The organism is Spirulina sp. CCY15215, assembly GCF_016888125.1.
In the GTDB taxonomy this organism is placed as follows: Bacteria; Cyanobacteriota; Cyanobacteriia; order Cyanobacteriales; family Spirulinaceae; genus CCY15215.
The window spans coordinates 1-56,822 of record NZ_JACSWA010000604.1 but is presented as its reverse complement, the minus strand read 5'-3'; the positions used below and the strand labels follow the sequence as shown (position 1 = coordinate 56,822).

The 56,822-nt window shown below is 41.9% G+C and carries 61 protein-coding genes, 1 tRNA gene and 1 pseudogene (1 of these 63 running past the window's edge); 18 read left to right on the top strand and 45 right to left on the bottom strand.

The annotated features are described in order from the left end of the window. Nucleotides 1-749, top strand: the 3' portion of a protein-coding gene (locus JUI58_RS24040; RefSeq protein WP_348539966.1) for a DUF3326 domain-containing protein. It extends 304 nt beyond the left edge of the window; the window shows 749 of its 1,053 coding nt (coding positions 305-1,053); the start codon falls outside the window, past its left edge; its stop codon occupies nt 747-749. A gap of 80 nt (nt 750-829) precedes the next feature. Beyond that, complete coding sequence (locus JUI58_RS24035; RefSeq protein WP_204106411.1) at nt 830-1,366, top strand: CPBP family intramembrane glutamic endopeptidase; 537 nt, start codon at nt 830-832, stop codon at nt 1,364-1,366. A gap of 9 nt (nt 1,367-1,375) precedes the next feature. Here JUI58_RS24035 and JUI58_RS24030 read toward each other — a convergent pair whose 3' ends face one another. From JUI58_RS24030 to bchB, 4 genes are read right to left on the bottom strand one after another with little or no spacing between them, the layout of a single operon-like run. Next, nucleotides 1,376-2,614 carry a glycosyltransferase family 4 protein gene (locus tag JUI58_RS24030; protein WP_204106389.1) on the bottom strand — a complete coding sequence of 413 codons (1,239 nt, stop codon included), beginning with the start codon at nt 2,612-2,614 and terminating at the stop codon, nt 1,376-1,378. After that, a complete protein-coding gene (locus JUI58_RS24025) occupies nt 2,601-4,133 on the bottom strand; it encodes a hypothetical protein (protein ID WP_204106388.1) in 1,533 nt (510 codons plus the stop codon). The genes JUI58_RS24030 and JUI58_RS24025 overlap by 14 nt, the downstream gene beginning before the upstream one ends. Beyond that, nucleotides 4,130-5,140 carry a glycosyltransferase family 4 protein gene (locus tag JUI58_RS24020; RefSeq protein ID WP_204106387.1) on the bottom strand — a complete coding sequence of 337 codons (1,011 nt, stop codon included), beginning with the start codon at nt 5,138-5,140 and terminating at the stop codon, nt 4,130-4,132. Before JUI58_RS24020 ends, JUI58_RS24025 begins: the two co-directional genes overlap by 4 nt. Nucleotides 5,141-5,195: 55 nt before the next feature. Continuing rightward, nucleotides 5,196-6,722 (bottom strand): ferredoxin:protochlorophyllide reductase (ATP-dependent) subunit B, encoded by a 1,527-nt coding sequence (bchB, locus tag JUI58_RS24015; RefSeq protein WP_204106386.1) that lies wholly within the window; start codon nt 6,720-6,722, stop codon nt 5,196-5,198. 276 nt (nt 6,723-6,998) lie between these two features. Between bchB and JUI58_RS24010 the strand changes: the two genes are divergently transcribed. The 6 genes from JUI58_RS24010 (at nt 6,999) to JUI58_RS23985 (ending at nt 14,813) form a co-directional block, all read left to right on the top strand. After that, entirely contained in the window at nt 6,999-10,133 is a 3,135-nt protein-coding gene (locus JUI58_RS24010; RefSeq protein ID WP_204106385.1) for a plasmid replication protein, CyRepA1 family, read from the top strand. A 181-nt stretch (nt 10,134-10,314) separates the two neighbouring features. Continuing rightward, nucleotides 10,315-11,217 carry a septum site-determining protein MinC gene (gene minC, locus JUI58_RS24005; RefSeq protein WP_204106384.1) on the top strand — a complete coding sequence of 301 codons (903 nt, stop codon included), beginning with the start codon at nt 10,315-10,317 and terminating at the stop codon, nt 11,215-11,217. 37 nt (nt 11,218-11,254) lie between these two features. Then, complete coding sequence (gene minD, locus JUI58_RS24000) at nt 11,255-12,052, top strand: septum site-determining protein MinD (RefSeq protein WP_204106383.1); 798 nt, start codon at nt 11,255-11,257, stop codon at nt 12,050-12,052. A gap of 104 nt (nt 12,053-12,156) precedes the next feature. Next, nucleotides 12,157-12,675, top strand: coding sequence for a cell division topological specificity factor MinE (gene minE, locus JUI58_RS23995; protein ID WP_204106382.1), 519 nt, complete (start codon nt 12,157-12,159; stop codon nt 12,673-12,675). A gap of 133 nt (nt 12,676-12,808) precedes the next feature. Then, complete coding sequence (locus JUI58_RS23990; protein ID WP_204106381.1) at nt 12,809-13,675, top strand: Npun_R2479 family HD domain-containing metalloprotein; 867 nt, start codon at nt 12,809-12,811, stop codon at nt 13,673-13,675. Between the two features lie 25 nt (nt 13,676-13,700). Then, nucleotides 13,701-14,813, top strand: coding sequence for an ABC transporter permease (locus JUI58_RS23985; RefSeq protein WP_204106380.1), 1,113 nt, complete (start codon nt 13,701-13,703; stop codon nt 14,811-14,813). Nucleotides 14,814-14,833: 20 nt separating this feature from the next. On the opposite strand, the gene JUI58_RS23980 is transcribed toward JUI58_RS23985, so the two are convergent. The 18 genes from JUI58_RS23980 to JUI58_RS23895 form a co-directional block, all read right to left on the bottom strand. Beyond that, the gene (locus tag JUI58_RS23980) at nt 14,834-16,072 is read right to left on the bottom strand and encodes a response regulator (RefSeq protein WP_204106379.1); all 1,239 of its coding nucleotides are present in this window, start codon (nt 16,070-16,072) and stop codon (nt 14,834-14,836) included. A gap of 197 nt (nt 16,073-16,269) precedes the next feature. Then, entirely contained in the window at nt 16,270-17,436 is a 1,167-nt protein-coding gene (locus JUI58_RS23975; protein WP_204106378.1) for an ABC transporter ATP-binding protein, read from the bottom strand. Between the two features lie 68 nt (nt 17,437-17,504). Continuing rightward, nucleotides 17,505-18,599, bottom strand: a complete 1,095-nt coding sequence (locus tag JUI58_RS23970) for a spermidine/putrescine ABC transporter substrate-binding protein (RefSeq protein ID WP_204106377.1) — start codon at nt 18,597-18,599, stop codon at nt 17,505-17,507. A 66-nt stretch (nt 18,600-18,665) separates the two neighbouring features. Next, nucleotides 18,666-19,544 (bottom strand): ABC transporter permease, encoded by an 879-nt coding sequence (locus JUI58_RS23965; RefSeq protein WP_204106376.1) that lies wholly within the window; start codon nt 19,542-19,544, stop codon nt 18,666-18,668. After that, a complete protein-coding gene (locus JUI58_RS23960) occupies nt 19,541-20,431 on the bottom strand; it encodes an ABC transporter permease (RefSeq protein WP_204106375.1) in 891 nt (296 codons plus the stop codon). Before JUI58_RS23960 ends, JUI58_RS23965 begins: the two co-directional genes overlap by 4 nt. 24 nt (nt 20,432-20,455) lie before the next feature. Next, nucleotides 20,456-22,051: a glycosyltransferase family 39 protein gene (locus JUI58_RS23955; protein WP_204106374.1), complete on the bottom strand. Its 1,596-nt coding sequence runs from the start codon at nt 22,049-22,051 to the stop codon at nt 20,456-20,458. A 6-nt stretch (nt 22,052-22,057) separates the two neighbouring features. After that, nucleotides 22,058-22,276, bottom strand: coding sequence for a sulfur carrier protein ThiS (gene thiS / locus JUI58_RS23950; RefSeq protein WP_204106373.1), 219 nt, complete (start codon nt 22,274-22,276; stop codon nt 22,058-22,060). Beyond that, entirely contained in the window at nt 22,273-23,328 is a 1,056-nt protein-coding gene (locus JUI58_RS23945) for a thiamine phosphate synthase (protein WP_204106372.1), read from the bottom strand. The genes thiS and JUI58_RS23945 overlap by 4 nt, the downstream gene beginning before the upstream one ends. Further along, nucleotides 23,329-24,537, bottom strand: a complete 1,209-nt coding sequence (locus tag JUI58_RS23940; protein ID WP_204106371.1) for a hypothetical protein — start codon at nt 24,535-24,537, stop codon at nt 23,329-23,331. It abuts the gene before it with no gap. A 369-nt stretch (nt 24,538-24,906) separates the two neighbouring features. After that, a complete protein-coding gene (locus JUI58_RS23935) occupies nt 24,907-25,260 on the bottom strand; it encodes a type II toxin-antitoxin system PemK/MazF family toxin (protein WP_204106370.1) in 354 nt (117 codons plus the stop codon). Next, a complete protein-coding gene (locus JUI58_RS23930) occupies nt 25,257-25,514 on the bottom strand; it encodes a hypothetical protein (RefSeq protein ID WP_204106369.1) in 258 nt (85 codons plus the stop codon). The genes JUI58_RS23935 and JUI58_RS23930 overlap by 4 nt, the downstream gene beginning before the upstream one ends. A gap of 166 nt (nt 25,515-25,680) precedes the next feature. After that, entirely contained in the window at nt 25,681-25,929 is a 249-nt protein-coding gene (locus JUI58_RS23925; protein ID WP_204106368.1) for a hypothetical protein, read from the bottom strand. A gap of 130 nt (nt 25,930-26,059) precedes the next feature. Then, complete coding sequence (locus JUI58_RS23920; protein WP_204106367.1) at nt 26,060-26,557, bottom strand: type II toxin-antitoxin system antitoxin SocA domain-containing protein; 498 nt, start codon at nt 26,555-26,557, stop codon at nt 26,060-26,062. 15 nt (nt 26,558-26,572) lie between these two features. After that, the gene (locus JUI58_RS23915; protein ID WP_204106366.1) at nt 26,573-26,734 is read right to left on the bottom strand and encodes a DUF5615 family PIN-like protein; all 162 of its coding nucleotides are present in this window, start codon (nt 26,732-26,734) and stop codon (nt 26,573-26,575) included. Then, complete coding sequence (locus tag JUI58_RS23910; RefSeq protein ID WP_204106365.1) at nt 26,715-27,059, bottom strand: DUF433 domain-containing protein; 345 nt, start codon at nt 27,057-27,059, stop codon at nt 26,715-26,717. Before JUI58_RS23910 ends, JUI58_RS23915 begins: the two co-directional genes overlap by 20 nt. A gap of 86 nt (nt 27,060-27,145) precedes the next feature. Beyond that, nucleotides 27,146-27,544 carry a hypothetical protein gene (locus JUI58_RS23905; RefSeq protein WP_204106364.1) on the bottom strand — a complete coding sequence of 133 codons (399 nt, stop codon included), beginning with the start codon at nt 27,542-27,544 and terminating at the stop codon, nt 27,146-27,148. 28 nt (nt 27,545-27,572) lie between these two features. Further along, complete coding sequence (locus JUI58_RS23900) at nt 27,573-28,004, bottom strand: hypothetical protein (protein WP_204106363.1); 432 nt, start codon at nt 28,002-28,004, stop codon at nt 27,573-27,575. 215 nt (nt 28,005-28,219) lie between these two features. After that, entirely contained in the window at nt 28,220-29,362 is a 1,143-nt protein-coding gene (locus JUI58_RS23895) for an ISAs1 family transposase (protein WP_204106362.1), read from the bottom strand. A gap of 391 nt (nt 29,363-29,753) precedes the next feature. Between JUI58_RS23895 and JUI58_RS23890 the strand changes: the two genes are divergently transcribed. The 4 genes from JUI58_RS23890 to JUI58_RS23875 all read left to right on the top strand — a co-directional run bounded on the left by JUI58_RS23890 (nt 29,754) and on the right by JUI58_RS23875 (nt 37,700). Beyond that, nucleotides 29,754-29,891, top strand: a complete 138-nt coding sequence (locus JUI58_RS23890; protein ID WP_204106361.1) for a hypothetical protein — start codon at nt 29,754-29,756, stop codon at nt 29,889-29,891. Nucleotides 29,892-29,905: 14 nt separating this feature from the next. Continuing rightward, nucleotides 29,906-33,913 (top strand): magnesium chelatase subunit H, encoded by a 4,008-nt coding sequence (locus tag JUI58_RS23885; protein ID WP_204106360.1) that lies wholly within the window; start codon nt 29,906-29,908, stop codon nt 33,911-33,913. A gap of 184 nt (nt 33,914-34,097) precedes the next feature. Continuing rightward, the gene (locus JUI58_RS23880; protein ID WP_204106359.1) at nt 34,098-35,105 is read left to right on the top strand and encodes an ATP-binding protein; all 1,008 of its coding nucleotides are present in this window, start codon (nt 34,098-34,100) and stop codon (nt 35,103-35,105) included. An 18-nt stretch (nt 35,106-35,123) separates the two neighbouring features. After that, a complete protein-coding gene (locus JUI58_RS23875) occupies nt 35,124-37,700 on the top strand; it encodes a S8 family peptidase (RefSeq protein ID WP_204106358.1) in 2,577 nt (858 codons plus the stop codon). A gap of 121 nt (nt 37,701-37,821) precedes the next feature. Here JUI58_RS23875 and JUI58_RS23870 read toward each other — a convergent pair whose 3' ends face one another. The 3 genes from JUI58_RS23870 to JUI58_RS23860 are packed head-to-tail and all read right to left on the bottom strand — an operon-like array spanning nt 37,822 to nt 38,995. Then, nucleotides 37,822-38,553: a transposase family protein gene (locus tag JUI58_RS23870; RefSeq protein ID WP_204106357.1), complete on the bottom strand. Its 732-nt coding sequence runs from the start codon at nt 38,551-38,553 to the stop codon at nt 37,822-37,824. Nucleotides 38,554-38,561: 8 nt separating this feature from the next. Then, nucleotides 38,562-38,834 carry a hypothetical protein gene (locus tag JUI58_RS23865; protein ID WP_204106356.1) on the bottom strand — a complete coding sequence of 91 codons (273 nt, stop codon included), beginning with the start codon at nt 38,832-38,834 and terminating at the stop codon, nt 38,562-38,564. 20 nt (nt 38,835-38,854) lie between these two features. Beyond that, nucleotides 38,855-38,995, bottom strand: a complete 141-nt coding sequence (locus JUI58_RS23860; RefSeq protein ID WP_204106355.1) for a hypothetical protein — start codon at nt 38,993-38,995, stop codon at nt 38,855-38,857. A gap of 19 nt (nt 38,996-39,014) precedes the next feature. Here JUI58_RS23860 and JUI58_RS23855 point away from each other — a divergent pair, with 19 nt between their 5' ends. Continuing rightward, nucleotides 39,015-39,302: a type II toxin-antitoxin system HigB family toxin gene (locus JUI58_RS23855; protein WP_204106354.1), complete on the top strand. Its 288-nt coding sequence runs from the start codon at nt 39,015-39,017 to the stop codon at nt 39,300-39,302. A 4-nt stretch (nt 39,303-39,306) separates the two neighbouring features. Further along, on the top strand, nt 39,307-39,531 hold the full coding sequence (locus JUI58_RS23850; RefSeq protein ID WP_204106353.1) for a hypothetical protein: 225 nt from the start codon (nt 39,307-39,309) through the stop codon (nt 39,529-39,531). Between the two features lie 89 nt (nt 39,532-39,620). Here the strand turns inward: JUI58_RS23850 and JUI58_RS23845 are convergent, their stop codons facing one another. The 17 genes from JUI58_RS23845 to lepB form a co-directional block, all read right to left on the bottom strand. Next, nucleotides 39,621-39,884: a type II toxin-antitoxin system RelE/ParE family toxin gene (locus tag JUI58_RS23845; RefSeq protein ID WP_204106352.1), complete on the bottom strand. Its 264-nt coding sequence runs from the start codon at nt 39,882-39,884 to the stop codon at nt 39,621-39,623. A gap of 14 nt (nt 39,885-39,898) precedes the next feature. Beyond that, on the bottom strand, nt 39,899-40,087 hold the full coding sequence (locus tag JUI58_RS23840) for a hypothetical protein (protein WP_204106351.1): 189 nt from the start codon (nt 40,085-40,087) through the stop codon (nt 39,899-39,901). Beyond that, entirely contained in the window at nt 40,077-40,271 is a 195-nt protein-coding gene (locus tag JUI58_RS23835) for a hypothetical protein (RefSeq protein WP_204106350.1), read from the bottom strand. The genes JUI58_RS23840 and JUI58_RS23835 overlap by 11 nt, the downstream gene beginning before the upstream one ends. After that, nucleotides 40,264-40,479: a type II toxin-antitoxin system HicA family toxin gene (locus tag JUI58_RS23830; protein ID WP_204106349.1), complete on the bottom strand. Its 216-nt coding sequence runs from the start codon at nt 40,477-40,479 to the stop codon at nt 40,264-40,266. Before JUI58_RS23830 ends, JUI58_RS23835 begins: the two co-directional genes overlap by 8 nt. 2 nt (nt 40,480-40,481) lie before the next feature. After that, complete coding sequence (locus JUI58_RS23825; RefSeq protein WP_204106348.1) at nt 40,482-40,727, bottom strand: type II toxin-antitoxin system HicB family antitoxin; 246 nt, start codon at nt 40,725-40,727, stop codon at nt 40,482-40,484. Between the two features lie 135 nt (nt 40,728-40,862). After that, nucleotides 40,863-41,114 carry a type II toxin-antitoxin system RelE/ParE family toxin gene (locus JUI58_RS23820; RefSeq protein ID WP_204106347.1) on the bottom strand — a complete coding sequence of 84 codons (252 nt, stop codon included), beginning with the start codon at nt 41,112-41,114 and terminating at the stop codon, nt 40,863-40,865. Further along, on the bottom strand, nt 41,107-41,358 hold the full coding sequence (locus JUI58_RS23815) for a hypothetical protein (protein WP_204106346.1): 252 nt from the start codon (nt 41,356-41,358) through the stop codon (nt 41,107-41,109). The genes JUI58_RS23820 and JUI58_RS23815 overlap by 8 nt, the downstream gene beginning before the upstream one ends. Nucleotides 41,359-41,435: 77 nt before the next feature. Beyond that, nucleotides 41,436-41,627: a hypothetical protein gene (locus JUI58_RS23810; RefSeq protein WP_204106345.1), complete on the bottom strand. Its 192-nt coding sequence runs from the start codon at nt 41,625-41,627 to the stop codon at nt 41,436-41,438. A gap of 410 nt (nt 41,628-42,037) precedes the next feature. After that, a tRNA-Arg gene (locus JUI58_RS23805) sits at nt 42,038-42,110 on the bottom strand. Nucleotides 42,111-42,228: 118 nt separating this feature from the next. Further along, the gene (locus JUI58_RS23800; protein ID WP_204106344.1) at nt 42,229-42,810 is read right to left on the bottom strand and encodes a hypothetical protein; all 582 of its coding nucleotides are present in this window, start codon (nt 42,808-42,810) and stop codon (nt 42,229-42,231) included. A gap of 212 nt (nt 42,811-43,022) precedes the next feature. Next, nucleotides 43,023-43,313, bottom strand: a complete 291-nt coding sequence (locus JUI58_RS23795; protein ID WP_204106343.1) for an HU family DNA-binding protein — start codon at nt 43,311-43,313, stop codon at nt 43,023-43,025. Nucleotides 43,314-43,725: 412 nt separating this feature from the next. Next, nucleotides 43,726-44,418: a hypothetical protein gene (locus JUI58_RS23790; RefSeq protein WP_204106342.1), complete on the bottom strand. Its 693-nt coding sequence runs from the start codon at nt 44,416-44,418 to the stop codon at nt 43,726-43,728. A 39-nt stretch (nt 44,419-44,457) separates the two neighbouring features. Next, nucleotides 44,458-45,357 carry a hypothetical protein gene (locus JUI58_RS23785; RefSeq protein WP_204106341.1) on the bottom strand — a complete coding sequence of 300 codons (900 nt, stop codon included), beginning with the start codon at nt 45,355-45,357 and terminating at the stop codon, nt 44,458-44,460. Between the two features lie 32 nt (nt 45,358-45,389). After that, nucleotides 45,390-47,540: a hypothetical protein gene (locus tag JUI58_RS23780; RefSeq protein WP_204106340.1), complete on the bottom strand. Its 2,151-nt coding sequence runs from the start codon at nt 47,538-47,540 to the stop codon at nt 45,390-45,392. 83 nt (nt 47,541-47,623) lie between these two features. Then, complete coding sequence (locus JUI58_RS23775) at nt 47,624-48,046, bottom strand: hypothetical protein (protein WP_204106339.1); 423 nt, start codon at nt 48,044-48,046, stop codon at nt 47,624-47,626. Between the two features lie 34 nt (nt 48,047-48,080). Further along, nucleotides 48,081-48,668 carry a nucleoside triphosphate pyrophosphatase gene (locus tag JUI58_RS23770; protein ID WP_204106338.1) on the bottom strand — a complete coding sequence of 196 codons (588 nt, stop codon included), beginning with the start codon at nt 48,666-48,668 and terminating at the stop codon, nt 48,081-48,083. 100 nt (nt 48,669-48,768) lie between these two features. Then, nucleotides 48,769-49,347, bottom strand: a complete 579-nt coding sequence (lepB, locus tag JUI58_RS23765; RefSeq protein ID WP_204106337.1) for a signal peptidase I — start codon at nt 49,345-49,347, stop codon at nt 48,769-48,771. A gap of 115 nt (nt 49,348-49,462) precedes the next feature. Between lepB and JUI58_RS23760 the strand changes: the two genes are divergently transcribed. Further along, nucleotides 49,463-50,782: a dihydroorotase gene (locus tag JUI58_RS23760; protein WP_204106336.1), complete on the top strand. Its 1,320-nt coding sequence runs from the start codon at nt 49,463-49,465 to the stop codon at nt 50,780-50,782. Nucleotides 50,783-50,802: 20 nt separating this feature from the next. Continuing rightward, nucleotides 50,803-51,219 carry a hypothetical protein gene (locus JUI58_RS23755; protein ID WP_204106335.1) on the top strand — a complete coding sequence of 139 codons (417 nt, stop codon included), beginning with the start codon at nt 50,803-50,805 and terminating at the stop codon, nt 51,217-51,219. A gap of 80 nt (nt 51,220-51,299) precedes the next feature. Here JUI58_RS23755 and JUI58_RS23750 read toward each other — a convergent pair. Together JUI58_RS23750 and JUI58_RS23745 are read right to left on the bottom strand one after the other, a co-directional pair. After that, nucleotides 51,300-51,545 (bottom strand): annotated as a pseudogene (locus JUI58_RS23750) (phosphatase); the annotation flags it as partial. Between the two features lie 223 nt (nt 51,546-51,768). After that, entirely contained in the window at nt 51,769-53,379 is a 1,611-nt protein-coding gene (locus JUI58_RS23745; protein WP_204106333.1) for an alkaline phosphatase PhoX, read from the bottom strand. Nucleotides 53,380-53,627: 248 nt separating this feature from the next. Here JUI58_RS23745 and JUI58_RS23740 point away from each other — a divergent pair, with 248 nt between their 5' ends. Continuing rightward, nucleotides 53,628-54,611: a TonB family protein gene (locus tag JUI58_RS23740; RefSeq protein WP_204106332.1), complete on the top strand. Its 984-nt coding sequence runs from the start codon at nt 53,628-53,630 to the stop codon at nt 54,609-54,611. On the opposite strand, the gene JUI58_RS23735 is transcribed toward JUI58_RS23740, so the two are convergent. Continuing rightward, a complete protein-coding gene (locus JUI58_RS23735; protein ID WP_204106331.1) occupies nt 54,598-55,047 on the bottom strand; it encodes an NUDIX hydrolase in 450 nt (149 codons plus the stop codon). The two genes, JUI58_RS23740 and JUI58_RS23735, sit on opposite strands and share 14 nt — an antisense overlap. 520 nt (nt 55,048-55,567) lie before the next feature. On the opposite strand from JUI58_RS23735, the gene JUI58_RS23730 reads away from it, so the two are divergent. After that, nucleotides 55,568-56,416 carry a cyanophycinase gene (locus tag JUI58_RS23730; protein WP_348539963.1) on the top strand — a complete coding sequence of 283 codons (849 nt, stop codon included), beginning with the start codon at nt 55,568-55,570 and terminating at the stop codon, nt 56,414-56,416. Nucleotides 56,417-56,822: the final 406 nt, after the last annotated feature.

Sequence of the window (56,822 nt, the reverse complement as noted above, 5' to 3'; positions counted from 1 at the left end):
ACATTCAAGCCGCAGATGCCGCTAGAGCCACGTTAGGACTAGATTTGACCGATTATATCCTCACGGATGCTCCCCTGGGCGTAGAACTGCGATCGGCTTCATCGGGGGCAAGTTGGGGGACTTTAAATAACCCTGGTAGTTTATTGAGGGCAGCCGAGAAACTCATTCAAGAGGGAGGGGCAGAGGCGATCGCCGTAGTTGCCCGTTTTCCCGAAGAAACCGACAGCGCAGCCCTAGAAAACTACAGACACGGTTCGGGAATTGATGCTCTTGCCGGAGCGGAAGCTGTTATTTCTCACTTAATTGTTAGGAATTTTCGCATTCCTTGCGCCCATGCTCCTGCTTTATCTCCCTTACCTGTAGATCCACAAGTTTCCCCTCGGGCGGCGGCGGAGGAGTTGGGTTATACCTTCCTTCCTTGTGTTTTAGTGGGCTTATCCCGCGCCCCTCAATTTATCGCGCAACCTCACACAAAAACCTCAACCCAGATTTGGGCGGATGAAGTCGATGCGATCGTCTTTCCTGCCGATGCTTGCGGGGGAAGTGCTATGCTCAGTTTAGGCAAAGCTCGGGCGATCGCGGTAGAGGATAACCAAACTGCGATGCGCGTCCCCCCAGAACCCTTGGGCATCAAAGCTCTTCGCGTTCCCTCTTATTTAGAGGCGTTGGGTGTATTGATCGCTTATCGAGGAGGAATCAATCCCGATGCTTTGCGCCCCGATAGCGTTAGATTACGTTGTCTCTCTTAATATAGCCTAAAATAAAATCCGTGAATCAATCCGAACCTCCTGAATTTGAACCTCTCACTCGCACTCAAGTTCTCATTGCAATGGCCGTGACGGCAATTATTTTATTAGTTGTCGCTAAAGTATGGCAGTCTCTTGGATCGGTGCGAATGTTAGCCCTGCAATTTAACCTCAATGCGGTGTTATGGGGGTTAGGTTTGGCGGGTGCAATTTCCATCGCCAGCGCGATCGTGCATCGTCTCTGGCCAGCTTATCGACGCAGTGCTAATTATTATTTAGAGTTGGTGATTAAGCCGTTAATGTGGCCGGATTTAATTTGGTTGGGATTATTACCGGGTTTGAGTGAGGAATTATTGTTTCGCGGGGTTATATTACCTGCCTTGGGATTAAATATTGCGGCGGTAATTTTATCGAGTATTTTCTTTGGGGTGTTACATTTAAGCGGGATGCAACAATGGCCGTACATGATTTGGGCGACGATCGTGGGGGTAATATTGGGTTTTAGCGCGATCGCCACCGGAAATTTATTAGTTCCTATTGTGGCTCACGTAGTGACCAATTTTGTTTCTGGATGTTGGTGGAAATGGGCAAATTCATTGGAAGTGCCAGAATCTCCATAAGTATTATATTCAAGATATAACTTTTAACACCAAACTCGATAAGCGATCGCGGTATAATTTCCATGTTAATTCCTCGGCTTTTTGGCGTGCTGCTTTGCCCATTTCTGCTAATTCTTGAGGATGAGAGTAACACCAAGCTAATTTTTCTTGAATGGCTTCTACATCGCGAATGGGAATAATAAACCCTTCTACTCCATCCGTAATAATATCCGATCCTCCTGCATTTTCTGTGGTAATAATGGGAATTCCGCAAGCCATTGCTTCTAATAAGACCAATGCTAATCCTTCTACTAAAGAAGGAAAAACAAAAACACTCGCCGAACTATAATATTGATTCAAGGTTGCATGGGGAACCGAGGGAATATAGCGAAAATACTCTTGATATTGTCCCAAATAGCGATCGCCAAATTCATTCATTCCCACTAATAGTAATTCTGCATCGTGAAGGTTTAATTTTTGCCATGCTTGCAATAAATAATGAACCCCTTTTCTAGCACCCACTCGTCCCACAAATAAAGCGCGAAATTGTTTATCTTGTTTAGGTTGGGGTTGAAAGTAGTCGTGGGGGGAACCAAAAGGAATGACTGTGATTTTATCTTTGCTAATTCCTGCATTTAAAAGCGATCGCGCCACAATGGTCGAAGGTACGATAATATGGTCAGCGAGGGAAACTTCCTGTTCTTTTCGCTCTAATTTCCCAGCCGGTTCTTGAATTGATTGCAAAGAAGCAGCTAGATCGGGAAATAATTCCGCTTCTTCTTGTTGAATTTGTTGACTTTGGCGGTAAAATACTATGGGTAGATCGTAAAAGCATTTAATCCCTTCTTGTTTGGCGACGGAGAAGGTACTAGCAGCCCCATCCTCATAGGCGTAAACTCCTGTAAGTCCTTTGAGATGTTTTCTGGCTACTCGCCTGTCTATGGAGCCATAAACCCAATCTGCGAGACTTTGAGAATTTAACCCCAAAGAACGGTTTAAACCCGTGCGAAGTAAAGCAATTCGCAGGATTTCTTCGCGGGGATAGGTTTTTAAAAACCTGTTTTGAGGAGGAATCCAAATTCGTCGTCTCAACTCGCGATCGCCAGCCGGAAAGAACTTTTGCAAGATACGAGCCAAATTCCCATCAGGATTATAAGCTAGAGAAGTAATAATTTCCTGAAGCAGATCTATTTCCCAAAGGGCGATCGCCGCATTGCGTGCAAAAGGATTCCCTGTAGGATGAATTAGGGTAATTTTAGGATTCGTCATTGTCTTGTAAAACTTGCTGTTGTTCCCGCCAATTTTCAACCCGTTCCAGCCAAGGAAGTAGGAAAATAAAACTCGTATATAACCAATAATAAAGCCCAAAAGTATTGTGATAGACCATCTGATTGATAAATAAAATTGATTGAATTAGAACCCCAGATAAAGCTAAATCTCGTAAAAAAGGGCGTTTTAATCGTGTAAAAATTAAAAATAAAGTAATAATGAAACCTACTCTCATGCCATACCATAAAAGGAAACCAATTGGACCTAATTCGAGCAAAACTCGTCCCATTTCTGGCTCAATATCAATAGGAGGAGGAATGCCAGGAGGTAAACTAAAAACAGTTCTTAAAGACCCGGCTCCAGCGTGAGTTGCTCCCGCACCATAACCATCGAGATCTGTTAATTTGATAAAATCAAAAGGTCCAATAAAACCCAAACGAATGCGTTCGCCTAAATCAGCATTGGAACTCATACGAGTCCAAAATGCTTCGAGAACTTGGCGAAATAAAATAACAGCAACACTGGCTGCAATCGCTAAAAAAGGAAGCAAACGACCCAACCAAAGAAAGATTTGTTCGGGTTTGCTTAAAATTCTAATACCATAATATCCAGCCATGAATAATACAGCAGCAATTACAGGTGTTCGCGATCCCGTCATAAAACAATTTAAAGTTAGTAGAAAAATTTGTACATAAGTTAATGCTCGCCAAAGGATTGATTGTTTAATGGATAATAAAGGAATTAAAAGACCAATGCAAGCAGAAAGATAACCTTGATAACTATTAAGATAAGAAAATGTTCCGGTAATTCTAACATTGCGCGTTCCTGCAAACCCAAAAGTTGCGATCGGTTCATTTCGTCCTGGAATATATTGATTGATGGGACTATTAATAGGGCTAAAAAACTGTACAATTCCTAAAATTCCAATAGGAATTAATAAAAATAAATGGTTGCGAAGAAAGATAAAAAATTCTTCTTCTGAGCGAAATAAACTCGGCATCATCCAGATCAGAGGTGTATAGAAAAGATAGGATTTTAATCCTAAAATTCCGATAATGGGAGAACCAAGATTGGGATTAAATGCTTGAAAAGTACACCAACCCGAGGCAAGAATAATGGCAATATTCGTAAAATTATTTCTAATGGGAAATCTTGGTTCGCCTTGAGGAAAGAAATAATAACGAAGATACGCACCTAGTAAAACAAAATCTTTGAAAAAATAAATAAATTCACTTGCTTGGGGTAAAACCCATTTACGAACTGCCCCATCAATGACGATAATCAAGAAAACGGCTTTAACCGATCTGCGCCAATCTCGAAAAGAAGCGTAGATAATTGTAGATAAAATGATTAATCCAACCAGAACTTTGATCAAGAATAACCCTCCCTCGTCTGTTAATAGTTCGCCATAAATTCCATATTCATTGACTGGATTCGAGTTTCCCCAAGAAATATAATTATATTGTAGCGATAAATAAAGGAGCAATACAGTAATTAGTAACCCAAGCGTAATTTTCACAGGAGAATCGCCTCAAGTCTCTGTAAGTATTTTTGCGCCACGATGTTTTTTTGATGGAGTTGTAAATGTGGTTTTGCATTGCTTCTGTACTTAGCAATTTTATCAGGATTTGTCAAGAATTCCGCTAATATTTTCGTTAATTTACCGCGATCGCCATTAGGAAAAGTCTCTCCACAATCGGCGATCGCGTCTTTTAAACCTCCTCCTTGAGAACCGACAATAACACAACCACAAGCAATACCTTCTAAGGCTACAATACCAAAGGGTTCTTGCCAACGGGAAGGGATGACGAGAAATTGATGAGAATTGAGAGTTTTTGCCACTTCGGAAGGGGAACAAAGCCCCAAAAACTGCACTTGTGAAGCAATTTTTAATCGTTTTACTTGTTGTTGCAATTGTTCTTGGTCTGCTCCTGCGCCAATAATGGTAAGATGGGGAACGAGTCCTTGTTGCTTGAGAGCGAAGAGAGAATCGAGGAGAAGATCGACCCCTTTATCTGAAACTAATCTTCCCACAAAAATCAATTCTTTCTCCCGCTTAATTTCCGGCATTTCTCGGAAAATGTCGTCTCGATAAGGGTTATGAATAACGGTGGAAGAGACGGGAAGATGAGAGGCGATCGCCTCGCTAACGCAAATATTAGTTGCAAAACGAGTCACCCAGAGTTTAAGGCGATCGGCTACAACAATACTCCCATCGGGGCGATTATACCAAGTATGATGGATAAAAACGAGGGGTTTGGGTTGTCGCAACTCTAACCATAGTCCTTTGAGGCTAATACAGCTTTGCAGGTAAATATCGCACCACCGCATTAATTCTAATTGTTGTTTGCTACTAGGCTGACGCAAGATTTCAAAAGGAAAGATTTTTTGTTCGCGATCGGGGGTTTGAGAAATTAATTTAACTTCTTGTCCTAATTGTACCCATTCTGTCGCCAGCATTTCCGTCACGCTTTCCACACCCCCTACACTGGGATAAAATAAGGGAGAATAAATTAAAATTTTCATTAGATTTCTGCTAAGAATTTTTAAGGAGAGTAGCTTGAACTACTCTCCTTAAAGATTATGCACCTACAGCTTCTTTTGCTGCATACATAACCTCTAAAGTGATTTCACCAATATCGCGATCGCGAGCAAATTTCTCGGTATTTCGCTTCACTTTTCCGCGCACAAAACCTGGAATCTTGTTCAATTCTCCTTTCGCTTCTTTACTCCAATTAAGATCAGAATCCGCAGAAATTCCTTTTGTAATTACTTCCTTAGTATCATGACCACCAAAGATTTCTAAGAGGTGATCTTCCATACCCAAAGTAAAGGAATTATAGACCAAATCAGCAATTTGATTTGTGCCTTCATAGCCCATAAATGGACTATAACCAATGGGGAAATTTTGGATGTGAATCGGTGCCGCAATGACCCCACAAGGGATATTTAAACGCTTACCTACGTGCCGTTCCATCTGAGTTCCAAAGATAGCAGAAGGTTCGATCCGCGCGATCGCATCCCCAATTTCTCCATTGTCGTTACTAATCAAAACTTCATCGCAATATTCGCTAACTTGTTCCTTGAACCAGTCTGCATCATACTTGCAATAAGTTCCCGCCAGAACCACATGAATGCCCATTTCTCGTGCTAGAATTTTGGTCATGGCTGCTGCATGAGTATTATCCCCAAAAACTACAGCTTTTTTACCCGTTAAATTCTGACAGTCAATAGAACGAGAAAACCATGCTGCTTGAGACACATAACGAGTTTGATTATCGATAAAACTTTCGTAATCAATATTCGCACCTTGTGCGTTGAGAATTTTTTGAATTTGGCGAATACAGCGAGCAGTTTCAACAACTCCCATCGGTGTAATATCAACATAAGGCATATCAAATTCCTTTTGCAAATATTCTACCGTCATCATGCCCAATTCCCGATAAGGAGCGAGATTAAACCACGCTTTCGACAGGTTTTTAAGCTCATTAACACTGGCACCTTCAGGAATCACTGCATTGACTTCAATTCCCAAATCTGTCATCAAACGTTTCAATTCCTTGCAGTCATGTTGGTTGTGGAAACCAAGGGTAGAAACACCGATAATATTAACCGATGGTTTCTCTGTTTTACCTTCAGGAAGTTCGCCTTTTTTCCGCGCTTTATTAATGTAAAATTCAACAATTTGTTGCAGAGTGCGATCGCCAGCTTGCAATTCATTGACTCGATAGTGATTGACATCTGCCAGCATCACATCGCCTTTCGAGTCTAATTGAGCGCGTTCGACAAAGTTTTGTAAATCTTCTTGCAAAATACTCGAAGTACAGGTAGGAGTAAGCACAATTAAATCCGGGGTTTCTTCCCGATCTTTGCGGGTAATATTATCAACGACCTTTTCTTGAGAACCTCGCGCTAAAACATTGCGATCGACAACACTGATGGTCACTGGGGTAAACTCTCGTTCTCGTTCCAACATCGATCGCATGACGTTGAAATAATCATCCCCCAAAGGTGCGTGCATGATCGCATGAACATTTTTAAAGGAACTAGCAATGCGTAAGGTGCCAATGTGCGCGGGTCCTGCATACATCCAATAAGCCAGTTTCATAAAAGATTGCCTCCAGCAAGTAATTGTAAGATTTCGTAATGTTTGTCTTTTCGTTGCTAGAGCATTGTCTCAGAAATTTGGGCGATCGCAGTTTTTGACCTATTCTCTTTATAAATGCCTGGCAAACCCTTGAATTTGTTGCTATTCGCTGCTTTTACCAACCTCTTAAACAATAAAATTGTTGTTTAAATGAAATAATTCTTAATTCTTCTTTATTTTTATTTGTTTCCTTGATTGACGTAGAATAGTCCTCTCAGCCATCGACAAAGAAGAAAAATGAGTAAACAGAGAGTAAAACTAGATTGGAATAATGCGTCAATAGCTGAAAGTGTTCCCAGGGAAAGGGAAAGAGACAGTCAATGCGATAATTATCTACAAGAATGGCAAGAGAGTTGCGTGGACGAACAACTCACCCGCTTAAATGTTACAGCCTTAGAAGGCGATCGCCCCTACGACTATCTGTTTTATGCTGATAGTATTCCTCGACGGAATGATGGACGCATCCGCAACTCTCTCCTTGAACGCTATCAGCACCTTGAAGATGGGGGATGGTGGTGTTCGGGGATCGATATTTTGACGGGAGATAATGACCTCTGGGGATGCTTTAAACCCATTTCTCCCAGAGTGAGCTTAGAACGTCACAAACCGATTAAGTACGAACATCCGCCGCAAACCTCTACCGGAGTTTTTGCCCTTAAAGTACCTCAGCACCTTTGGGAGAATATATCAGAACGCTATAACCAGCCTATTTTATCGGAAGATATCGACACAGAACAACCCGATGCTGGTTTTTGGCAGTGGTTGATGAAATATCCTCAGATTCCTTTATGTATTACGGAGGGGGCAAAAAAAGCCGGTGCCTTGTTGACTGCGGGTTATGCCGCGATCGCGCTGCCTGGAGTCAATGGGGGTTATCGCGTCCCCCGCAACGAATTCGGCGATCTCATTGGCAAAGCAAGACTTATTCCCCAACTCCAAAAACTAGCCCAAAATAAGCGCCCGATTTATATTGTCTTCGATCGCGACACTAAACCCAACACAGTTAAAGCAGTTAATGCAGCCATTCGTCAAACAGGATACTTATTATCTCAACAAGAATGTGAAGTAAAAGTTATAACTTGGCATCCAGACTGGGGTAAAGGAGTTGACGATCTGATCTCTCACAAAGGATTAGAAACCTTCGATCGCGCTTACGAAATTGCCCCAACTTTGGAAACATGGAAAGCAGTTGCTTTTAATCAACTCACTTATCCAGTTCATTATCAATTTAACTGCCGTTATCTTTCTGAGTTGACTATTCCTAAACAAGCGCGTTTAATTGGCATTAAATCACCCAAAGGGACAGGGAAAACACAATTTTTAGAAAGTATTGTTAAACAGGCGATCGCCGAGAAAAAATGGGTATTAGCGATCGGTCATCGCGTGCGTTTAGTGGAATCTTTATGTAAACGTTTTGGCTTAAATTATATTACAGAAGTCCGCGACGATGAATCGAAAGGAATCTTGGGTTATGGTTTATGTATAGATTCCCTACATCCCAATTCTCAAGGGAGATTTAATGCGGCAAACTGGCAAGATGGAATAGTAATTATTGATGAAGTAGAGCAAGTTCTTTGGCACGGACTCAACTCGAAAACTTGCCAAGGAAATCGCGTTTCTATTCTCAAATCTTTAAAAACATTAATGCAAAATGTTTTAGGTGGAGAGGGACAAGTTTATGTTGCTGATGCCGATTTAACTGATGTTTCTTTGGATTATTTGATTTCTTTAGCTGGAGTTAATTTACAGCCTTTTATTATTCAAAATGATTGGCAACCCGATCGCGACAATGCTTGGGAAGTGTATCATTATCCCGATGAAGCCCCCGATCGCCTTGTGAGAGATTTAGAAGCGCATATTGCTGATGGGGGGAAACCATTTGTCTGTCTCTCTGCTCAAAAATTGAAAAGTCAATGGGGAACTCGCAATTTAGAGGCATATTTAAAAGAGAAGTTTCCCAAGTCTAAAATTTTGCGGATTGATTCAGAATCCCTTGTCGATCCCACTCATGCTTCTTATGGCTGCATGAATGACTTGAATGGGGTTTTAAGTGAATATGATATTGTTCTGGCGAGTCCTTCTATCGAAACTGGAGTGAGCATTGATTTAAGAGGTCACTTTACTTCCGTATGGGCGATCGCTCAAGGAATTCAATCAGAAAACTCAGTGCGTCAGGCGATCGGGCGTATTCGTGAAAATGTTCCTCGCTATCTCTGGATCGCCTCTTTTGGCTTTAATCAAGTGGGCAATGGTTCCACTTCAATTCCTGCTCTATTAAGCTCTGGACAGCGCTTAACTCAACTCAATGTGAGATTACTCCAGCAATCGGATTTTGCTGCCTTAGATGACCTAGAAACAGGATTTCAGGCAGAATCTTTGCTCTGTTGGGCAAAGTTTGCCGTGCGTTTTAATGTTGCCATGCTGGAGTATCGTAAAACAATTTTGACTGCATTATTAGCAGAAGGACATATTGTTGAAGAGAAAGAAGAAGAGAAGAAAAAGAAAAGAGGAGAAAAAGAGAAAAAGCAAGAGAAAAAAGAAATTGATGGGTTGAAAGCAGCGATCGCCGAAGTACGCGATCGCAATTATCAAGAAGAATGCGAGGCGATCGCGTTTGCTGCTGATATTGGCGATCGCGAATATCAAATCCTCAAAAAACAATTAGTTAAAACTTATCCTCAACGGCGAAAATTGCGGAAATATGAACTTTTTCAGCGTTATAAGATTGAGATTACACCAGACTTAGTGGTTAAAGATGATAATGGCTGGTATGCTCAATTGCGTTTGCATTATTTTCTCACAGTCGGACGGCAATATTTAGCCGATCGCGATGCAGCTAAAGCGAAACAACTTCTCGCACAAGGAGAAGGAAAAATTTTCGCTCCAGACTTTAATCGTTCTCAATTAGGCGCTAAGATTGGCACAATGGAAGTATTAGGACTTTCCGTACTTTTAGACGATCCCGATCGCGAATTAAGAAATAGCGATTCCGATCTCAAAGCGATGCAAAAAATAGCCATAGATAATCGTGCCTTTATTAAAACAGTTCTGGGTATTGGTATTGCGAAAAATGCCAGTCCAGTTTTAATTATGCGTCGTTTTCTCGAACAGATTGGCTATGGGGTAAAATGTATTAAATGCGAAGGAAAACGGAGTCAAGATAAAAAAGTTAAGCGCACGACTCGCACTCGCGTTTATAAAGTAGTGCTTCCCAATGATGGCCGTTTAGCTGTATTCGCGCAATGGTTAAACCCTGTTTTAATTCCTGATGGAATAGAGGAAAATCTGGCGATCGCACGACGATTAGACAAACAGTTAGAAAAACACTCAGAAAATGAGCAAAATAATAGCATTCAATTAAGTTTATTTTAAACCGTAGGGGTTTGGTCTCCAAACCCTGTTTTAATTCTATTTTAATTCCTGATGGGATATTAGAGGAGAATCTGGCGATCGCGCGACGATTCGAGAAACAGCAAAATAATAGAAGAGGGTTTGGAGACCAAACCCCTACTTTGCGGTAGGATGGCGATCGAGCGATGCCCATGTACCCCTTATGAGTGACGATTCCGATAGCCCCATTTCCCCCAAAGATACCGACCTCGACGAACTTTCCCTAGAAACCGAGGCCGAAAGAGCGCCAGACCCCCCAAAATCCCCCTCCCCAGCCAAAAAAGAAGGCGATATTGCCCTCGTTAACCCGCGATCGCAAGTTCGTCTGGTCAAACATAAAGGTAAACTCCACCTCATTTTCCCGACAACCCAAAAACTGCCCGTTAAGGCACACTGGACGGAGATTTGGGAACAACTCAAACATCGCCTCAACGCAGGAGAACAGTTTTGGCAACCTGGCACCCCCATCGAACTCATCGCCGCCGATCAACTCCTCGATACCCGCCAACTGCAAACCATTGCCGAAGCCCTAGCTAAAGCCAATCTGGACTTGCAGCGCGTGAAAACCAGTCGCCGTCAAACCGCCGTTGCAGCAGCCACTGCGGGCTATTCTGTGGACCAACAGACCCATGCCATGGCCGTCGATCTGCAACAAGTCGCCGACTCCTCCGCCGAAAACTGGTCCCCACCCATGTATATTAAATCCACCGTGCGATCGGGATCGGAAGTGCAACATCCCGGCACCATCGTCGTTTTAGGGGATACTAATCCAGGTAGTACCTTGATCGCAGCCGGAGATATTCTCATTTTGGGACGCTTGCGCGGCATTGCCCATGCCGGATCTCAAGGAAACTATACCTGTCAAATTCTCGCCCTACAAATGGAAGCCACTCAACTGCGAATTGGTGAAGCGATCGCCCGTCCCCCGGAAAGTCCCCCCGAGGGCTATTATCCAGAAATTGCTTATATGACCCCCTCTGGTATTCGCCTCGCTCGGGCGGTAAATTTCTTTAAGACCCATTCTTTCGTCATCAATCTCGAAAGTTGGGTTGATTCCTTCTCCTAAACCCTGATAATTGATAACTAATAACTAATAACTGAATATGAGTCGTATTATTGTTATTACCTCCGGTAAAGGAGGCGTTGGCAAAACCACTATTACCGCCAATCTTGGCAGCGCGATCGCCCAACGAGGTCGCAAAATTGCTTTAGTCGATGCGGACTTTGGTTTAAGAAACTTAGATTTACTCTTAGGTTTAGAAAATCGCGTTGTTTATACCGCCATTGACGCGATCGCCGGTGATTGTCGCTTAGAACAGGCACTCGTCAGAGATAAACGCCAACCCGGACTGGCCTTGCTTCCCGCCGCCCAAAGTCGCAATAAAGAAGCCGTCACCCCGGAACAGATGGAAAAATTAATCGGCGCGATCGCCGAATCCTTTGAGTATGTTTTAATCGACTGTCCCGCCGGGATCGAACTGGGTTTTCGTAATGCGATCGCCGCCGCCAATGAAGCCATTATCGTCACCACCCCGGAAGTTACCGCCGTCAGAGATGCCGATCGCGCGATCGGGCTACTCGAAGCGAATGACATTAAAGACATCAAGTTAATTGTCAACCGCATCCGACCAGAAATGGTGCAATTGAACGATATGATGAGCGTCGAGGATGTACTCGAAATTTTAGCGATTCCCCCCATCGGTATCATTCCCGATGACGAACGGATTATCATTGCCAGTAATAAAGGAGAACCCGTCGTTATGGACACCAATTTGACTCTCCCGGCGATCGCCTTTCAAAATATTGCCAGGCGTTTAGATGGCGAAGAAGTCCCCTTTCTCGACCTCATGGCAGCCCATAACACCCTTTTCAATCGCATTCGCCGCTTTTTTCGCAATTAAAGAAATATTCACCCATTTCCTCCCCGCTATCAACTATCAACTATCAACTATCAACTACTTACCTATCAACTATCAACTATCAATTATCAACTATCAAACAGATCGTGTCGATTTTTAAACAACTCTGGGTTATGTTAAGCGAACTTCTCGGAAAACTTTTCAGTAGTAAGACCGTGAGTTCCAGTTTCACGGCCAAACAGCGCTTAAAGCTAGTTATCGCCCACGATCGCTCGGGTTTGAGTGCAGAAAGGATCGAGGCCATGCGACAAGAAATATTGCAAGTTGTCGCCCGTTATGTCGATATCGATACAGAATCTTCTGAATTTTCTCTAGAAAGTGATGATGGCATGACGGCTCTGATTGCTAATCTTCCCATTCGCCGTATCGTTCCTGTTATAGAATCAGCACAAATTACCCCAAAACCGATCCCCGAACCTGAAAATATTGTAGAACCTAGCCCCGAAACCGAAAATTCTTTGGATGAAAGTTCGCGATCGCCCCAGCAACCCGATCCGGAAATAGAGACAGAGAAAATAGAGACAGAGAAAATAGAGACAGAGGAGGCGATCGCAGAACCTTCTCAAAATCCTCCCAGTCCAGACGAGGAAGAACTCGAAAAATAAGAGGAAACGGAAAAAACCGCAGAAATCTAGGTTTCTCCTGTTCTCGAGCTTTCTTTGTTAGAGTTAAAAGATAAAGCAAGAATCAGACTCAAGATTATAGATATTTTTAAAATTGATTTTTGGTGGACAGATCGTGTTTAACGCTACGGAAATCCTGGTCGATGAATTTGTTCGGAGATTGCGGGAAGGCTATCGCCGCACTTATGGCGGTTTAAAGCCAGATTACGCTGATATTATTGCTTGGGCAGGCAGCATGGCAATGGAAAATATTGCCAATAGCGATGCCTTGTACCACAATGTCGAACATTCAATTCTGGTCACTCTCGTGGGTCAAGAAATCCTGCGAGGAAAACATATTCGCGAGGGGGGCGTTTCCTGCGAAGATTGGTTGCACGTTATTATTGCTCTCGTCTCCCACGATATCGGTTATGTTAAGGGGGTTTGTCGTCAGGATAACGACAAAGAAAGACTCTACGCGACGGGAAAAAATGGAGAAATGGTTCATATTTCCTCGGCCTATTCTGATGCCTCCCTCACCCCCTATCATGTAGATCGAGGTAAACTCTTTATTGACGAACGCTTTGGCGGCCATCTCTTGATCGATGCAGAATTAATTAAGCGCAGTATCGAATTAACTCGCTTTCCTGTCCCCAGTCAAAAAGATGGTAAAAATACCGTCAATTATCCAGGTTTAATTCGCTCTTCCGATCTCATCGGTCAACTCAGCGATCCCCGTTATTTAAAGAAAATTAGCGCTCTATTTTATGAATTTGAAGAAACTGGGGCCAATCAAATGATGGGATTCAAAAATCCTGGAGACTTGCGGCACAATTATGCTAAATTCTATTGGGATGCGGTGTATCCTTACATTCAAGATGATCTCCAGTATCTTTCTTTGACCCAAGAGGGTCAGCAAATTCTTGCTAATCTCTATTCTAATATTTTTGTGGTTGAACACGAACATAGAATCGGACAGTCACAAAAGCAAATTCCTTCTTAAATAATTGTTTATTAGTGAGTAAAATATGGATTGGTGGCGCAAACTTAGAAAAAACCCCTTGGCTCGTTTTGGAGCAATCTTGCTCCTTATTTTTTATCTCACGGCAATTTTTGCTGATTTTATTGCCCCTTATAATCCCTACGATTCTCAACTCGATGGTTCTCTTCTACCGCCAACGCAAATTTATTGGCAAAATCAAGCAGGAGAATTTGTCGGTCCTCATATTTACCCAACAACTCAGGGACCGACGGATTTGGAAACTGGCGATCGCGAACTTTTAGTTGATTTTTCCCAGCCATCTTCTCTGGGTCTTTTTGTTCGAGGAGTTCCCTACAATCTCTTCCAAATTAAGTTACCCCTACCGCCGAAGTTTGCCGAAACCACGGTTTTTCCAGGTATTCCAATGGATATTCATCTATTTGGGGCAGTGGGGGAAGGCAAAATTAATATTTTAGGCACTGACGAACAGGCCAGAGATCAATTCAGTCGCCTCTTATTTGGGGGTAGAATTAGTTTGAGCATTGGTTTAGTGGGAATTGCAATTTCTTTTCCCCTCGGAATGTTGGTCGGGGGAATTTCCGGTTATTTTGGCGGTTGGTGGGATGCGTTTTTAATGCGCTTTGTGGAAGTTTTAATGACCATTCCCACGATTTATTTATTAGTAGCGCTGGCGGCGGTTTTACCTTCTGGACTGACGAGTTCTCAACGCTTTCTCTTGATTGTTGTAATTACTTCTTTTGTCAGTTGGGCGGGACTAGCGCGGGTGATTCGCGGTCAAGTTCTTTCCCTCAAGGAACGAGAGTTTGTGGATGCAGCACGGGCGATCGGGGCAAGCCCTTTCTATATTATTGTTCGTCATATTCTCCCTCAAACTGCAACTTATATTGTTATTTCGGCTACGTTATCAATTCCCAGTTTTATTGTTGCGGAATCTGTTCTCAGTCTGATCGGTTTGGGTATTCAACAACCAGATCCTTCTTGGGGAAATTTACTCTCGGTTGCAACAAATGCTTCAATTTTAGTATTGCAGCCTTGGTTGATTTGGTCGCCTTCCTTGTTGGTTATTTTAACAGTATTGGCGTTCAATCTTTTGGGGGACGGTTTACGGGATGCTCTCGATCCGCGCAGTTTGAAATGAGTAGAGAGAATGAATGGAGATTAGGTGATTGCCATTGCAGGTTGGTAATTATACTGACCTAAATTCATTGTAGGTGTGGCAAGCTCTCGGGAATTACCTACGGGATTCTTGGTAGACTGAGAGTTAGCGGGGGTTAGATATTTTTTGAGCAGTTCTTTGAGTTGTTCTCGTTCGATCGGTTTGAGGAGGAGATCATTAGCACCCACCATTTTGCCTCGGACGCGATCGACGATATTTTTACTACCTGTCATTAAAACGGTTGGTGTCTCTTGCAGGGAAGGGACGCGGCGCAAATGAGAACAGAGTTCGTAGCCATTCATCACGGGCATGACTAAATCCATGAGAATAAAGTCGGGTTTGTGCTGCATCAGTTCGGGAAGTGCTTGCACGGGGTCGTTTATGCTAAAACAACGATAGCCGAGTTGTTCTAGTAGTTCTTCCATCTGATAGCAGACGTGAGGGCTATCATCAACGCAAGCAACGAGGGGACAGGAAGAGAGGTCTTTGGGGGTGGGAGTCGCTACGGTTTTGAAGGGGGTGGGTAAATCTGCGATCGCACTCCAAGCGATCGCCTTTTGTTGGATGTAGTAGCGCAAAAGGCGAATAACTGCTGTAAAGGATTGTTTCATGGTGGCGGCAAGATCCCAAAAGCTACGCTTGCCGTTAAGTAGCGGTTTCAAGTTTAGTAAGGTGGCACTACTTGATTGCAATAGGTCTTCTGAAAGTTGCAAGCTGGGGGCGTGATCGGCATATTGGGGATTTAAACCCAAGGTTTGCCAGTCGGCTTTGAGTTGTTGAATTTCGCTGAAGAGAGGCTTAAGCACATTTGCGGGTAAGGAGAGTTCGGGTTTCGCTATTTTTGCCAGTTTCCAACCTGATTGCCATTGTCCTTTAATTTCTCTCTCGGCGGCGATCGCAAATAAAGTTTCTCGCAAAACAGTTTGAATAATCCCTCTAACTTTGGCGGGACTTAGTTTTTGCTGGCTGACTTCTTGGAGGAGATAGTAATATTCCCAGGGATCGCGGTTGGCTGTTGGGATAAAATTCGTTTCCATCTGACCATTTTGCTCTCTAACCGCACGTTTCCAGCGACGGACTCGGAATTGGCGATCGACAACGTAGGCGATTTGACCTTGATTAAAAAAGAACTGCCATTGTTTTTTGCCCGAGGTGAGGGTAAATATCCCAGTAGCTTGCTTTTGATAGAGGTTAATAATGGTTTTATAGAGTTTGACTAAGGTTGGAGTAGTGGTAGACATATTTTTTTCTTTACTTTTTTTAACATTGTTGAGAGTAGTCTAACTAAGAAATGTGAAAAACTCGTGAAAAACCGGAAAAACCGGAAAAACCGGAAAAATCAGTATAACTACTGGTCTATCAAGGATTTTTGGCCAGGCAAGTGGGTTCGCGATAACCCTAATCCATTAAAATAGATTCTTTATCTGAGACAGGGATTTCAATCCTTGGCAGCTTTAGGAGAAATACTGGAGTGCTTCCAAATCCCCGTCTCTTGAGAGCGGGGAGGGTCAACTTCTTCTAAAATTCGGATGCTATCCGATGCCACTCTAATTCTTACTCTTTCCCCTACAGAAAATAAACTTAAGTTATTGCGATATAAGTTCTGTCTGCGAATTAAAATTAGTGTTTGTGAGGTCAGGCGCACGACGAAGCGAGTATCGGTTCCTAAATAGATGACTTCTGTAATTGTTCCCAGTAATCCTTTTTCATCCAGATAATTTTCTGGGTGAATGGTCGCTTTTTCTGGGCGAATAACGAGAGTGACAATTTTGCCAATGGGAAGTTCCGACTCGTAAGGCACAGAAATAGGTAATTCCTCATCAACCAAGACGATCGCCCCCCCCGATCGCCATTCAATTACCCGTCCCACCAAAAAGTTACTTTCCCCAATAAAGTCCGCCACAAAGCGACAATTGGGGGTTTCATAAATTTCTGTTGGGGTACCCACCTGCAACACTTGTCCCGCACTCAAAACCGCAATGCGATCGGACATGGTTAATGCTTCCTCTTGATCGTGAGTTACATAAACGAAAGTGATGCCGACCTTTTGCTGCATCTGTTTAAGTTCGATCTGCATTTCCTTTCGCAGTTTCAGATCGAGGGCTCCTAAAGGTTCGTCAAATAGTAGCACTTGCGGACGTTTGACCAAAGCCCTTGCTAAAGCGACTCGCTGTTGCTGTCCCCCGGAGAGTTGACGGGGACGGCGATCCTCTAAACCATTGAGTTTAACCAAGGACAGAACATCTCCGACGCGGCTGCGAATTTTCTCTCGGGGAAGACGATCCATCTCCAAGCCAAAGGCTACATTTTCGGCAACGGAGAGGTGAGGGAAGAGGGCATAATTTTGAAAAACTGTATTCACGGGGCGATGAAAAGGGGGGCGATCGCCCATTGCTTCCCCATGAATGTAGACTTCTCCAGAAGTGGGCAACTCAAACCCGGCGATCGTGCGTAAAATAGTCGTTTTCCCACATCCAGAAGACCCTAGAAGCGAGAAAAACTCACCTTCTTTAATATGCAGAGTAACATCATTCACCGCCAGAACTTCCCGATTACTCTGCCCTGTGAATACCTTTGATATATTAACTAATTGCACTGCATCCATTCTTCAGCTATCCTCCAATTTATGCTTGCTAGTCTCCCCAATTGGGGAGATGAGAATCTCCGGTTTTCTTATCCTCCAACTGCCACTTTTATCTCAGTCCAGGCTTGGTCGTATAAGGCGGTATCTTTGCCCAAATCATCAGCATATTTTAAGCGCTTAAATATTTCTGCGGAAGGGTAAATGCTGGTATTTTCTAGATCTTCTTTTTCAATGAGATTTTCTTCGCGGGAGGTTTTATTAGGAGAACCAAATTTGACATAATTGGAAATTCTTGCACTCACTTCTGGTTCGAGAACAAAGTTTATAAACTTTTCGGCTAATTCCTTATGAGGGGCATCTTTAGGAATGGCTAAATTATCCGTCCAGATAATCGTCCCTTCTTTGGGAATTACATAACGAATATTTTCGTTTTCCTCCATAATTTGAAAAATGTCGCCACTCCATTCTACTGCTATATCAACTTCCCCTTGATCGAGTAAATCTTGTCCGGTATCTGGTGCAAATGTCGCGATCGCGTCTTTATGCTTGATGATAAACTCTGTTGCATCTGCAATTTCACCTTTATTGATCGTATTGGGATCGTAACCTAAATACATCAGAGTTACGCCTAACATTGCTCTAGAATCTTCCATTAATGCGACTCTTCCTTTATATTTAGCATCGAAAATTTCTTTCCAGCTTGTTATCTCTCCTCCTGTTGCTACAATATTATAACCAATACCCATTGTTCCCCATTGATAAGGAATGCTGTATTGATTTCCGGGATCGAAAGGCGGATCAACAAAGGCTTCATCAAGATGTTTAAGATTGGGGATATTATCGTGATTGAGTTTTTCGAGTAAACCCTGAGCAATCATATTTTCGACAAAATCCCCCGTGGGTACAATAATATCGTAGCCAGGATTTCCAGGTTGAATTTTAGCCAGAAGTGCTTCGTTACTCTCGAAGGTGTCGTATTGAACCTTGACATTAAACTTTGCTTCAAATTCTGGAATTGTTTCTTCATCAATATAGGTTGACCAATTGTAAATATTTAGAACTTCCCCAGTATTTCCCTTCCCATTACTTCCTGTATTAGCAGAGTCCGGACTACTTACAGCACATCCGAATGGTATAGTCAAGCCGAAAACGAACAAAAGTAGAAGAATTAGAAATTTTTTCATTATTGTTTCCTCGTTAATACAAAAAAATGAGCAGAGATGGGAGTATGGCAAATTATCTTTATTCTATTATAAGTTTGAATCCTGTTGCAGTGCCAAAGAAGAAATTACAATACCGATGGAGAGTAAGAGCATAATGGTTGAAATCGCATTAATGGCTGGAGTCACGGATAATTTAATCATACCGTACACGAAAACGGGCAATGTTGTTGAACCAACTCCGTTTGTGAAAAAAGTAATCACAAAATCATCTAGTGATAAAGTAAAAGCTAATAATGCGCCACTGAGGATACCCGGTGCAATTAACGGTAAAGTAATTCGTTGAAAGGTTTTCCATTCATTTGCACCTAAATCTGATGCGGCTTCTTCCAAAGCCGGATCGAGTTCGGCAATTTTTGCTCTGACAACCACTGCAACATAGGAGATATTAAAAGAGACATGACCGATAATAACGGTGGGTAAACCCAAAACTAAACGCATTCCTGTTATATTTTCTAACAATTGAAAAATAAAGCTAAAGAAAATAAGTAGAGAAATCCCCATTGTAATATCAGGAATAATAATAGGAAGAAACAGGAGTCCTTCTAAAATTGTGCGTCCTCGAAAGCGAAATCTTTCCATTCCCAACCCGATCGCGGTTCCTAACATTGTCGCCAAAATCGTCGAAATTCCCCCAACAATAATACTATTTCCTAGTGCAGACCAGATTTGAGTATTAGCTGGGCTTCCCTTCCCCATTAAACCGGCAAAAAGGTCGAGATACCAATCGAGAGTAAAACCGCGCCAAACTGCAGTCGATCGCGATTGATTAAAAGAGTAGATAATCAGAATTAAAATAGGGGCATAGAGAAACACAAATGCAACAATAGAGTTTAACCATAGCATTGTTTTTCCGCCAGAACGGATTAACAAATCTATTTTTTTGTTTGCGGTTGGCGTGATAGTCATTTTTCCTCTGAAATTCTAAAATAGACAATAATCGGGAGTAAGACGATCGCCATCATCACAATGGACAAAACAGACCCAAAAGGCCAATTTCTGGCTGCCAGAAATTGACTTTGAACCAAGTTTCCCATCATGAGTGTTTTGGCACCTCCTAAAATATCTGGTGTTACAAATTCTCCCACGGCTGGAATAAAAACCAGTAATGAACCGGCAACAATTCCGCGATAAGTTAAGGGTAAAACAATTCTAGTAAAAGTGCGCCAATCGTTTGCACCTAAATCTTGGGAAGCCTCAATCAGGGAGAAATTAAATTTTTCAATGGTTGAATATAAGGGTAAAATCATAAAGGGGAGATAGCCATAGATTAAGCCGACGGAAACAGCAAAGGAGTTGAACAGTAATTCTAAAGGTTCATTGCTAATGCCTAGGCTTTGAATAATAATATTAATGACTCCTTCACTTCTTAATAAAACAATCCACGCATAGATTCTAACGAGAAAGTTTGTCCAGAAAGGAATTATTGTTAGGAGTAATAAAATATTGCGCCATTGAGGGGGACGAGTTACGATGAAGAAAGCGAGAGGATAACCCACTAATAAACAGGCAAATGTGGTTAAGAAGGCAAGATAAAGGGACCGGAAAAAGACTGTCCAATAAATGGGATTAGCAAGACGTTGATAGTTTTCTAGTGTTAATATCCAACTCACTCCTCCATAAGTTCCTCTTTCCAGAAAACTATAAACGAGAACAATGCTTAAAGGGAAGATAAAAAAGCAGATTAGCCATAATGTTGCAGGAAAAAGGAAGACAAAAAGATTGAGTTTTTTTCGGGTATCTGTCTGAAAATATGAATTGATTTTTTCTTTTAGGTTTAGTTGAGTAAAGTTCATAATAAAAAAATTGAGTATTAAAATTTATGTACTTTTCCAAAGCCAGAGATGATTATCGTGATAAATTAACTTTGTTTCTAAATTGTACTCGCTTTCAAGGGTTTGGAGAAATCGATCTGAGGTATTTAAAAAATAGAGATCGCTAAACTCAGAAGGAAGATCGGGTATTATCTCCCAATCGAAGCGATCGCCACTATTATTAATTAATAGCAGATTGAGATTAGGGTCGAGGGCATGACTCAATGCTAGGATGTTTCCTGAATTAATACCAAAGGAGACGGTAATTAATAAAGGATTTTTACTTTGCGCGATCGCCTGCACGATTTTGGGATTATGAAAACTAACTACTTTGTTCCATGATGTTTCTGAATTAACATAAAATAAGCAGGAAATCAAGCCCAAGGTAAGAATTAATAATGTTATACTTTTCTGCAAGCGAGGCTTATGGGTTGGTGTGGCGAGTAAATAGGCGATCGCAATTTGTATTCCTAAATACATGGGAACTAGATAGCGGCTGGAGGTCGATCTCTGTCCTCCTAAGATGAGGTCGGGGAGGACAAGAAATAAGGGTAAAGTTAAAGTTAGGATCAGAATAAACAGCCAAATTTGCCGAGGAGTATGGCGACAGAGGAAATAGAAAGCAGAGAAAATCAGTAATAAAAGTAAAGGTAATGTACTATAATTTACTAGAGTATTAAAACCAAACTCGTCCGCGATAAAAATAAAACCATGACTGAAGTGCATTGCCCATAATTTCAGCCAGATCGAAAAAGGAAGAGGAAAAGCAGTCCAACTTGTACCTTTTGACGAATTTATAATCATAACCGTCAACCAAGGAGAAAATGCTAGTAGAGAAAAGATCAATGCAGTAATATAAAACAATACCGATCGCGTCCAGCGAAATTTTTCAATAATAATAAGATATAGTCCTTGTCCGATCGCCATAATTCCCGATAAAGGAAAGGTATAAAATCCTAGGGTTAAGGCGATCGCATATCCTCCCCAATTTTTGAGATTTTCTTGGGGTTTTGCATCGTTACGAGTGTAGCGAATTGCCCGTAATAATAGAATGCTAACCAGTAAAGTTAAAACTGTCCAGAGGCTATATTCCCTTGCTTCTCGGGCATAGATTACAAAATAGGGAGAAAGTGACGCGATCGCGATCGCCATCCAGCCAATTAACTCCGATCGAAATAATTCCCAACACAACCAATATAAACAAGGAAAAATTAAGAGGCTGATGATTACAGAAAAGCAGCGAATTGCAGTAATAGAAAAGCCAAAAATATTCGCCCAAAGTCTCAGTAAACCATAATAAAGCGGTGGATGTTCATTCGCGTCTGTCGCCAGCACTTTTATGGTATCCCAAAAGTTTTTCTCTGGACTCGAATTTTGATATTTTTGTAAATCTTGGACGCGAATTATTTCCCCCGTAAAAACTGCCGATCTGATTTCCTTTTTAGTATAACCAGCAATTCTTGATGATGTTAAGGCTTCATCATGCCAATAAACCTGGCCGTCTAAATTGTAGAAGCGGAAAAAGATGCCCAATATTAATACAGTAATGAAAAACCAATGTAATTTTGTGGGGCTTTTTACTGCTTTTATTGCTGATTTCATTCTTTCTTATCCACCTCCGACAATAGTGACAATTTCGAGGCGATCGCCGGCTTGCATTTTCGTACTTTGCCAATATTGTCGATGCAGAATCTCCCCATTATACTCAACCGCAACCAAACGAGGATTGAGTCCAATTTGTTCGAGAACTTGCGGTAAAATGCTATTTTCTGGACAGTCTAAAGACTCGCCATTCACTTGTAAAATAATGGTTTGTTTTGGGTTCATTGATAACTACTCATCGTTTTAAGCTGGGTGAGGAAATATTGTGTTGTTAAAGTAGGTTGTTCCGCTTGCATAATCGCCCGGACAATCGCGACTCTTTTTACACCTCCTTCAATAACTTCACTAATATTCTGTTCGTTAATCCCGCCGATCGCGAACCAAGGAATCGGACAATTAGCCGCCACATAACGCAGATATTCAAAACCCGCCGCCGCTTTCCCCGGTTTAGTTGGGGTTTCGTACACCGGACCCGCGCCAATATAGTCGGCACCCTCCGCGATCGCCTTATCCATTTCGCCTCGATTTGTGGTAGAACGACCGATAAGGCGATGAGATCCCAACAATTGTCGTGCCAGTTCAATTGGGACATCCTGCTGTCCTAAATGGACTCCATCCGCCTCTACCGCTAAGGCAATATCGACGCGATCGTTGACAATAAATAGCGCCCGATAACGATGACAGAGATCGCATAATTTTTGCGCTTGTGCCAGTCTTACCGTATCATCAGCACTTTTATCGCGATACTGCACCAGAGTCAAACCCCCTTGCAGCGCCGCTTCCACCACCGCAAATAATTCTTGAGAAGGAGAAGTAACCAAATAAAGCAACGACTCCTCTAAAAGTTGATAGCGACTCGCACCAAAAAGCTGACTTTCCAGAACATAAGTGCGATAACGAACCTGTTTCGCCGCCGCCGCCATTTCTGGACGTTCCAATTTTGCGTACTCCTCCAACACCCGCAATGCTTCTTGGACGCGGCATAAATTGGCTTGTAGGACTTGTTTAATATTGCTTCTGGCTTCCTCTTGGGGATGGGATAGATCGGTGCCAGGATCTCCGAGAGTATCTCGCGCCAAGCGAATATCGGTAGTGTGCCAAGTGGCGATTTCTTGGCGCATTTCCTTGCACTCTCGGGTCAGTTGGCGATCGCTTAAGCCAAAGCGACACCATTCCTCAATAATTCTTAATCCCTCTCGCGCCCTGTCTAGATTGGCATCTAAAATCCGATAGACGACCTGCATTTGCCACAAATCATCTTTGTTTTGCTCGCCCATTTAACTGATTTTTCCTTCAACGACCTTAGAAATTCTCAAACTCAATGCAATTAATGTACCAGCAAATGCCAACGCGATCGCGCCACGTATTCCGGTTGCGGGAATGCCCTTCACAGCAACGAATATACCGTCAAAAAAGCTCATGGCTGCACTAAATCCCCCGAAAAAGAAGCCAACGCCCAACCCCGATCGCCTCGACGAGACTAATCCTAAGACATAGGGTACCATGCCATTGAGGACGAGACTGAAGCAAAATGCCAGTAAAACCGAAGCGATCGCCACCACGAAACCACTGGGAATAAAAGTTACTATTCCCAACATGGCGATCGCGCCGCCAATTCCCACTAACATCCCCCGACTATTGCCCAATTTAACCGCTAATTTTCCGGCGGGAAGTGCTAATATAGCCATTCCTAGGCTAAATCCTGTCATACCCCAGCCCGCATTCTCCGCCAAGAAACTGCCATAAACTGGTCCCAAAGTGGCGAATAAAAAGCGCAGTCCCCAAGCAATTCCCACACCAGTCCCCACAATCAAAAATACCGTCGGTAACGTAATTTTCTCATCCGCAGAAATCTCCGCATTCGCCGGACTTTCTACAGGTTGAGGCAGATCTGGCGGAGTAACAAAACGTAAACAAGCAGCCCCCCCTAATAGTGCTACAGAGCCGATTGTAAAAGCAAACGCCGGACCCAGCCCCAAAATAAAGCCATAAGCTGTAAATCTTAACGCCCCCACCAATTGCTGAATGAGAGTCAAACAACTTGCTGCGAGGGGTAATTCCAGAGGAGGGGCAGTTTTTCCCAGTAATACCACGGCGGGACTGCGAAAAACTGCCATGGCCGAAGCCCAAGCGACTACCACAAAAGGAAAAATGGATTTTACTATCGCCGAGGACTCCCCGAAAATGGCGATCGCGGGAATGCCAATAAAGAAAGCCGATGCGAGAATCACCCCTCCCGCAATAAAAGGAAACCGCGTCCCCATAAACCGTTGAAAGCGATCGGACAGACCCCCAGAAATAGGTTCAATAATCGCTTCCAAAGCGTGTTCGATCGTTAAAAGAACAAGGGCAAATTCCTTCGCAAAACCCAATTGTTCCAATAATTGCGGCAAATATAAAGCATAAATAACCCATGTTAGGGTAATCGCTCCTTGCACTGCCGTAATCCCGCCCACGCGCCGCCATAAAACTCGATCTCGTGTCATTGCTTGCTTGCCTAAACTCTTTATGATTCCATTATGATAGCGATCGCTTTTATCTAAAACTGCAACTAATGCTCCTGTATCACTGATTGGCGATCGCTTCTATCTTAAGAGTAAAATTGACTCATCAGAATCCTCCTCTGCATTAGAGGCGATCGCGCGATCGATCGGCAAAATTTATCAATTTGGCAGAAAAACAGAGGGAGACACATGAAAAAAATGAGCGAGTTTTTCTATATGTTGCAGCGTTAGTGGTTGTTTTTCATTGAAAATATCAGAAGCGATCGCGTCTGTCTCAAAAATTGGGACAAGATCAGGTTTTGAGTAATTCTAGGTAGCGATCGGACGTTAGCATTTTTTTTAAAGAATCTTTTAAGACCCCAAATCCAATAAATCTAAAGCAATTAACAAGGCTTGATTTAACTGTTTGATTTTTTCTTCCGATAGCCTTCCTCGAAAATGAAATAATCGTGTTTTTGCTAATACTCGTACTTGGTCTGCCATTGCAATAGAATTGCTAGTTAAGCCTCCTTCGGGAGCATGAATTAAAACTTGGGTTGGGAAAACTCGCTTACCTTCTTTATAAGTCGTACAAGGAACAGCTAAAATAACGGGACTGTTGGCATTAATAACATCACGACTAACTAAAATAACGGGTCGAGTTCCTCCTTGTTCCGATCCTTCTACAGGATTCAAACGCGCATCATAGATTTCTCCCCGGTTCATTCTGTTAACTCCTCAACCTCTTTTAATGCTTCCCAACTCGCCTCAGCAAACTCAGTTTCAAGTTGTAAAACCTCTGCTTGATATTCTGGATCTTTCACCATTTCGAGCAACGTTGCGTCGATTTCAGCAGTTTTGCGATCGCGTTCCTTAAACTGTAAAAACTCAATAAAATCTAAAACCGATTGTTGTTGTTGAGGTGTTAAACTTTGCAGACGTTCTAGGATGATAGTTTCTCTGCTAACTGTTTGCGTCATTGGTTTTTCCTCAAGCGTGGATCTCTATTTTACTATGCGCGATCGCGGAGTCGCATCGCTTCTATCTTACTCTGCTATTTTACCAAAGGCGATCGCTCCAAGAAAAACTATGCGATCTCAAAGCATCTTTACACTCTTTACAATTTAACACGATCTCTGCTCATTTTCAACTATACAAAAGATGTTTTGGATCGAGCCAAACAATATAGAAAATATCGCCAATAAAAAAACCGTGTATTCTGCCATGTCCAGAGGTAGAAATCGATAGTTGGTAGGGAGTGTCCACCAACTGTTCCTCATTAGAAAACCCAAAACCATCTTCAGTGGTATCACTCCATTCTATTGGGTGACAGCGAATTGAACTGCTCCTATTTCTTAATAATTCTTGTACTGTCCAACTTGAAAAGTCTTTCAATCTGTCCAAAAGAGTTAAAAAGTAAGTCGTTTCGCAATCTCTCACAGAAAATTTTGCGTGGTTAGATTGCCAGTATTTAAAAGAAAAACTGATACTTTTTGGTGGCTCTAGTTCGTTTTTAAATCTATTGTTAGATGCTTGATACTTCTTGTTGATTTTCTTCTTGTTCTTGGACACGACTAGCGTAATACTCCTTTATCCAATCTTTTCTAATGATAGTATGAGAGGGTTCATCAAGAAGTAAACAACCTCTAGCCATCTTCCAAGGTTTTTCTATATGTGTCATCTTTTCTAATTCATAACCATCACAAGCAAAATATTCATCGGCCACTTCCTGTAAAAAAGCTACAACATCTGAAGGCAATTTCGGTGTAACTGCTTCTTTAATAGGATACCATTGAAATCTTTGATATTTTTTATATAATTCTGGAATGACTGGTCCATGAATCCATGCCTCAAAATCATCATCAAAAAGCGGTTTTTCATGTAAGGCTAGATGCCATGATTGAGCATAGTAGACCAACTTTTGGAGCTTTAAATTACTGAGAAAAGAGCCTGTTTCGTTTGCTAACCATATAAAATAATCGGCAACATCAAAACAGGTTAAATTTTTATTTTTGTCTATCATTTTTCTATACTCTTATCAAGTTTTGATGACTACCGTTGATATTCTCGCACAATAAAAATTTTTTGCTGGGATCGAGGTTGATTTTGCTTCATAGAATGTGAGAATATCATAACCTAATTCGCGAAGTTCTTGGACTAGATCGATAGGCAGATTTTCATCAGAGTAAAATTGACTCATCAGAATCCTCCTCCTCTGCATTAGCAGCGATCTCGCGATCGATCTCACTCTGATGGGTTTGGTAATACCCTCGAACGGCTAAGAGATCGAAAGGAGTTAAAATTGGAAAATTGCGTAAAAGTTCCTCATCAGTTGCTCCTTGATTTTGAAAGGAAATAATCGTCCAAACCGGAATGCGACTGTTGCGAATTCTGGCTTTTCCTCCACAGACTCCTTCTGTTTTTTTTATGTTTTTCAGGATGAATTCTTCTTGGAGGTAAGCATAATCATCTGAGGGGAGGGATTGAATAACTTGTACTAAAGATTTGACTAACTCTGGGTTCATCGATTTTGTTGTCAAAGGAAAACTAAACTGGGGACGCGATCGCTTCTATCTTACTCTGCTATTTTACCAAAGGCGATCGGCAAAATTTATCGATTTGGCAGAAAAACAGAGGGAGACACATGAAAAAAATGAGCGAGTTTTTCTATATGTTGCAGCGTTAGTGGTTGTTTTTCATTGAGAATATCAGATGCGATCGCTTCTGTTTTAAAAATAGGGACAAGATCGGGTTTTGATACTCCCATTTCTTCCATCAAAGATTTAAGAAGTTCTACACCATAAATATCGGGAATGATCTCTTGTTTTTGCTCGTATTCATAAATTAATGTTCCCAAAACGTTGAGATAGTCTTTTTCATCTCGTGTTAATTCTTTAGAATCGAGTAAGCGATCGACTCGCTTTTGTGTTTCCATTAATTCTTCCTCGGAGGTTATGGGACGAGGTGGAAAGGTTTTGAGTAATTCTAGGTAGCGATTTGAAGTTAGCATTTTCCAGAGATTGTGTCGTGACATAGCATCAAATATCTGGACCGTCTGCAAGTGCTTCTGCTTCACTACGAGGAACACCATATTCCATCAGGAGATTTACATCTTGGATGTAGTTACCTTCACCTTTTAAAAGCCAGCGATCTCCTTCTTGTTTAAGCAATACTTGTCCTGCAACTCCATGAGGATGATCATCATGCTCAATAAACCAACTTGCTAATAGCCAATCCCCACTGGTCATAATGGGACCGACCTTAATTTTTGCATCATTAATCCAATCTACTCCATTCTCTCTATAATCTTTTACTAGGTAGTTGGCAATCATCATTTGTAGCGATCGCCAAGTTTCGTCTGGATTTGCGTTAATTAAGGTCTGAGCATTCGATAAATTCAGGACAGAGCCTATCATCACCAGGGTAAACGCATCTAATTTAGTATAAATTGTAACAGCAAACAAAAACATTATCGGAAAACTAATACGATTTTAATCAAAAACAGAAAAAGTAATACATTTGACTGTATAAAAAAGCCAAAGTTGCCAAAGAAATCAAGGCGATCGCGCCGTCGAGATTTAATCTCTATGTAACGATCTGAATTAGAGTCAAAAAAATCTGTTTTGATTCTCAAGAATTGGCTCAAAAATCAAAAATAATCCTTAGAATTAACCCTGAAAAAAAATCAAGAAGAAGTTGAAAGTATTTTGAGTAAATAATTGTTATCTAAAGCGGCTCGATAACGCTTCATTTTTGTTGAACTTTTCAACGTCTTTTCTTGATTAATTAAGTTCACGGCTAAACGTCGTAAAATGGCAAAATTTTCAGCAGCATGGTCACGTCGAATTCGACTTTTATCTTCAGAGAATGTCACATCAAGAGTCCAATGTAACGTATTTTCAATGCCCCAATGAGAACGAATTTTTGTCGCAAATTCTTGAGCATCAACTTCTAAACTGCTAATATAAAAACAAATTTCGTGACTGGTTTTATTCCAGAGTTTTCTTTCTCTTTCAACTCGAATAATTGTTGCTAAATTTTGCCATTTTGAACTTTCTTTAGATGAGATGACAGAAGCAGGTAAGACTTCTATTGTTCTTTTTTCAATCCGATTATGGCTTTTCTCAACTTGGGTGAAATGGCGATTTTCTAGATCAATAGAATTTACTTCTTTTGCTTTTTCAAAACTTTCATAAACAGCTTTATAAAGATTTTTTTGATTGGCTTTTAATGCTAAAATATAATCTCCTCCTTTTTGGCAAATTTGGGAAGCGATCTCTTTTTGAGTCCCCATTGCATCTATTGTTATCGTACATCCGGCAATATCTAATTGATTGAGTAGTTGAGGAATGGCTGTAATTTCGTTAGATTTTGAATCGACTTTTTCTTGTCCTAAAACTAAACGATGTTCTTGACACCAAGCACTGACCAGAATCAAAGATTTTTGCTGTTGATTTCTATCATAAGATTGCCGCAACATTTTACCATCAATTGCGATAATATTGATATCTATTTGTTCCACAATATTTTCTAGCCAATTCTGAAATCCTTGTTCAAATTCTTGAGGTGATAATCTCGCAAAGACCCGACTAAAAGTATCATGTGAGGGAATCCCATTAGGCAAATCAAGAAACTTTTTTAACCATTCTTCTTTCGCTTTTCCATAAGTTTCTATAGCGCCCCATCCTTCTGCTCCGCTAATAACAGCTAGCAAGGCTATAGCAATTATATCAATTAATAAATGACTTGTTCTTTGCTCATTTCTTGGATCTTGAACATGAGCAAAATTTTTCTGAAAACTTCCTCGGATTTTTTCTTCTATTGCCATTTTTTTGACTCAATTTTTTGCCATATTATCTTTTTTTTACCTCTTTGACAAGATAATTTCTCCAACTCTATCTTTGCTTTTTTGTCTGTCTCCTGCGCTACAATTTTAGATGCGTTTACCCTGCTATCATCACATTACCTAAAGTCATGAAACCGACTAAGGGTAGGTGAATCAATAATCGTTTAATTTTCATAGGTACACAAGTTGATAAAACTTAGATATTGCATTATATCACATAATCAACTTTGGAAGAAAAAATTAGGAAATTTTAATTATAGATTTTTCTTCAAATACACAATTTATCTGATTAGTCAATATTATTTATATCTCATTTTATTACAGAAAATAAAAGCGATCACTCTCCCCAAAGTACAACAAATTGTAAAAAATAATGAAAATTCCCGATCGCATTGTCTCAAATCAAGGCAAAATTTCTCTAGATACAGTTTTTGGTTGGTTGTTTGTTATTCGGCTAACGCTAACTTCCAGACTCAAACCAAAAGCTGATAGCCAAGTGCTAATGTTTTAAAGGAGAATACCTATATGTTCACTAACGTCAAGTCCACCATTCGCCGCATTACACCAAAGGATTTAAGAGATCGTTCTTTGTTAAAGGTGGTCTATGTCGTCTTAGAGCCACAGTACCAAAGCACCCTTTCGGCGGCAGTGAAGTCGATTAATGAACATAATCCTAACATGGCGATCGAGGTTAGCGGTTATCTGATCGAAGAACTGCGCGATCGCGACAATTATGAAGATTTTAAACGGTCTGTGGCGGAGGCGAACATATTTATCGCTTCTCTAATTTTTATTGAAGATTTAGCCGATAAAGTGGTGGAAGCAGTGAAGCCTCATCGCGATAATCTAGATGTAGCAGTGGTTTTCCCTTCTATGCCCCAAGTGATGCGCCTCAATAAAATGGGCAGTTTCTCGATGGAGAATTTGGGACAGAGTAAAAGCGCGATCGCCCAATTCATGCGGAAACGCAAGGAACAATCGGGGTCTTCTTTCCAAGATAGTATGTTAAAGCTACTGCGAACCTTGCCGAAAGTTCTGAAATATATGCCAATGGATCGGGCGCAGGACGCACGGCACTTCATGTTAAGTTTCCAATACTGGTTGGGAGGATCGGCGGATAATTTGGAAAATTTCCTGCTGATGCTGGCCGATAAATATGTATTTCCAGGACAGGTTGAAGGAGCAAAATATAACGATCCCGTAGTTTATCCCGATATGGGAATCTGGCATCCCCTCGCACCGAAAATGTTTGAGGATGTACAGGAATATTGGCACTGGTTTAACCAACGGGATGATATTTCTGAGGACTTACGAGACCCCCTTGCACCTTGCGTCGGCATTGTCCTGCAACGGACTCACCTCGTAACCGGAGATGATGCCCATTATGTGGCACTTGTACAAGAACTGGAGGTAATGGGGGCGCGGGTTTTACCTGTTTTTGCCGGAGGTTTGGACTTCTCGAAACCCGTCGATGAACTATTCTGGGATAAACGGGTTAAGGGAATTGAACCGACAACCTATGTTGATGTGGTGGTCTCTTTAACCGGATTTGCCCTTGTAGGCGGTCCTGCTCGCCAAGATCACCCCAAAGCGATAGAATCATTAAAACGCCTCAACCGTCCCTATATGGTGGCATTACCGTTGGTATTTCAAACTACGGAAGAATGGGAAGAAAGCGAACTGGGATTACACCCGATTCAAGTGGCACTACAAATTGCGATTCCTGAATTAGATGGGGCGATCGAACCTATTATTGTGTCGGGACGAGATGGGACGACGGGACGCGCGATCGCCTTGCAGGATCGCATCGAGGCGATCGCGCAACGGGCGCTGAAATGGGCAAATCTTCGCAAAAAGCCGAAAATGAATAAAAAGGTGGCGATCACCGTCTTTAGTTTCCCACCCGATAAGGGTAATGTAGGCACCGCCGCTTATTTAGATGTTTTTGGCTCCATTTATGAAGTGATGGAAGCCTTAAAGCGCAACGGTTACGACATCCAAGACCTTCCCGATACACCGATGGCATTAATGGAAGCCGTCATCCACGACGCACAAGCACAGTATGCCAGTCCAGAATTAAATATCGCCCATCGGATGTCGGTGATGGAATACGAACGCCTCACCCCCTATTATGAGCGTTTGCAGGAGAATTGGGGTCCCCCTCCAGGACATTTGAACACCGACGGCCAAAACCTCCTCATCTACGGTAAAGAGTTTGGTAATGTCTTTATTGGCGTACAACCCACCTTTGGTTATGAAGGAGATCCCATGCGCTTGCTGTTTTCGCGATCGGCTTCTCCCCATCACGGTTTTGCAGCATATTACACCTATTTAGAGCAAATTTGGCAAGCGGATGCCGTCCTGCACTTTGGCACCCACGGTTCCTTAGAATTTATGCCAGGGAAACAGATGGGAATGTCCGGGGAATGCTATCCCGATAGTTTAATCGGGTCTATCCCCAACCTCTACTACTATGCAGCCAATAATCCCAGCGAAGCCACGATCGCCAAGCGTCGCAGTTATGCTGCAACGATTTCCTACCTCACTCCCCCCGCAGAAAACGCCGGACTGTACAAAGGCTTAAAGGAACTCAGCGAACTGATCGGATCTTATCAGGGTTTAAAGGAAAGCGGCCGCGGCATTCAAATTGCTTTAACCATTGTCGATCAAAGTATCATTCTCAACTTTGATAATGATGTGGTTGAATTGCAAGATGCGGATAACTTAAAGGCACGATTGCAACAAGAAGAGGCAATTGAAGAACGGGATAACTTAGTGGGATTAATCTATCGCAAGTTGATGGAAATTGAGTCCCGCTTGTTACCCTGTGGGTTGCACGTTGTGGGAAAACCACCTTCTGCAGAAGAGGCGATCGCCACTTTAGTGAATATTTCCAGTTTAGATCGTGCAGAAGAGGGAATGAAGAGTCTCCCTCGCATCATCGCCGAAAGTATCCAACGAGATATGGAGGAAATTTACCGGAATAGCGATCGGGGCATCCTCAAAGACGTAGAACTCCTACAAGATATCACCCTCGCAACCCGAGAAGCCGTCGCATCCTTAGTTACAGAACAAATCAACGAAGAAGGACGAGTCGATCTTATCTCCAAATTAAACATCTTCAACCTAGGCAAAAAATCCCCCTGGATCGATTCCTTGCAAGCATCCGGCTATCCTAACGTTAGCGCCGAGGATTTAAAACCCCTGTTTACCTATCTCGAATACTGTTTAGAACAGATTTGCGCCGATAACGAACTAGGAGGACTCCTCAAGGCATTAGAAGGCGAATACCTCCTTCCCGGACCCGGAGGCGATCCCATCCGCAACCCCGACGTTTTACCCACCGGAAAGAACATCCACGCCCTTGACCCTCAATCCATCCCCACCCTCGCCGCCGTCAAATCCGCTAAAATCGTCGTGGATCGCCTCTTAGAACGGCAAAAACGGGACAATGGGGGACAATATCCCGACACCATCGCCTGTGTTCTCTGGGGAACAGATAATATTAAGACTTATGGGGAGTCCCTCGCCCAAATTCTTTGGATGGTAGGAGTTAAACCCGTCCCCGACTCCTTGGGACGCATGAATAAATTAGAACTCATTTCCTTAGAAGAATTGGGTCGTCCTCGCATTGATGTAGTGGTCAACTGTTCCGGAGTCTTCCGCGACCTTTTCATCAACCAAATGGCGCTTTTAGATCAAGCCGTGAAAATGGCCGCCGAAGCAGAGGAACCCCTAGAGATGAATTATGTTCGCAAACACGCCCTAGAACAAGCGCAGGAAATGGGGATCGGTCTTCGGGATGCAGCAACGCGGATTTTCTCCAATGCTTCTGGGTCTTATTCCTCCAATATTAACCTTGCGGTGGAAAATAGTAGTTGGGAGGAAGAAAAGGAACTACAGGATATGTACCTGAATCGTAAATCCTTCGCCTTCAACTCCGACAATCCCGGTATTATGGACGAAAAGCGGGACATTTTCGAGTCATCCTTAAAAACCGCCGATGTCACCTTCCAAAACCTCGATTCTTCTGAGATCAGTTTAACCGACGTATCTCACTATTTCGACTCCGACCCGACAAAAATCGTCTCCAGTCTTCGCACAGATGGCAAAAAACCGGCTGCATACATCGCCGACACCACGACGGCTAACGCACAGGTACGCACCCTCTCGGAAACCGTGCGTTTAGATGCACGTACCAAGATGCTAAACCCAAAATGGTATGAGGGGATGCTGAGTCACGGTTATGAGGGGGTACGGGAGTTATCTAAGCGTCTGGTGAATACGATGGGATGGTCGGCGACGGCGGACGCGGTGGATAATTGGGTTTACGAGGATGTCAATACGACCTTCATCGATGACCCAGAAATGTGCAAGCGGTTGATGAATTTGAATCCCAATTCTTTCCGCAAGATGGTTGGGACTCTCTTGGAGGTCAATGGCCGCGGCTACTGGGAGACCAGTGAGGAGAATTTAGACCGCTTGCGGGAGTTGTATCAGGAGGTGGAAGATCGGATTGAGGGGATTGAGTAATCTATCAATCCCAGAAATCTTCTAGACTAGGTTAATGTAGAGGTGCGATCGACACCTCTACATTTTGTCTGAGCTTTGTAGACTTAAAAATCAATATTACAGTATAATAGTATTATAACACTTTGTTACAAATTCTCATTAGTCCATCTTTTATACTCCTAATACAGGATTGAGGGGCATTATTATGAAAGCCGAGCTTCTCAAAAGATTATTTAGAGCGATCGCTGCTTCTGACACCGGGGCGATCGACAAACTCTCGTATCTGGTCATTGAAGAGGAACGAAAAAAAGGTCATACCCTTCTAGCACAACAATTAGAGAATATCCAAAAAAGAAATAAAAATAAAGAATCTCCTGCATCTTCTGAGTCATCCCCGAAATCATCAGAGAGTTTTGGTACTCTCAGCGAACTGCCAACCAGTCCCAGATCTAACATCCCTCTGGTAACATATATATCAAGGGATAAACTCAGACATCATATGGTATTGTCCGATTCTATTGAGAGGCGTTTTCAGCGCATCGAACGCGAGTATGCTGCTAGAGATCGTCTAGCCCATTACGGATTGCGCTATAGACAAAGAATTTTGTTGTATGGTTCTCCGGGATGTGGAAAGACGTTAGGTGCAGAACGTTTAGCGTGGAATACGGGACTACCTTTGCTCAAAGTACGTTTTGATGCAATTGTTTCTTCATTCTTGGGGGAAACTGCTCATAATTTAAGATTAGTGTTTGAAAGAGCTTCATCAGAACCGTGTTTGCTGTTTTTTGATGAATGCGATTCTATTGCTAAGTCTCGAGAAGATCGTCAAGAAGTTGGAGAAATCAAACGAGTTGTTAATACTTTTCTACAAATTTTAGATGAGTATGAAGCATCATCAAGTCTTTTGGTTGCAGCAACTAATCTCAATCAGTCTTTAGATACTGCTCTTTGGAGACGATTTGACGATCTCATTGAAGTACCAAAACCCGGTGAACAAGAGTTATTATTTATAATCAAACAAACTCTCTCTACTGTAGAAGTAGGAACAATTGACTGGGATACAATTATTCAACAAATGAAAGATTTTTCTGCTGCTCAAGCGGTAAGAATTGCTGAAGATGCTGCTAAACTTGCGATTCTGGAACGAGAAGGATTGGTCATTCAAGAGCATCTTTTATTAGCAATTCAAGAAATCAAGTCCGTTTTGAATTAATTATTGATTGGAGATTAAATGAGCAACAATCCGAAACATTTTCCTCATATTGCATTAAACTTGGCTACTGAAGGAACACTTGATCGTTCTAGAGGTGGAGGAAAAAAGAATACACAAACAGCAAGAAATTTGGGCGATCGTCAAGGACATGGCACCAAAATTAGAGATTTAGTGTTATCAGTTGTTGATGACTGGCAAACTACTCAAGAACAACGAGAAGGGGAAAATAAACCTGAATTACCAAACGCTGTACCATTAATTTTAAAAATCGATCCTGATACATTTGATTTAGATAATCTCAGAAGTTCAGATATAGAAATTATCGCTGAATTAGAGGATGGCTATATTATTGGTGCTTCTGGAGATGTAGAACTTAGCGAGTTACAAAATAAAATAGAGAAGTTTTTCCAAGAGGAAAGAGGAGGAGGAGTTATTGCTAAAATTTTGGATATTAGTCAACCTCATCAAAGACTAGAATTTATTTTATCTCCAACTCTATTAGAAAATTGGGATAAAATTAGAGATCCGCAAATATATATAGTTGATGTTGGGATTTCCTGTCTCGGTACTAAAGCAAAATTGAGTGATTATCCGAAAAAAAGAGAATCTCAAAGTTCCGAACAATATAGAGATGCGATTATTCGCTGGACTGCAAAACAAAGTAAAACCTATGAAGAGTGGGATGATTTAGCATCCGATAGACAAGAAAAGTTAGCTCAATTTATTCAGCACTACAATGGTGAATTTTTGAGTAGCTTTATTGACGGTAAAACTCCAAAATTTTCTCAAGCACCAGATAGTTTTTCGTGTCGCATTCAAATTTCAGGACAAGGACTCAAAGATTTAGTTTCTAATTTTCCCTATATTTTTGAAGTTACCGAACCAGATATTATTCAAGTTGAAACTAATGCGCAACTTGAAAATGGAGATGATATCTTTTTTGAACTAGAGTCACCAAATGCTAATGCACCTAAAGTTTGTGTTATAGATAGCGGAATTCAAGAGCATCATCCTATCTTAGCTAATGCTATCGATTCTACTCAGTCAAGATCGTGGGTTACAGATAATTTAACGGCTGATTTGGTTGGCAATGGTGGTCATGGAACAAGAGTAGCAGGAGCAATGCTTTATCCAAGAAATATCCCCAAACAAGGAAAATATAATGCAGTTTTTTGGATTCAAAATGCTCGAATTTTAGACAACAATTGTAGATTATCCGATCGCCTCTATCCACCTCTTCTTTTAGAAGAAATTGTAAATATCTACAATAATCAAACTAATACTAGACTTTTTAATCATTCAATTACTGGAGATGTACCTTGCTGGACAAAAAACATGAGTACATGGGCAGAAACCATAGATAAACTAACATGGGAGAAAGATATTTTATTTATTGTAGCTGCCGGAAATATTCCTTTAAATAATCATCGATTGCCATCAAGACTATCTATCAAAGCACATTTAGAAGCAAATCGTTCATATCCAAATTATTTGCTAGAAAATTCTTGTAGAATTGCCAATCCAGCCCAAAGTTTCCAAGCATTGACTGTTGGATCTGTAAATCACAATTTCTACAATGACAGTTCATGGGTGTCTATTGGAGCAAAAGAACATCCTTCTGCGTTTTCCTGTTCTGGGTTAGGAATTTGGGATACAATTAAACCTGAAGTAGTTGAGTATGGAGGAGATTTAGTTCGAGATCATAATAATCCAATGACTATCAAATGTTCTCCGAAGACTCCTCAATTAGTTCGTTCTACTTTAAATCAAAATGCTGCACCTCCTGTTGCAGCAGATGATTTTGGAACATCATTTGCTGCTCCAAAAGTAACTCATATTGCTGCTCAGCTTGCGGCAGAATTTCCTGATGAAAATTGTTTGCTTTATCGTGCTTTAATCGTGCAATCAGCACGATGGCCAGAATGGACAATTAATCAAAGGAACGAAGAAAAAGAAAATATTATTCGTCAAATTGGTTATGGTATTCCCGATCTTAATCGAGCGATCGCTAACTCCAATCATAGAGTCACGCTGATAACTACAGGAAACAATGTCATTCGAGCAAAACAAGTTAAAATCTATCAAGTTAAACTTCCAGAAAGTTTACTATCGACTGGAGATGAGATAGAATTTCTAGTAGAAATTACACTTTCATATAAAGCCCAACCTCGCAGGACAAGACGAAATAAAAGAAGATATCTTTCTACTTGGTTAGATTGGGAATGTAGCAAACAAGGAGAAAATCCAGAATCATTTAAAGAAAGAATTTTAAAAGGTTATCAATCTTCTAGTGAAGTAGAAAAAGGAGAAGGTTTATTTACATGGACTCTAGGCAAACAAAAACATCATAAAACACTTAAAACTGTATCGAGAAGTAATGGAACTTTACAAAAAGATTGGGCAATTGTTAAATCTTATAATTTGAGAGACTCATTTTGTATTGCTGTAATTGGACACGAAGGATGGAATAACGATCCTTTTGCTTCAGTTCCCTATCATTTAGTCGTGAGTTTTGAATCACTCAATAATAAAATCCCAATTTATACAGAAATATCTAACGTTCAGATCGAGTTAGAAACAGAAATAGAAATTTAGCTTTATTCATTCAGCAAACTTGCGATCGCGTTTACTGAGAGAGATTTTGGGAAGTGCGATCGCCTTTGCTGAGAGGATTTTGTGGATACTGGGAAATCAGCGAGGAAAATTTAGACTACTCTTATGCCGTTTTTAATTCTTTTTGATAGATCGGTTCTAAAACCTCTCTAATCCACTCTTCACCTGTTTTTTTTATCTCTTGCGAACTCGATTGAATTTGTTTCTCTAAGAAATCAATCCAGTATTTGTACCATTTTCGAGCCGTTGAGCCACTGACACCAAACAAAAGCCCTAGCGTTTTAAAACTTAGAGTATAATGAGAATAGAATAAGGTTAATATTAACTGTTCTGTGGGAGTTAATATTATTTGTCTATTCTCCTTTTTCTGTTGTTCCGCTTGAACAAGTAAGTTGGAAAACTGGTCATTTGTTAAACCTAATATTCTTTGCACTTCTAGATCGTTGTTTTCTATAGCTTTGGCTATTTGACTACGAAAATGGCGAATATTCCAAACTTTCTCATACCTCTTGTTAAGATTATAATAATGGTTGAGTTCTGGTTGTATAATCCAATCTTTGACAAGCTCAATAGCATCTTCTAAAGAATCAACTCTAACCCGAGCGATCGCATTATCCCACTCATTTTCATCTTGCCAATTTTCGAGATCGATTGCTATTTCATTACAATCCGTCTCAATCCAAATATGTCTTTCAGGATAAACTTTACTTTGAAAAGACAAGTTACACAGAGAAAGTTCAGCGCGATCGGTTTCTTGTATTTCGGAAATATTTTCTGTCAAAGTTTGGCGCAGCTTTGTCGTCAAACTATCTTTTTGAGTAGCAATTACTACCATCTCAAACCTCACTTGCGAAATTTATCACGATTATCTAGCATAAGTTTGCGGATGTTGACACCATCAACAATCTTTTGTTTTAGTGCTTCTTCCACAGTCATGAGTTTGGCTGCTTCAGGAAGCACTCCTCTTATTTTACCACGTCGAAAGCGACTAATATAATCTTGCACTGTCAGCGTTCGGTGTTGGTAAAGTTGAGAATTTGTAAGAGAATTGAGACTGCCTAATTTACATTTCTTCGCCCAATTTTCAAATTCTGGGTCTTGTTGTTCTTCAGTCACGGGAAATTTTTCGTTTTTACTCAGATTAATTTTATAACGATTTTCAGGCTTTGAGAGATGCGATCGCCTTTGCTGAGAGTATCTTGGAGAAGTGCGATCGCCTTTGCTGAGAGGATTTTTGGGGAGGTGCGATCGTGATGATAAAATTCGTGATAAATCAACTGTTAATTGTGTAGCAGAATGCACATCATCACCAGAAAAAGACTCAATGAGTTTGCTGAAATACACCCCGAAACACAACCCTCTCTCATACAATGGTATAAAATTGTGAAGCAAAATAACTTTGCTTCTCTTGAAGAATTACGTACTTTCTTCCCTTCTGCCGATCGCGTTGGAAAATTGACTGTTTTTAATATTGGAGGAAACAAAGCTCGATTAATTGCTGCGATTCACTATAATCGTAAAAAGGTCTATATTCGAGCAATTTTAACCCATGCTGAATACGACAAAGATAATTGGAAGGAATAAAACGATGCAAAGTTTAGAAATACAAACAACAATTGATGCTTGGTTAACTCTTAGCGATCGTATTTTTGTCCCTCATACAGAGGAAGAATACGAAAGTCTTGTCACATTACTCGATCGCTTAATCGATGAAGTAGGTGAAAATGAATCCCATCCTTTAGCATCATTAATGGAAATTCTAGGTATTCTTATTGAAAATTATGAAACAAAATATGTTCCTGAATTAGTTTAATTGAAATTTGCGATCGCCTTTGCTGAGGAGATTTTGTAGGAAGTGCGATCGCGTTTGCTGAGAGAATTTTGAGGAGTGTGATCGCCTATTCAAATATCATAAATTTCTCGACGATGACCAATTTTGTGAACGGTAATCAGTTTCAACTCAGCATTAAAGGAATAAATTACTCGATAGTCTCCCATTCTTAGCTTAAATAAACCTGCCAAATTTGCCGTTAATGCTTGCGGTGTAATTTGTTTAAAATTTTCAGCCAACCAATTGATTTTGCGATCGATGCGTTCTGCTATAACCTGACTCAATTTTTCTCGATCTTGTACGGCGTTATCGGTTAATTCCACTGAATAGCTCATTTTACCATACTTTCCTAAGCAACTGAAGAATGATTAGACTGTTGATTGTTTGTCTGTTTTAATGATTCTAAAAGTTGTTGTTTTACTTCATCACGAACGTTTAAATCTTCATCAGGATCGCCAAAATACTCTTCTAGACACTGTTCTACTGTATGCCGAATTAAATCTTGTAATTGTTCTACGGTCATGTCTTTAACTTGCACGGCTTTTGTCTCCAATGGAAGTTCCTGCTGTCATTTTACCAGATAAAGAAATTTTGAGGAAGTGCGATCGCCTTTGTTGAGAGAGTTTTGGGAAGTGCGATCGCGTTTCTGATGAGAAGGTTTTGGGAAGTGCGATCGCATTTACTGGGGGGAGATGAGGAAGTGCGATCGCTGATTCAAACATTATCCCATTCATCATTACTAATTCCAGCCTGTCTTAAAATTTCCTTAACTAAACCCACCGAAATATCTTTGCTTTTGTGAGGATTAGGGATGCGAATTTTTAGTTCGCCTTTTGTCATAAACTGATGCTTTCCTCCGGAATAGGGTCCTGTATAACCTAATGCTCTAAATTTACGAATTAACTCTTTGCGAGCAATAACAGAAGGCATTTTTAAACTTCTACCTCCTCAATAATTTTCAATTCTACTCCATCGACAATCGGTAGAATATCTCCATCTCTTAACTTTAAAAGTATCCATTCTTCCAAAACCTCTAACAAATCCGTGCGACATTCTTCTACAGTATCGCCATTTCCCCATACTCCCTCAAATCCCTCAATCTCAGCAAACCAAGACTTATCTTCTAATTGTTTATATTGAGTTTGCTTTAATGCAGCTTCACAGTACCTTAAAAACATAAACCCTCAAATTTTGCCTTGACGACATCTCAATGCTAACACAGAAAGGAATTGAAAATGCGATCGCATTTGATGAGAGAAGTTTGGGAAGTGCGATCGCATTTGCTGAGAAAATTTTTGAGAATGCGATCTCCTTTATTTATAAACATCTCCACGCGAACCGATTGCGGTGATAAGATAGACTTGATTCTCTAAATCTTCTGTAAATAAAACGCGATATTTTCCTACACGCAATCGAGATTCAGCACGACCTTTGAGAGATTTAATATCTAGTAAAGCAGGATTTTCTAATAAAGTATCCAACGCATTTATAATACGAACTTGGTCATCAGGTTGCATTCGCGATAAATAGCGTTCTGCTGACTTAAGTAAAACATAATCAAGCACCGTTCTTGTTCTCTCCAAAAAGTTTACGTTTTAATTCTTTTGAAGAAATACCGCGATCGCGTCCACTAATATAATCTTGCCAAGCTGCATCGCTAATTGCAATTTCTTCTGGAGAAATAACCTCATCTGTTCCTTCCACTTCCACAGGAGTTGGTACGATCGCCTTCAATTCTTCAAATAGCCGAATTTGCTCGATAAGAGAAAGAGTTTGAACTTGATGGAGTACCTCAGTATAAGTTGTCATACAACAATATTTCTGTGCAAATTTACCATTTTCATTATATCGCGAAATTATCGGAGGCGATCGCATTGCCATTATCTCTATGCTTCTAAAGGAGGAATCAAACTGCGTTTAACCGCTTCATTCAGTGCTTGTGCTTGTTGAACAAGTTTTTCCTCATAGATTTGCATTAATCCTTTTAATTCGCAATCTTCTTCTGATGTGATACTTTCATTCTGCTGGCGATCGCAGAGTTCGCGCAAGCGATTTTCTTGAGGAGAAGAAAGACGCACTCGATCTCAGCAAACCAAGACTCATCTTCTAATTGTTTATATTGAGTTTGCTTTAATGCAGCTTCGCAGTACCTTAAAAACATAAATCCTCAAGTTTTGCCTTGACACCATCTCGATCGTAACACAGAAAGAAATTGAAAGCGCGATCGCGTTTGATGAGATAATTTTTGTAATGTAAATGAGATCGCGTTTAGTTGAGAGGGTTTTGGAGAGATGCGATCGCCTTTCTGAGAGAATTGTTCGGTTTACTCTTTATTGTTTTCTGTTAGAAATGAGTAAGGAATGAGTAAGTTAATAAAAGAATGGCATTGAGTAAGTCTTGAACAAAATGTCGAGCGCAGTCCCTACCCATAATCTTTGATTTGGTTGGGGAGCGTTCAAAAGGTTGTTCTATAAGAATTTTATTCTTACGAGCGCGGAGAGAGTCGAACTCCCGACACCCAGAACCGGAATCTGGTGCTCTATCCACTGAGCTACGCGCCCTAATACGTTTTCCACCATAACATAAAATTGAGCAAATTGAGCAAAAATGCGCCGCTATTTAGCGGCGCAGGTTGTTTAAGGCGCATGGATATCTGCACCCCAAAAACTTGACTTGAATTTAGGCGAGATCGCGATCGGTTCGCTCTAACGCATAATGAGCCACTTTTAACGCATAACGCGCTCGCTCTACTTCGGAAAGTTCTTCCCATTGCTTCACCTCTGATTCCTCAAACCCCTTCCCGCGCATAGCATAGGCAAAGGGACGTGCAAACACTTGTAAATCTTCAATCGCCCAATCAGACAAAAGGGGCTTAACGCATTCAACCAAGCGATCGATAGGAGATAAACCCGCTTCAGTCAATTCTTGCACCCTTGCAGAAATAGCCTCGAGCCAATCTGTCGGAACGCGATCGCCAAACTTTTCCTGCAAAGATGAATCAAGAGACCGAGGAGGGAATTTTTCCCAACAGAGAGCCAGTTGAGCAAACAAATCTTGCGATCGCGGCACAATATCTTCTGATTCGGACCAATCAGTTAAATTGAAAACGCCTTCGATATTACTTAAATAATTCTCTGTTTCAGGGTCCGCAGGATTCCAAGGAAAAATGGCCTCCTCAGATAAAATAGCCTCGAGTAATTCAGCCTGCATTTCGGCAATACTTTCGTCACGATTGAGCTTGTTGGAATTGCGATCGCTCATAATCTTCCTCCTGTCGTTGTTACTAGCACCTGATGGATTATGGAGGTATCTACACACTCCTGGGATGATGTTCCGCAGTCGTTACTGAATTTATGGATATTAAGGCAAAAATGAAGCCCGCGATCGCTTGGGACAAACTACTGACAATCTGTGGGGAGGGAAAATGCGATCGCGGGTTTATCTACCTTTCAGGAATGAAAAAGGAGGTAATATTAGGCTTCTGGTGTTTTGCCGGCAACTTTTTCCTTAAAGAGCTTTCCGGGGCTGAATGCTGGAACCGTAGTAGCAGGGATCAGAATTTCAGCACCGGTTTGAGGATTGCGTCCTGTGCGTTCTTTTCTGTCTCTACCTTCAAATGTCCCAAATCCAACCAGCGTCACTTTTTCGCCCTCCGCAACAGTTTCCATAATGGTTTGAACTGTTGCTGTCAGTATTTTGTCCGTCTCTTTTTTAGTGTGTGTTGTTTTGTCTGAGATTTTGTTGACTAATTGTTCTTTGTTCATAGTGATCGATCGCTAAATTGTTTGCCAATCTGGACTAGTAGCCTATTGTATAGGACGAAAGCGTTATCAGTAGGAGATTTGAGATAAATTTTGGTTTTTTTTTGCGATCGCGTGCCATTGACAGAGAACTTTGGCTATGAAGGGTTTGCCGAAATAAGGGTTATATCGGCTTGTTCCCATCCTTGTCTCAAGGCTTGAAAGTATTGTTGTAAGGTCGATTGAGGGCATTCCGTCAATGGGTGAATTTCTTCGAGATCCCGGACATTGAAGTACAAAGCAAGGATTAGGTAAATTTTTTCCTTGAGAAATTTTTCTGGGATAAAATTCTCTTTCCAGGATGAAATGATTTTCTCGGGCGATCGCCAGCTAGGTTTGATTGAGTCATTATTCCGCGATCGCTAAAAATTGCACATTATAATCTCAGTCGTCTTAAAATCCAAACAATAACTTTTTTCAATTGGTAACGATTAGATAATTCCCCTGTTAGCATTTGTTTGAACAAAAATTGCCAAATCTGACCCATTACAAGTTTTAAAATATAGCGAAATAATCTTTGTATTACCCAGGAGAATAAACTCGTGACCACTATTGTTAATAGCTCTAAACGATCTTGTTGCCAAAGCTCAAAGAGATACGGCACAATCGCCGATAGAGATAAACTCCAAGATAAAAAATTTAACCATAATGTCCCTTCTAATTTTAGCTTGTCTAATAATTGTGCAATTAACCAATAATGTGCTGAAGTCAAAGAGAGGGAGAGTTCTGGCTGTTCCAGATAACGCTGATCGATTTGAAACAAAACATCCCCATCAAGAGACATGAGACTCCGTAAAACAGCTTGCTCGCTATTATCTTGAAAATAATGGGTTGAAACATTAATGCCACAATTTAAACCGCTATATTCATCAAATAAAAGATAATAGCGCAAATCGGAAATAAACTTAGGCTTAACAAAGAGAGAATGCCCCTGCGATCGCGCTTGCTGAATCTGTTCTAAAATCTCCTCGTTTAAATGAAAATGAATGCCGTGATAAACAACTCGGCGATCGGGTCTGCGTTCCTTGAAAAAGCGAATATAGCGTTCCAAATGAAGGCTATTTTCCATTGATACTTAATAATTGATAATTGATAATTGAATAATTATTTAGCGGCGCAGAAAATCAAAAAATCCGCCTTCGCGTTGAGAGACAACTTGTTGGATCAAACCGAGAAAAAATTCAAAGAGTCCTCGCCATTGTTTTTCTCCAGAAGCAACACTTTCATGATGGAGTTGCAAAATTAAATCTCTCTGGGGATGATCCAAAATTTCTTTGGCATAGCGATTGATCATATCTCCATCCAACTGTACAATGGTTTGGGCATAAATCATATCGGTATTCATTCCTTCATGTAACTCCTTAAAGTTGCGATCGGGATGTTCCATTTTTAAGCGTTCGACTTGGCGTTTCTGATTATCCAAACAGGCTTTTAATTCTCCTACTTTCCTTAAAGCCCTGATGAAACTACTATTTTGAAGCAGTTTTTGTACGCGCTGAATTTCTAATTTACCTTCTCGATCATAGTCTGAGGGATGAGGGTTAGGGAGGGTTATATCATCCGGAGATGCACTCAAAATCTCTAGCATTCGTTCATCATAAAGGGGAGATGAGGAGTCTGAGGTAATTAACGCATATTCTATCTCTAATTTTTTTCGTAGAGATAAATAGCGATCGCATTCACTTTGAGGAATATTGCGGCGATGGAGATCGGCTTCGTTAATATCGTAAACACTACGATAGGTTTGCCAGGGAATGAATTTTGCTCCCGTAATGCGGTCAACCACCATTGTATTCACTTCTAAGGCAGTAATATCAATTAAAACTTCTCCAATCGAACGGGCAAAATTTTGCAGGGCTTCTCCTGCTTTTCCTCCTGATCCAAGGGGATTAGTTTCCACTTTTTCGATCGCCTTTTGAGAATTTATTTGTTGAGAAACTTTTTGCGCTTCTTGGGACGAAATCGATCGCGATTTTGTCTTATAAGAACGTTGTGATTTATCAAACATGATTTTCCCCTAATAATGTAATGAATTTGTACTTAGTTATTATGGTTCGGTTGTTTTTGTGCCTCCATATCGAGTAAATCCGAAGATAGATCGGCTTCATCAGATAAAGAGATATCGAAATTAAATTCATCTCCGAATAGTTCTTCATCCCAATTGCGATCAAGTTCGTTGTCTGAAAAGTCCCCAACACTATCATCGATTAACTCGGGGGGGTCTCCTAAAATTTCATCAACGCTTGCGGTTGCAAAGGTTTCTTCTAGGAGAGGAGTTGGCAAGGATGACGATCTAGGCTTAGGAAAAGGTTCGAGTTCTTCAATAGCAAACTCTTCCCAATCTTCTTCTACAATTGAGGTGTAACTCTCTGTCTCGGACTGGGAGACAGCAAAAGGATCGATTTCTGAGGACATATTCCATTCCTCTTCTAGGGCGATCGCTTCTTCCTCAGAACTCTCTGTTGTCTCTTCATCTAACCATTCTCCCCAATCAGCATTTTCAGAAGTTTCAAAGGGATTAAGTTCCGGTGTTGGTTGACTGTTAGTTTTGGATTGGGTGGGCTGTGGGATTTCAGTTATCGGGGGTGTGGGAGGAGTCGGCAGATCTTGTTCGACAAATTTGACAAAATCCCCCCAATCTTCCTCTTCCCCCTGGTCTTCCTCCTCATTCACAAAATCTTCCCAGTCTTCCTCTTCCTCCTCATTTTCTGCCTTGTTTTCTGCCTCATTTTCTGCCTCGTTTTCTGCCTCATTTTCCCCCTCATCGAAGGAAGAAAGATCGCCATCGATCTCAGTATCCCCAGCATCAAATTCGGGAGTATCCCAAGGATTGTCTATTTCTGCTGCAAGGTTTTTCCCTGTAGTCTTTTCCTCTACGGCTAATTCAGTAATTTCCAAAGCAGCTAATTCAGTAATTTCCAAAGCAGCTAAACTGGGTTGATCCTCTTCCTCCATTGAATTTGGAGTTTCTGCACTGTCGGAAGAGAATTCCCACCCCTCCAAATCAAAGTCCTCTTCAGACTCGGATAATTCAGCGAGATCGTCACCTTGAAAGATGTCAGATTGAGACTGTTCTAAATGTTCTAAATGTTCTGACTGTTCTAAATGTTCTGACTGTTCTAAATGTTCTAAAGGAATAAGGGGAGTTTCGAGTTCAGGAGTTAGCGATTCACTCAAGTGAAGATTGGAAGTCCGATCCCAACCTTCAATTTCTAATTGTTCTGGAAGATTGGGTAAATTTGGCGATCGCCCTTCCGGTAGTGCTTCCGGCTGTTTTTCTTCCTCAGACAATTCCTCCTCAATCCAATCATCGCTGCTGAAAAGAGTATCAATAAAGGCTTCCGTTTGACTGTCAGCAACTTCTTCTTCCCAAATTTCTTCCGGCGATCGCAGGATTTCTTGGGGTTGGGATGCTACCTCTGTTTCTATTTCTACCTTTTCTACCTTTTCTTCTAACTCCTCTTCCGATAAGGCGATCGCCATTTCTGGGGACTCCTCTGCTAAAACATCATTTAATTCAGTTTCAGAAAGAGGAACCGGCGATCGCCTTTGCTGAATTTGTTCTTCAGCTTCCACAAGACTTTCTAAGATATCTCCATTGAGCATACTTTCTCTTTCCTCGGGGGGGATAATATCCTCAGAAGAGAAGAATTCTGGCTCTAAAGGAGTTTCGTCTAAAGTTGTTTCCTTGGCAATCTCTACCCTTGTGGATTCTAGAGTAGATCTGGGCATTTCTTCCTCCACTTGCGTTAAAGCAAAAGCCTCCGAGGAAAAACCTGGGGAAGAATCTGGAGAGGGATTGTTGAGGGAAGTAACGAGAGAAAATATCTTTTGCAGGCTGTGAATATTTTGCTCAATGATTTGCTGCCCTTTGTCCACTTGGGTAAAGTGAAAGCGTAACAATTCGTGATAGGCACTGTTATGGAGGAAGTGATCGCCAATTTCGTTTTCAATATCTCCCTGCATGAGATTAATACTGGTACGAAGGCGATGTCCAGGTTTTGCCTCTTCTAGCGATCTTTGAGAAACCGCATTTTTGACAGTGACATCGCGATCGGGATTGGCATCCAGTTCCGATGAAGACACCCAAGTGGTAATTTTCAATTCTACGGCTTCTGTGAGAGCAAGGGTGAAGGCTTCTTGAATCTTCCCCGCTTGTAAGGCTTCTCTAAATTCTTGGCTTGACGGCATGACCTACTTTCCCTGCTTTGGCTTCTAGCGTTCGCGTTTTCGCTCAATAGCGCGATGTCCTGTGATGCACGATATCTGAGCGGTTATCTGAGTTTATCTTCGTCAGAGGGCGATAAAACGGGGGGACGGGAGGTTTTTGGCAAACGAGAGAGAGTGCTTGCCAAAATCACAAACATCTGTTGTAAATTCTCTAAGTTTTGTTGAATGATCACTCGCCCATCCTTAACTTGTTGGAGATGAAATTCTCTCAATTCGGTATAGGGTCCATCACCGATAAATTCTGCACCGATTTCGTTATCAATATCGCCATCGACGAGGTTAATCCGAGTTCTCATACGATGACCTGGGGCGGGTTTTTCGGCATCAACGGCGAGAATATTCGGATCGTCGGCGGAGGAAACCCAAGTAGTAATTTCCAGTTCGATCGCCTCTCCTAATGCTAAGGTGAGCGCATCAAATATATTTCCGGCTTTGAGTTGTTTTTTAAATTCGTCGCTGGCGGCCATACCCAAATTTCCCTTACTGTTGATTGACTTGAGTTTACCAAAAATCGACAATCCCGTAACCGAGTTCATTCAGCATTTGGTGAAGTAAAGGCAGGCTTAAACCAATGACGTTGCTGTGACAGCCTTCAAGTTTGGTAATAAATAGTCCCCCTTGTCCGTCAATCGCAAAACCACCGGCACAGTTTAGGGGTTCTCCTGTGGCAACGTAGGCGGCGATAATGCGATCGCTAATCTCGGCAAAGTAAACTTTTGTGATGCCGCATTTCACCAAATTTTTGCCTGTTCTCGTGTCAATTAAGGCGTGTCCGGTATAAAGTATCCCGATTTTGCCTCGCATCAGTTGCCAACGGGCGATCGCTTCGGCGGGAGATGCGGGTTTACCGTGAATTTCTCCGGCAACAGACAGCACAGAGTCACAGCCAAGAATGAGGGAATTAGGGTATTTTGCGGCGACGATCTGGGCTTTACATAGGGCAAGAGTATTGGTTAATTCTTCCGGGTCTTCATTCTGGATGCTAGATTCGTCAAAATCACTCTTACAGGCGATCGCGTCAATGCCAACTTGTTGCAGCAGTTGTTTTCTAGCAGAAGAAGCGGAAGCTAACACAAAAGAAGGGGACATATTTTGATTATTGAATGAAAAAATATTCTCTATTTCTTAAAAAATAAGGGTCAATAAAACAAATTACTAACCCTTGAACAAATAAATTCTAAAAAAATAATTACTCGTCTTTTTCAACCCCTCCCATACGGGCAGGCGGCCAAAAACGTACCGCAGCACGACCGATAATCTTTTCGTAAGGAACAATGCCCCAGCAACGGCTATCATAACTATTACTGCGATTATCTCCCAACACTAAATAAGACCCTTTCGGAATAGTAACAGGTTCTGATAAATAAGGTTTATCTGGTTGGAAACGACAGATATTAACCTCCGTAGAATCCTTGCGAGCGATATAATCTTCATCTAAAGATTTGCCGTTAATGTAAACTTTTTTATCTTTTAACTCGACAGTTTCTCCAGGTAAGCCAATTACCCGCTTAATAAAAGCATCGTGAAATTTTTGACGCTCGAGGGAATCTGTGGGATTAAAGACAATAATATCGCCGCGCAGGGGCTTGCGAAACCGATAGCTCATTTTTTCGATCATCAGGCGATCGTTGATTTCGAGAGTAGGTAACATCGACTCTGAAGGAATGTAACGCGCCTCAGCGACAAATTGACGAATTCCTATCGCCAGCACCGCACTTAGAGCGATGGTTTTAAGTGCTTCGATGGAAGTGCTTTGTAAACGAGACATAAGCTAATCAATAATCACAGAATTACAACAAAAAATTACGAGTTTCGCGACAAGAAAAATTTTCAGGGGTTAATTTCTCTATCATAGCCTGTAGGTTGTTTAATTTTAACCCTTCATGTTTTCCGATACTGATCGCTTAATTCGTCACGCCCAGATTATCCTCCCGAATGGCGATTCTTTGCTTGGGGACGTACAGATCCGTCAAGGTAAAATTGCCCGTATTGCTGAGGCGATCGCGCCGGAAGCTGGAGATGATGTCCTTGACGCGCAAGGATTGACAATGTTTCCAGGGGTTATCGATCCCCAAGTCCATTTTCGCGAACCAGGTTTGGAGTACAAGGAAGACCTATTTACGGCGACTTGTGCGTGTGCGCGGGGTGGAGTGACTTCCTTCCTAGAAATGCCCAATACGCGCCCTTTAACCACCACTCAGGCAATACTTGACGATAAGTTAAAGCTGGCATCTCAGAAGTGTTTGGTCAATTATGGCTTTTTTATGGGGGCGACGGCGGAAAATCTACCGGATCTGCGAGAAGCAAACCCATCTTGTGGGATTAAAATTTTTATGGGATCTGCACATGGGGCTTTATTGGTCAGCACAGAAGCAGAGATTGAACCCATTTTTGCAGAAGGAACGCGCTTAATTGCTGTTCATGCAGAAGATCAGCAGAGAATTTGCGATCGCCGTCAACAATTCCAAGGCATTACTGAGCCAGCAATTCACTCTACAATACAGGATCGACAAGCCGCCCTCAATGCTACCCAACTCGCCCTCAAACTCTCGAAAAAATATCAACGTCGTCTCCATATCCTCCACCTTTCAACGGGAGATGAAGCGGAATTATTGCGCCAAGATAAACCTGCTTGGGTGACAACAGAAGTCACCCCTCAACATTTGCTTTTAAATGAAACTGCTTACGAAAAGATCGGCACTTTAGCACAGATGAATCCTCCTTTACGAACCGCTAAAGATAATGAAATTTTATGGCAAGCATTAAAGGATGGAGTGATTGATTGTATCGCCACGGATCACGCCCCCCATACTTTAGAAGAAAAAGCCAAGGGTTATCCTAATTCTCCTTCAGGAATGCCTGGCGTTGAAACATCTTTAGCCGTAATGCTAACCCAAGCGAAGGCAGGAAAATGCAGTTATGCACAAATCGCAAATTGGATGGCTGCAAAGCCAGCAGAGGCTTATCAAATCCCCAATAAAGGTAAAATAAAAGAAGGCTATGATGCGGATTTAGTTTTAGTGGATTTAGAAAATTATCATCCTGTATTGCGGGAGGAAGTTGTTTCTAAATGCGGCTGGAATCCCTTTGAAGGTTGGAATTTAACCGGATGGGCGCAATATACCATTGTGGGAGGACAAGTCGCTTTTGAACGGGGAACAATCAATACAGAAGTGCGAGGAAAAGCGTTAAAATTTGGCTAGTTGCTTGTTTTATTATGATTATGTTCAAACGACTCATTATTGCTAGTTTTCTCTTGACTTCTGTAGGCTGTAGTCTGTTGGCACAGGAAAGCGATCGCGGTCAATACAATTCTCTCGATCCGCAAGAGTTTCTCTCCTCCCGACAGCTATTCGATCGCCCTCATCCTCGCCAGGTTGCCCTTGCCTTATTTGAGGAAAATACGCGAGAATCAGAAGGGAGAAAATCTGAAGCTATTTCGATTGAATACCCAACTTGGGAACTTGCTATTGTTACGATCGCCATCGTGGGTTTAGCTGATGATTCTCTGCGGGGTCTTCGCTACCGTTTAGAGTTTCAATATAATGATAGTCATTGGCAATTAGATTGGGTAGGTTCCCAGGTTCAATGCCGGGAAGGGAGAGGACATCAAAACTGGGGACGCGATCGCTGTTTGTAAATTACCACGACTAACCGCAAAACACTCTTGAAAAGAGAAAGAAAGAGAGAGAGAAAAATTCCTCTCTCCTCTCTCATCTTTTATCTGATAATAGACTGATTGGACAAACGGCGCACAGCAACAACGGCGGGTTTAGGGGGATCGTTCACCTTCCGACCCGGCCAGTTTGACCCGATGGGAACCTCGCGAGATTGAACAAACTCCTCGCCATCCGTCGTTTTCATTGCATATTTGTGGGTTTCCGACTTCATCCCCTGACGAATACCATTAAGTTCCCCTGGATGTTGTACCGCAAGGAATAAGGTCTCCTCATCTTCCGTGAAAAACCTAAAGCTAGAGAGTGAGGGTTAGCCATTGATTTTAATCAATGGACATCGAACGCAACGGGTTTTAACCCGTCTTGTGTTACAATGATTCCATGTAAGTCCACAGCTAATTTTTTTAGCCAAGGGATGTAGGAGTCTGTTGACAGGCTTGGAGCAAGCGCGGTTTTAACCCGCTTGCGGTGGATTAACCACAGAATCCCCGTCTTTTTAAAGCGGGGAGATGTCAATCATAAGGAACTTCGCCATTAGGACCCTTAAAGATGCGAGTATCGGGTCCGCCATCTCCCCCTGGAGTTCCGGAAGTGAAGGCAATATAAAGGGTTCCATCTTTGGCAACGATGGTATCTTCCGGACGTGCTGTAGTGGTGATTCCTGCGGCATTTCCGGCATAATGTGCGTCGATGAGGATGGCACCCTGTTTCTCTGCTTCCGTGCCTGGGTAGAGGTCGCCAAGGGTGGGAAATTGCGTTTTTATCGCCTTAGCTTCGGCATCCTTGGTCACTTTCACAACACCCCCCGCATTGCGATCGGGGTTGGGAAACTTGACCATTCCTCCCCCAACGGTACTGGGAAGGATGGGATCGATCGCGGTACTGGGAGTCAAGGGGACCCAGCTTCCTGTCCCGTCAGGATTGAATTTCGCCCCATACAGCATTCCCTCTTCAAGGAGGCGAGAATTAGCCTTGTCGGTGACATTGCGAACTGTACCTTGAGAAACGAACTTATAGAGATGTCCTCCCCGGCGATCGCAGCCCGAATAAACGGCTAATTTTTTCCCTGGACGCACTAAAAAACCGACAGCTTCGTGACGGTAGCGACCTAACCAAGTGTGTTTTGTGCCGTAGTCTTTGGGGTTAGCGGGATCGAGTTCCACCATCCAACCGTACTTATTTCCTGCCAAGCCAAAAGGATTGCCTTGACCCTCAATTTCCCCAATTCCAAAGGGTTTCGCGGCAGGAGGCAAAGAAGAACCATCCGCCATCACGGGTTCGGGAACGAGGTCTTGATAGTTCTCTTCCGCACTAAAGACAGTTCCCCAGGGGCTAGTTCCTCCGGCACAGTTGCCAAAAGTACCAATAATTTTACTGCCTAAATTATCGTCATAGCCTTGTTTGTTGCGCTTATTAAAGATAGCAACGGCGGGACCGGTAGATTTAAGATAGCGTCCATCTTCTAGCCCGGAAATTCCTGTCACGCGGCGATCGCGATCGCTATAGGTTCGCATCCATTGTCCATCGGGGTTACGACCCAGAGAAATCACTCCCATTCCTACATCGATCATGGCTTCTTTGGCAATTGCTTGAATTTGTGCCTTTAAGGGACTATTGGAGAGTGCAAAAGCATCGATCGTGCCTTCACTAACGGTTAGGGCGCTTTTAACTGCCTCAAAAGGCAAAGATTTACCGATCGCTTCGGGATAGGTTGCCATCCAAGTTTGCCCGCTAATATACTCAAAATTAATGGTTAAATAGCCTTCATTGGGGGCAGTTTCCACAAAGGAAAGATAGTCGTTGTTATAGCCAAAGCGAGAATCTCCAACGCGATCGCCCCAAGCAGCAATGACATCATAAGTAAAGCCTTCCGGTAAGATAATATCATCTTGAACTTGATAGGTACTGTAAGACTCAATTTGCTTTGTTTGAGTTAGCGCATTAACCTCTAAAGGAATTGGGAGTTTAACGGGTTCAAAACTTAAACCATTTGCCAACAAGGAAGAATCTGCGCCCGAAAATGGCATCGAGAACCCTTGACGCGGAGAAGCCAAAGAACCAAGGGCAACACTCCCAGCACTTGCTCCCATGAATAACAAAAAGTGACGACGTTTAATGCCCATTATCTTTTTAGTTTGAAAATTGTTCGTTCTCTTGGTTTTCGTAATTTGATGCTGTTAAAATCCAGCACACAACACTCAAGGCTAGAACAATTTGTTTAGAGTTATCTAAAGTTTGAGTAATCCCCAGGTTAAGATTATGATTTCCTCAAGGCAGAGCCGTCCAAGTTTAGCAAATTGTAAAATCTAGGTAATCTCAAGAGATTACACCTTAGAACTGAAGCACAAGCTAGGATAAAAAGAAACAGCTTATGTTTATTCCACGATTGAAAACAGTCTTTAAACTTCGTCCTTGGCGAATTCTGGTGGCGACTTTATTTTGTTTCGTTACGATCGCCGCGATCGCCTTACCTCGACTCCCTGCAACAGCACAGCAAGTTAACCGGGCAACCGTGATCGAAATTCTCGATAGCGATCGCATTTTCATTCAAAATCAAAAAGCTCGTGTTGGTAGTATCGCCCAACGAGGACAGCTAATTAACACTGAAAAAGCCCGAGGGGGATTGCGCTTTGAGAATAATGCTATCATTCGTCTCGGACACAATACCTCTTTTTTGGTAGGAAGCCGATGCGTGCAACTTCAACGGGGTCGAATTATCGTTTCTGGGTCAATGCGAGGATGTGTAGGTTCAATAGTTGCAGCTACCCGAGGCACGATTTACAGCCTAGAAATTGGTGAGGTAGCGGGAGGCCAGATTGTCGTTATTGATGGTCGCATCGACGTTTCCAATCTTGTCGATCCTGATAGTCCTGCCATTGAGGTTGCCAAAGGAGAGGTTTTAACAGTCAGTTTAACGGGGAGAATAGGAGCAGTGGAACACTTAAACCCAGAGGAGTTCCAGCAAATTTTAGACGGCCCCCTATTCCAAGATTTCCAAGTTCCCCTCTCGGATGCCCAAAGCCCAATTTTAGAACAGCCGACCCCCTATATCGATAGTATTTGTTCTTCTTTGGTTACTGTTTATAAAGCCAATTTACAAGCCTCCTTAATCGATACTTGGGATGTTCCCAGACCCCCTCATACCGGGATTTGGACGGTTCGACTCACCTATAGTCTACACAGAGACGGCACCGTAAGCGATGTTAAGGTTGTTCAATCTAGTGGTTACGAGGCTCTCGATCGCTCCGCCATCGACCATCTACAAACCATAAAACAGGTATTTTCGCCTTTTCCCAGTTGCTATGAAGCGGATTTAATGGAAATTACTCACCGTTTTCAACTTACTTATCAGTGATATTTTCAAGGGGCTGAGAATGTTGTAGATAATCAAGGAGAATCTGTCGATGGATGGAACTCAAGGGGCGAACTTGATTGGCAATCTTTGAAAAACGTTCCCCTTGAAGGATTTCATCTACAGTTACTAAAGCGAAATCCCAACCCTCTTTAAGTTCCAACTCTGCCAAAGGAACTAACAAAGGAACTGCAAAAATGTGACGCATCACTCTATCACTGGGATAGCGACCGAATTTAACTAACTCTCCAGAGAATTCATAACTAATTTCTTCTTTTAATTCCCGTACTAATGCCATCTCTGGAGTCTCTCCAGGATCGAGGTGTCCGCCAAAAAAGCCCCAACACCCCGGCGCAGCAATATTGGGAACATTATCCCGCAACTGCATCAGAAAATTGCCGTTTTGATAAAGAATGGCGATCGCAACTTCAACAGTCATGGTAGTTTCTAAACGATGAACTTGAATTTGACAAGATTCTTTCTAGCATAGGTTGCTAAATTCGCATTGAAAATCGCAATTTGGGAATTGGTAGCGTAAGGATCGTGACGAGATGAGGTTTAATTGTATTGTAGAGTTTAACTAAAAATGTCAAACAGAGTGATTTATGGTAGATTATTGTCATCATACCTATCCAACTCAGCCAAAAAAGCAGGAGTTGGTAAATTAGATAGGATTGATTGATTAAGATGTAGATGTTTTCAAGGCTGTAACTTTTAATCAACCAGGCTTTGTCCTTTTGTTGAGCATAACAGACTCGAAAAAAATCCTCATCAATTGAACAAAAGCATTCCCAAATGCCTTTAGGGGCCATGGGATAGGGAGGTGCGTAGTTCACCCAAGGAGAATAAATCTCTCGAAGCCAAAATGAAGGGGATTTCTGAAATGGAATCCATGTCTTGTTTATATCTGACTATATTTTGGTTAACTATATTAGGCCAGAATCGCGATTGTTTTGTCTATGCTGCAAGTAGAGTCTCGAAGTCCGGAAACCCAGATGCCCAAACCAACGAAAACCGCTATCCTAGTCATTGGTGGGGCAGAAGATAAAGTGCATGGTCGAGAGATTTTGCACACCTTCTTTAATCGCTCGGGGGGAAGCGATGCGATAATCGGCATTGTTCCTTCAGCATCTCGAGAACCCCTACTCGTAGGAGAACGCTACCGCCGCATTTTTGAGGAAATGGGAGCCAAGCAGATCGAGTTGCTGGATATTCGCGATCGCGCTCAAGGTAGCGATGCGAACTATCTAGAATTTATAGAGAACTGTACGGGGATTTTCTTAACCGGAGGCGATCAGTTGCGCTTATGCGCCTTACTCGCGGAAACCCCCGTGATGGAACTGATCCGCGATCGCGCCCAAAAACACGAAATTACCCTCGCTGGAACCAGTGCGGGAGCCGCCGTAATGGGACACCACATGATCGGCGGTGGGGGTAGCGGCGAATCTCCCAATCGTTCTCTCATTGACATGGCCATGGGACTGGGGATTATTCCCGAAACTATAGTCGATCAGCACTTCCACAACCGCAACCGCATGGCCAGATTATTAAGCGCGATCGCCATTCACCCCGATCGCCTCGGTATTGGGATTGATGAGGACACCTGTGCTATGTTCGAGCAAGATGGTTGGATTCGCGTCTTAGGCAAAGGCACAGTGAACGTTATTGACGCACAATATCTCTCCCACACCAATCAGATGAACGTAGATGTGGGGGACCCCTTGAGCCTACATGGTTTGAGAATCCACATTCTCAGTCACGGCGATCGCTACAATATCTATCAACGTCGTCCCTTAACCGGAGAATAAAAAAACGCGGGAATTTAACTATCAACTATCAACTATCAACTATCAACTATCAACTACCTACTTCTCCCCGCCCAATCCTAAATCAAAAACTGTTCGCTAAGAACAGTTTTCTATGTTTTTGACGAGAGAAACTGAGGTTTGTGGTCATTGAGTACCGCCGAAGCGCGATCGCCCCTCGGATTGGTTTCTCTCACTGTCCGCGATGCCCAAGCGTTGTCTATTGCATCTCCCCCAAAATTCCAGAATTGAAGGCTTGTCAGAAACCTCAGCCTAAAGGCATGAGGCTTGAAAGAGAAATCTAACAAGCCATTCTGACCAGACTAAGTACCCCGCGTACTACGTTATTTTAGTCACGACACCTTGGAATGCGAAGCTAGTTCCCTGCCCTGTCGTTAGCAGTTAAACA

Excerpts from the sequence above, each read along its gene's own strand:
- JUI58_RS24010 (WP_204106385.1), top strand. The coding sequence starts at position 6,999 with ATGAGTAAACAGAGAGTAAAACTAGATTGGAATAATGCGTCAATAGCT.
- JUI58_RS23920 (WP_204106367.1), bottom strand. The coding sequence starts at position 26,557 with ATGATAGACAAAAATAAAAATTTAACCTGTTTTGATGTTGCCGATTAT.
- JUI58_RS23980 (WP_204106379.1), bottom strand. The coding sequence starts at position 16,072 with ATGTCTACCACTACTCCAACCTTAGTCAAACTCTATAAAACCATTATT.
- JUI58_RS23795 (WP_204106343.1), bottom strand. The coding sequence starts at position 43,313 with ATGAACAAAGAACAATTAGTCAACAAAATCTCAGACAAAACAACACAC.
- JUI58_RS23855 (WP_204106354.1), top strand. The coding sequence starts at position 39,015 with ATGCACATCATCACCAGAAAAAGACTCAATGAGTTTGCTGAAATACAC.
- bchB (WP_204106386.1), bottom strand. The coding sequence starts at position 6,722 with ATGAAACTGGCTTATTGGATGTATGCAGGACCCGCGCACATTGGCACC.
- JUI58_RS23945 (WP_204106372.1), bottom strand. The coding sequence starts at position 23,328 with ATGGGCGAGCAAAACAAAGATGATTTGTGGCAAATGCAGGTCGTCTAT.
- JUI58_RS23955 (WP_204106374.1), bottom strand. The coding sequence starts at position 22,051 with ATGAAATCAGCAATAAAAGCAGTAAAAAGCCCCACAAAATTACATTGG.
- JUI58_RS23905 (WP_204106364.1), bottom strand. The coding sequence starts at position 27,544 with ATGCTAACTTCAAATCGCTACCTAGAATTACTCAAAACCTTTCCACCT.
- JUI58_RS23970 (WP_204106377.1), bottom strand. The coding sequence starts at position 18,599 with ATGAAAAAATTTCTAATTCTTCTACTTTTGTTCGTTTTCGGCTTGACT.
- JUI58_RS24020 (WP_204106387.1), bottom strand. The coding sequence starts at position 5,140 with ATGAAAATTTTAATTTATTCTCCCTTATTTTATCCCAGTGTAGGGGGT.
- JUI58_RS23960 (WP_204106375.1), bottom strand. The coding sequence starts at position 20,431 with ATGAACTTTACTCAACTAAACCTAAAAGAAAAAATCAATTCATATTTT.
- JUI58_RS23985 (WP_204106380.1), top strand. The coding sequence starts at position 13,701 with ATGGATTGGTGGCGCAAACTTAGAAAAAACCCCTTGGCTCGTTTTGGA.
- JUI58_RS23965 (WP_204106376.1), bottom strand. The coding sequence starts at position 19,544 with ATGACTATCACGCCAACCGCAAACAAAAAAATAGATTTGTTAATCCGT.
- JUI58_RS23885 (WP_204106360.1), top strand. The coding sequence starts at position 29,906 with ATGTTCACTAACGTCAAGTCCACCATTCGCCGCATTACACCAAAGGAT.
- JUI58_RS23845 (WP_204106352.1), bottom strand. The coding sequence starts at position 39,884 with ATGAGCTATTCAGTGGAATTAACCGATAACGCCGTACAAGATCGAGAA.
- JUI58_RS23785 (WP_204106341.1), bottom strand. The coding sequence starts at position 45,357 with ATGTTTGATAAATCACAACGTTCTTATAAGACAAAATCGCGATCGATT.
- minC (WP_204106384.1), top strand. The coding sequence starts at position 10,315 with ATGAGTGACGATTCCGATAGCCCCATTTCCCCCAAAGATACCGACCTC.
- JUI58_RS23760 (WP_204106336.1), top strand. The coding sequence starts at position 49,463 with ATGTTTTCCGATACTGATCGCTTAATTCGTCACGCCCAGATTATCCTC.
- JUI58_RS23830 (WP_204106349.1), bottom strand. The coding sequence starts at position 40,479 with ATGCCTTCTGTTATTGCTCGCAAAGAGTTAATTCGTAAATTTAGAGCA.
- lepB (WP_204106337.1), bottom strand. The coding sequence starts at position 49,347 with ATGTCTCGTTTACAAAGCACTTCCATCGAAGCACTTAAAACCATCGCT.
- JUI58_RS23770 (WP_204106338.1), bottom strand. The coding sequence starts at position 48,668 with ATGTCCCCTTCTTTTGTGTTAGCTTCCGCTTCTTCTGCTAGAAAACAA.
- JUI58_RS23825 (WP_204106348.1), bottom strand. The coding sequence starts at position 40,727 with ATGTTTTTAAGGTACTGTGAAGCTGCATTAAAGCAAACTCAATATAAA.
- JUI58_RS23740 (WP_204106332.1), top strand. The coding sequence starts at position 53,628 with ATGTTTATTCCACGATTGAAAACAGTCTTTAAACTTCGTCCTTGGCGA.
- thiS (WP_204106373.1), bottom strand. The coding sequence starts at position 22,276 with ATGAACCCAAAACAAACCATTATTTTACAAGTGAATGGCGAGTCTTTA.
- JUI58_RS23975 (WP_204106378.1), bottom strand. The coding sequence starts at position 17,436 with ATGGATGCAGTGCAATTAGTTAATATATCAAAGGTATTCACAGGGCAG.
- JUI58_RS23870 (WP_204106357.1), bottom strand. The coding sequence starts at position 38,553 with ATGGTAGTAATTGCTACTCAAAAAGATAGTTTGACGACAAAGCTGCGC.
- JUI58_RS23915 (WP_204106366.1), bottom strand. The coding sequence starts at position 26,734 with ATGAGTCAATTTTACTCTGATGAAAATCTGCCTATCGATCTAGTCCAA.
- JUI58_RS24035 (WP_204106411.1), top strand. The coding sequence starts at position 830 with ATGGCCGTGACGGCAATTATTTTATTAGTTGTCGCTAAAGTATGGCAG.
- JUI58_RS23735 (WP_204106331.1), bottom strand. The coding sequence starts at position 55,047 with ATGACTGTTGAAGTTGCGATCGCCATTCTTTATCAAAACGGCAATTTT.
- minD (WP_204106383.1), top strand. The coding sequence starts at position 11,255 with ATGAGTCGTATTATTGTTATTACCTCCGGTAAAGGAGGCGTTGGCAAA.
- JUI58_RS23890 (WP_204106361.1), top strand. The coding sequence starts at position 29,754 with ATGAAAATTCCCGATCGCATTGTCTCAAATCAAGGCAAAATTTCTCTA.
- JUI58_RS23800 (WP_204106344.1), bottom strand. The coding sequence starts at position 42,810 with ATGAGCGATCGCAATTCCAACAAGCTCAATCGTGACGAAAGTATTGCC.
- JUI58_RS23780 (WP_204106340.1), bottom strand. The coding sequence starts at position 47,540 with ATGCCGTCAAGCCAAGAATTTAGAGAAGCCTTACAAGCGGGGAAGATT.
- JUI58_RS23730 (WP_348539963.1), top strand. The coding sequence starts at position 55,568 with ATGCTGCAAGTAGAGTCTCGAAGTCCGGAAACCCAGATGCCCAAACCA.
- JUI58_RS23895 (WP_204106362.1), bottom strand. The coding sequence starts at position 29,362 with ATGGCAATAGAAGAAAAAATCCGAGGAAGTTTTCAGAAAAATTTTGCT.
- JUI58_RS23815 (WP_204106346.1), bottom strand. The coding sequence starts at position 41,358 with ATGACAACTTATACTGAGGTACTCCATCAAGTTCAAACTCTTTCTCTT.
- JUI58_RS23910 (WP_204106365.1), bottom strand. The coding sequence starts at position 27,059 with ATGAACCCAGAGTTAGTCAAATCTTTAGTACAAGTTATTCAATCCCTC.
- JUI58_RS23775 (WP_204106339.1), bottom strand. The coding sequence starts at position 48,046 with ATGGCCGCCAGCGACGAATTTAAAAAACAACTCAAAGCCGGAAATATA.
- JUI58_RS23935 (WP_204106370.1), bottom strand. The coding sequence starts at position 25,260 with ATGAACCGGGGAGAAATCTATGATGCGCGTTTGAATCCTGTAGAAGGA.
- JUI58_RS24030 (WP_204106389.1), bottom strand. The coding sequence starts at position 2,614 with ATGACGAATCCTAAAATTACCCTAATTCATCCTACAGGGAATCCTTTT.
- JUI58_RS23940 (WP_204106371.1), bottom strand. The coding sequence starts at position 24,537 with ATGACACGAGATCGAGTTTTATGGCGGCGCGTGGGCGGGATTACGGCA.
- JUI58_RS23900 (WP_204106363.1), bottom strand. The coding sequence starts at position 28,004 with ATGTTTTTGTTTGCTGTTACAATTTATACTAAATTAGATGCGTTTACC.
- JUI58_RS23875 (WP_204106358.1), top strand. The coding sequence starts at position 35,124 with ATGAGCAACAATCCGAAACATTTTCCTCATATTGCATTAAACTTGGCT.
- JUI58_RS23880 (WP_204106359.1), top strand. The coding sequence starts at position 34,098 with ATGAAAGCCGAGCTTCTCAAAAGATTATTTAGAGCGATCGCTGCTTCT.
- JUI58_RS23850 (WP_204106353.1), top strand. The coding sequence starts at position 39,307 with ATGCAAAGTTTAGAAATACAAACAACAATTGATGCTTGGTTAACTCTT.
- JUI58_RS23745 (WP_204106333.1), bottom strand. The coding sequence starts at position 53,379 with ATGGGCATTAAACGTCGTCACTTTTTGTTATTCATGGGAGCAAGTGCT.
- JUI58_RS23790 (WP_204106342.1), bottom strand. The coding sequence starts at position 44,418 with ATGGAAAATAGCCTTCATTTGGAACGCTATATTCGCTTTTTCAAGGAA.
- JUI58_RS23755 (WP_204106335.1), top strand. The coding sequence starts at position 50,803 with ATGTTCAAACGACTCATTATTGCTAGTTTTCTCTTGACTTCTGTAGGC.
- JUI58_RS23930 (WP_204106369.1), bottom strand. The coding sequence starts at position 25,514 with ATGACGCAAACAGTTAGCAGAGAAACTATCATCCTAGAACGTCTGCAA.
- JUI58_RS23835 (WP_204106350.1), bottom strand. The coding sequence starts at position 40,271 with ATGTTTGAATCAGCGATCGCACTTCCTCATCTCCCCCCAGTAAATGCG.